The following is a 56,598-nucleotide window of genomic DNA, read 5'->3' as shown; positions in this document are numbered from 1 at the left end:
CAGATGTAGCGGCCCTGGCTGTCTTTCAACTTACGGATAGCGGCCAGCGTCAAATCGTTGAACGTGAATTTGCCGTTTTTACGGTACGCCCGGTTGATTGCATGGAGCAGATCTAACAGATTGTCAGCGGTTAAAGCCGTCCCGGCTACACCCGTGTTAAAGACACCTGCATTGATGATGACTCCTTCTGGTTTGTTGGTACCATCGGCTTTGGTGTAGTGATCATTCTGAACACGGCCAAACCGAATACCCATGGCTTCCGTGATCAGGGCGCCCAAGTTGAACGCTGAATCCTGAATCAGGGCGTTATCGACTTTGATCACGTCCGAGGTGTAGGTGTAAGCGCCCAGTGTTTTGGAGCCAAAGCCAAGGTCCGTCGAACCCGTTGTGGCATCGGTACCCGAGGCAAGCAAACGACCTTTCGTGGCTGTGTCATCGAGCGTTGGCCAATCCACCGTCGCCCCAGTACCCGTGCCCCAGATGCGGCCCAGTTCCAGCATGCCGCCGTAGGCTTTCAGAGCAATCTCGAGCTCATTGGAGAACTCACGGGGTACCGTGTAGCCACCAGCGGCACCCGACCCCGAACTCTGGGCCCGCGTTTCAGGGCCATTGCCTTCAACTGCTTTCACAAAGCCACCCAGTGCCCGTTTTTCGGCTTCGGTCATATCGGCAACACCATAACGCAGATAGGCATCAAAAGCCTGTTTGTGCGCTGTTTCGGCCGTTTTTTCATCGGTTTGAGCCCGCTTTTCTTCCTGCGCTTTGTTGGCCGCATCGGCAACAGCCCGCTGATCGGCTTCCTCACGTTGAAAATGGGCGATTTTTCGATCGATATCGGCAATATCGCTGTCGTGTTTATCAAACTGAGAACGTTCCTCAGCAGAAAAAGCACGGCTGTTCTCCGTTTCAGCTTTGTCGATGAGCGACCGCTGCTCCGCTACAATACGCCCTTTCTGTTCCTGAAGGGCTTTCAGTTTGTCTACTGACATAGTTATAAAGAGTTACGATGGGCATTATTTTTACGGATATACCACTCCAGGGGGTGCCCTTGTGAATCCCCGGAATGGATTTCTTCGGACGGCTCAGTCGAGCGCGTCTCGGGATTTTCAGTAGTAGTTTGTTCTGTCGCTGTTTCGCCGGTTTCGGGCTTACTGCGACCTTCTTCTGTCTCACTACCCGCCGTTTCCAGTGTGGCTTCGGTTAGTTCCGCGATCGTTTCCTCGATCCAGCTTTGCTGATAGATCAAATCGCTTAACCGACCTGCGGCCAGTCGCTTGAGATTGCTATTGGTCAGCTTCGAGACGGCCGTGGAAATGAAATCGACCTGCGTTTGCATCTGAGCGACAAGCCCGGTCAGAAAGGCCTGGTCGTTTTCGTTGAGTTGCCGTTTTTCGCGGAAATACATACCCCGAGTAGCAGCCTGCTGATCCATCGCATCGGTATAGGACCGCGTTGCTGCGGCCACATTAATTGTCGTTTGCAGATAAGCCGCCCGAGTCACCAGCGACAGATCCATGAGTTTGGAGATCTTCTCAACGTAGCGATAGAGGACGTTGTCTTTGGTTTCCCAGCGGTCTTTGGCCACAAAAAACTTAAATGACATGCCCCGGATATCGCCCCGGTTGACCCACACTTCACAGTCATTGCCGACCGTATTTTCGGGCTTGAGGATGCGTACCTCGACGCCTTTTTCGGTGGTTTTAAACGTCAGCGTACCCGAGTAATTCGCTCCTAAGAGCCGGTTTTCGTCGTGATTGAACACGGCCAGTACTTCTGACAGATCGGTATCGTCATCGATAGCGCCCGGTTCAATAATTTCCTGAAACATCCCCCGCTTCTGATCATAGAGCGGACGGGAAGGCTGGTTAAACACAATGCCGGTACCGATAAAGAATTTACCACCACCCTCGGCAGCGGCCCGTTCCTCGACGGTGACAATGGTTTTATAGAGCCGTTCTTCGACAGTGGCTAGTTGCTCGCTCATGCGTCAGCAGCTGGTTTAGTGTCGGCAGCTGGCCTGGTTTTGTCCGCGGCCGACGGTGTAGTTTCAGGAGATGCGGACGGATCGGGCGCACCCATGTGCGAGCCCGGCAATACCCGTTGCATGTTCATTTGCACGAACGTATCATCCAGGCCCGGCAACCGGTTGAGGTTGTTGCGGTACCGAATCTCGTTCTGAGTAATCGAGCCCGTATTGAACAGGGCCTGGGTCTGAGCAGCTTCAGCGGTTGCATCCCCGCGCAGCAGGAAGTCAAAATCAAACACAACCTCTTTGGTTTCTTTGTCGAGTTCAGCGATCAGCTTGCCTTCGAATTCCTGACGGATCCGCTCGGTCCAGGGCAGAATGGTATCGGTAATAAACTCTTTGTTCTGGTGCTCGATGTTGTTATTCGTCGAGCGGTCCAGCTTACCGATTTTGTGCTGAGGCACGCCGTACATGCGGGCAATGTCTTCTACCTGAAAGTTGCGCGTTTCGATAAACTGGGCATGATTAGGCGGAATCGTAACCGATTTATAGGTCATGCCATCCTCCAGAATCAAGGGCCTATGGGCATTCTGGAGGCCGGTCTGCCGCTCGGCAAACTGCTTGCGCAACCGGTCAACAGTTGTTTGCTCTTTAAATACTTTACCCGTTTCCAGCACACCCATGCCACCAGCACCCTGACCAAAAAAACGAGCCCCGAATTCCTCGGCCGCCAGGGATAGCCCAATGCCATTGGCAAAGAGCTCAATGGGGCTTTTTCCTTCGATGCCGTTGGTACCCAGACAGCGAATGTGAATGATATCGCGTTTATCGACGATTTCACCAAACACATTATAGTAGAGATAACGCTGGCGACCCATATTGACATAGATCGGCTGGCAATCGCCGGGTTCGAGAAACCGGACCTGCAGGGGTTTCATGTAGGGATCCCGCTCAATCCAGGCATAGGCGTTGCCCCGTGCCAGGCACGTAGCCACCAGTATGTACATGAAATCAAAGCGGTTCATCAGCTCGTCCAGTCCATGGACAAATAGCTGCTGCAAGGGATCTTTTTTGTCCAGATCCCGACCGTATTTGGTCTCTTTGTAGACCCCAATGGGCAGCATGGCCACCGTCGAAGCGATGCGGTTGATACTGGCATAAACCGCCGAAACGCGCATGGCTGATTCGGGTGTAACGGTTACCCCCGCATGGGAGCCGCCCGATACATGGCCCGTCAAATCACCCCAGGAGGTCATTTGTGAAAGGGGTACCGCTGGATTTTCGAGCGAACGGACCTCAGCGGGCAATTCTGCTGAACGCTCATCACTATACGCAACGGGCATAGGGGCGCTATTAGCCGTAGCTGCCCCTGTTAATAAATTCCAAGCCCGTGTTGCTAATCCCGACATTTAAAGGAGAAAGAATGGGGATTACATATGCCTCAATGTATTTCTGCTTAAAGCAATGGCTCGAAGTTCAGTCGCTGGGTTCTGACTTTACATGAACGCGCGTACCGATTGGGCTCAACTTTCTCCTTTTTTACGTTTTAAGTGGTTTCGACGGGCATGAAAAAAGCTTTCACTGTCCCGAAAACGGGGCTCGCCTTCATTATACAGCTGAGCATAGAGCTGTTCGGTGGCGTAATAAGCCGCCCGTTTGACATCCCGTTTCTTTGAGAGAATTCGTAAATCGGTCAATTTCTGCTCAAAAACAGCCACAAATCCCTCGATTGTGCGAAATTTTACGAAGAACTCGGCGATTTCCCGGCAATGCGGGTCAATCGGCAGTGTAGGCACCCGCATCATAGCCCAAAGGGATGGGAATCGACTCGCAGAATCGCGGATACCGGCACTCGGGCGATTTTGATCCGTTTTTCGGTACCAATCACCTTCAAGCCTGATCTGACCTGACCAATGACAGCGGCTTCCCCAAACAGGCGTAAAATAAAAAAATTGTATTTCTCGCCTTCTTCAACACCAACGACCTGTCCAGATACAGTATAGCGCGTTTTTCGGGTAAATTCATCGGTAACAGGTACCTGGTGGCGATCCGTCTCGTCGAGACTGCGGTAGGCGATCGATTTGTCCGATAATTGGCAACAAGCCGTCACCTGACTACCGGGTTGATAGTGTTTTAGTTGCTCAAGAGTCATACAAGTACAGTTACGTTAGGTAATCGTAAAAGTACCGGAAGGAGAGAGGGAAATTGTCTCAGTATGAGACAGAAATGGGCGCAAACTGAGACAATTTGCAGCTAGCATTTTATTAGTGATATACAGCAACTGCCTCTAGTAGGAGATCAATCGACATTTATTCTCCCATTACCGGTAACTAAAGCGATTGCCTAACACGTCTTTGAATCATCTAGCTTAGTTAAATCTATCCCTCACCATACTCTTGAAGTCCATGGACCCACAATATGTTGCTTTTCAACAGGCTATTATTGATACGTTAAGAAACCCCCGATATATCGATGTATTAAACTTTCAATTGCTCAGTGGTAATAGCAGCCCTGACATTCATATTTACCCTAATGCTTATCGAGGAGTCGCAGCAGCTATTGAACAGGGTCGAATTAACTTCGATTATGTGGATGCCTTTGATGATCCGGACCAATTAGCCGCATATGACACCGTTACCAATCAATTTGTTTTTTTGCGTTCGTCTGTATTAAATATGGATATTGGCCGATCTGCTGTCATTCATGAGGCAACACATGCTGCTATTGACCGGGCTGGAATTGGAATCCATAGCCGATATCTGGATGAAAGCGCTGCTTATATAGCCGAAGCAGCGGTCATTCTACACCTTGAGGGGAGAAGGCGTAATACGGGTCGAATTCGAGCAGAAGCCCAACGACAGGCTAGACAACTAGTAATACGTCACCCAAGGTTTCAGTTTACCCACGATCAGCTTATACCCTTAATCCGTGCTATTGAGGGAAACAGTCTATATGCCCCGACCGATGACCCCGTGAGCCGAATCTACCTTTCAGACACCTTTGACTCTAATCGCTGGTGGGATGAAAAGCTAGGACGAAGACAACAGTAGGAGGATAGTTACCCTTTCTTATACAATATACGCTTAAACGTTGCCAGTGAAAACGGCAGTTGGTGCGAATGAACCAATTCGTAGCGTTCTTTTGCCCAGTCAAACCGTTCCGGAATACTGCGCAGGTGTCGGTTCTTCATGGCCGGTTCGTAAAACTGGGTCAAAAACTGTTGTTCAAGGGTAGGTAAGAGTGGCATCGGTTGAAGAGTGGGTTATAATTCTAAAAATCCTCTGGAATCATAGATATTGCTCGTTTGCTCGTTGCGATCCATCATCCAGGCAGCTTTGGCCATGATGCCCGACACAATGCCATCCACCTTATCAGGAGCTCGCTTGGGATCTTTCGTGATTTTGATGTTGCCGTTGGTGTCCGTAATCGGGATGGCATTGCGCATCATCCATTGGGCAATCGGATTCATGCCGTGGTTAAAACGCTCCTGCAACACCAGATCCCGGAACGCTTTGGTGGGTTCAGCGAACATGGGCATCGTCTGGGGGAATTCCAGTGCCGGCACACCTCCTTTTTCCTGGATAGTCAAGGCTGTCGAGGTCGCGTTATAGCGGTCATAGGCCATACCCTGAATGTCATAGAGCGGCTTTAACGGTAAAACCATTTCCTCAATCTGTCGCGGATCGATCACGTTGCCCTCCAGAACAGTGATGTGCCCGGCTTTCTGCCAATCGCGCAAATTGTGCAGCCCATCAGCGATGCGTTTGTCAAATTTGAAGTCAGGTATCCAGAACCACCAAAGCATATAGTGAATACCGGGCACTTTCAGAGGGGACCGCAGATAGAGCAGCTTTTCTTTCTGCTCTTCCGTCAGTTCTTCATCGTACTGAGCCCAGTCATCGGGCGGGAAATACAGCGAATAAGCGCAAAAATCGTTGGTAGCCCCCATATCCAGCCCTGCCCAAGCCTGCCGACCCTCCAGCATGGCCGGATCAAACTTGCTGCCCGACTTGATCCAGATGGAATCAGGAATGAACACCTGAGGCGCATCGCACCACCAGTTTAAATTCAGGGTTTTGAAGCTGACAATACCCTCTTCCCCTTTCAGATACTGTGCATCGCGTTCTTCGACAAGGGTTTCCAGTTTGATAATGCCCCCCTCACAGAGCATCGGGTTAGACTTGATCCAGGTTTCTGGTTTTTCAATCTCATCTTCCGAATCCTGGGAGTAAATCACCACAAAGAATGAATCATTGTGGACTGAACCCTCCAGAATCGGGATATACACTTTAAATTCAGCTTGAAAGCATGGCCATTCCTTATGGGAGCCCCGCGTGGTCACAATGCTCATGATCGGCTCATCCTTCTTGATCAGACCCGAGGTGAGTTTGTTGAGCATTTTATCATCTTCAAACTCGTGATACTCGTCGATGACCGCGTAACTCGGCCGGGTACCGTCGGCTGTTTTTGGATTCGAGGTCAGAAAGCCGAATTTGGCGTTACTGGTCGGGTTAAAAATGCGCTCAGCGGACGAGCTGAGGTACTCCTGGAGATCAGGTGACGAGTTGAGCATCAACACGGCATCGTCGAAGGCGATTTTGGCCTGTGCTTCTTTCGTCGCTGATACGTAGGCTTCGGCATTGGTTAGCCCTTCGATCGTCAGGTGATAGAGAATTTGCAGGGATTCGAGGGGAGTTTTGCCCCCACCTCGTGCGCAACTCTTATACTTCCGGCGAAACCGACGTAAACCGTTTTCCCGCTTCCAGCCGTAGAAAACGTAGAGTTCCCAGACCTGAAACGGAAAGAGGTGTAGTGGTTTTTCGGGACCAATGTTGACGCAATCGGTGAACTCAAGCATGCGCTGGCCCGCATCATGATCGAAATAGATACCTCGCTTGTGGCCATTGGCCAGATCGTCGCGCTGCCGTTTGATGGCCAGCTTCAGCAAACGCCCAGCAGTCAACCGGCCCGAGAGAATATCTTCTTCGTACTGCCAGGCAATCTCATTATACTCCATGTTACGGTAGGGAAACTAAACTACTTCAGCATTATTTACGACTCATCAGTTGGGCCATCTTGGACTTAGGCTTATCGGGAACTTTGGGAGACAATTTCAATACGGTAGCAGGATCCAGGCAGAGCATTTTCATGGTCTGCTGGGCTTTGGCAAAAGCCGAATCGGCCAGTTGCACGTATTTGGAGAGTGCCTCCCCCTTCACATTGCCTTCTTCATCCTGAAATTGTGTAACCCACTCTTCCGCTTCGGCCATTTCCCGGAAACGAAAAGCGTCAGACAGATAAAGGCAATACAACTCAATCCAGTCGAGCATAATAGGTCTCAACATACCTAGGTTAAACAATTCCTCGCAAACAAACCGCCATTGGTATTGGGCGCGAAGATTGTTGTCAAACTGAGCGGGCGGATCAGGAATTTCGGCCAGCAAGCTAACCGGCTGCCTTCCGGACTGAACCGCTTGTGTGCGATCCTGCCGGAAGGTGCCTGCCAGTTGCTTTTGCTCATCGGATTTAGCGGGTCTGCCTGCTGCCATTACTTATCAGAAAGGAACATCCTTATTAGCCCCTTCGCCTTTCCCTAGTGGTTTGTACTTGGGAGTACGTCCTGATGCGGCCGATCCGCCCTGTGCTTTCAACTGCGCCCTGTTTTTATTGATGGATTTGTAGGAACCACTTCCACTGGCCATAGCTATACGTTGTTAATTGGTTGCTGTCACTGCGCCCCAAAGCTTTTTGTGCCGTAGGGGCTGAATGGAGAGTTTGTCCTCTTTGGTCAACGGCTCGCTGTTTTTAAATTTCTCAATAAGGGGTGGTAGTGCATCCTGATTGATCACCGAGAACTTATCAACAATTCGGCGATGAACGGTCATGTCACACTGATAAAGCGCTTCCGACTCCTGCACCATAAAGTGTTCAATATTGGCCGATGAGCGCAGATTGGCGGAACCATGAATGACAACGTGCTTACCACCATCGGTTTTGAACAGGCAGATTTTGCCATGATAGCCAGCAACCGCCAGTTGGAACCGGCCGTTATCCAGCCGTTGAAACAAGTAGGGAATCACCCCGTACAACTCGTGGGAAAATAGGTAGGCTGAGATAATCAACTCCAACCGATCAAGGTAGCCACCTTCCATCAAATTACGTAAACTGTCGACATTCTCGAGCGACATTCCCAAGGTGCCGATACTGAGCAAGTCGGTATGAATGTTGTTTTCAACAAACAGCGCTTCGATGAAATCGCCAAAGATGAAACTACCATCCAACCAGTGTCGCTGGCAGCAATTTTGGGTAATCGTCGTAGCCAGTGCCAACTGCCGGGCTTTCTCATAAAACAGGAATTTGTCCGGTATTTCGTGACAAACGACAGGTTCGAGGTAGCGCGACTCCGTTTCGATCAATTGATTCAAATAGCGTTGCGGCAACCGAGTCGGTCGCTGTTTTTGAATCACTCGTTTTGAAGGCTTTACAGTCATAAGTCACTAAGAAATGGCTATCGGTACAAGGGTAATTTCCTGAAATATTGACGCGCGCTTTTTTCGGGGTAAGCAGCGGTCGCAAGACGCATGATATTTTTAACATTTTTAGTGCCCCTCCCTCTTACTGGTTTCAGCCTGCTCTTGACCTTCTGGCTGTACTAGTCCGGCCTGTATATGTGCAAGTGCTTCTTCTTTCGAATCATACACGTTCACCAACATCGTTAGGGTAAGTCGGGTCGGTACTTTGCCCCGTGCAGCATCAAGCGGCTGTTCAAGCGTCGTGTCAATGATTCGAGGAACAACCTGACCCTGTTGATCGAGTACAATGATGACCCCTTGTTGGAGATAGACGCTGTATGCCTCTTTGATATGTCGCGTCTTAAGGTGGCTTGTTTCTTCTTGTAGCATACTGCTTTCCTGCTTACGGTAGGTTTGACTCAATAATTGGTCATGCATGCTTCTGCTGATGACGCTCCCTGGCCGACTTCTTCTGATGACACTTCAGGCATAAGCTCTGGTGGTTCTCCGGATCCCAGGGTTCACCGTCCTGGTTGATGGGCACGATGTGGTCGGTCACGGTGGCCAGTGTTTGCTTGCCAATCGCGGCACACCGGATGCAGAAAGGATGGTTCCGCAAATGATTTTTAGAGGTCTTCTTCCAACGGGAAGAGCCATAGATGTCCCGGTTAGCCTCCGTGCGGCCCTGATGTGACGCTTCGGTCTGAACCCCGGCTTTGGGGAATTTAACTTTATGAACGGTGGGCATCGACAGATTTGATTACTTGTTTCAAAAATATAGATTTTATCTATAATATGAGCCTGTTGGATCAATTTTATCGATATTGGAAAAGTGTATCCGTAAACTAAAGTGATTCGTCAGGTAGGAAAATAAATAATACCTTACCTACTCATCATGAAGCAGTTAGGTCATGGTTTGTTTAGGAGGTAAAGACACAGAGAGCACGAAAGAGCAGTGGGGATATCAAACCGCACAGCAGCGTGCCTATGATTTATTCAGGACTTCGTTTTTGAGCCGTTTCCCAGGGGGCGAGGTCTTAAAAGAGCTTGAATATCGCAACACAGGATATCCAAGTAAGCCGGGTCTACATAAAGTGCTGATTGCCCTGGAGGATTTTCGACGCTGGTCCAAAAACAATGACTATCGAAAACCAGACGGATTAGGTATTAGCGCAGACGGATCGGTGGGCGAGTTGCTGGAGGTAACCACAGTTGGAAATCGATCATCTGCGGAGAAACAGTCCATTCATAAGCTGGATCATTTAACGCATACGGTCAACCGGATTCATGATTTGTCAACCTACTGGACATCAACTCGCTGGCAGCCTACCGGAGCTGAGTTATTTTATCCATTGCCTCCAAAGTCTAATGAGCTTGTTCGTTATGTCTGCTATCATCCGACGTTCCGCGATCATGCCCTTCAAGGTATAATTCTTTATGAAGTGCATGCTATAAAGAAAGGGGATACAAAACGCCTACCCATCGTGCCCGTTGCCATCCCTGAGGCTGTCCAGGAGAAAATGAAAAAATCCTATAAGCAGGGGGAGATTAAAGAACAAACCACGGCTATCTGGGCAAAGCAGTTCGGCAGCGAACATCCAGTACTGCTACAGGCCCTTCGAGGATTAATTTTAGTAGCAGGCATTGCGGCTGCCATTGCATTAGTGGTGGCAATAATTTCTCCAATTCCGGGTGATGAAGTGCTGGCTGCACAAGCGGCCGCTTCGCTGATTGCCCTTGCTCAGAACCTGTAATGAATTGAATTAGCTCTCTTAAAGCCTAGACACAGGCATAAGGGCAATCTTGAATTGAGTGGCTCCCATCACGCTTTTAATACTCGTTGAGTCGAACAAATAGACCACTTTACCATCTGTATAACCTGATGAATAGAAGCTCGCTCTACTTTTTAAAGAAGAGAGTAGTTGGTAAGACTTCTGAGCATAGGATTGGATGGCTAAAAAAGTAGTGCGGTCATACGTAGTAAACCCAATAGTCCGTTGACGATGGTCATCTTGAAGTAATTCGGGTAGGGTCACTTCGGGCATCTCTGCGCCATAGCCAACCATTTTTCGACATCGCTGATAGACAAGGGAGTGATCCGATTTAAGCATCGGGAGCGAAAAGCCTTCCGCTACAATACGAGTAGAGCGGTTGGAGGCTTTAAAAACCTGTTTGAGCCGAACCAAGCTCATTGGCTGGCAGTCCTGTGCAGCGGCACTAGAAGCAGTCAGCAAGGCAAGTTGAAAGAAAAAGGCTCGTAGCATGATAGTAGCGTATAAGTAGCATTGGTTAGGAATATAAAATCTCCATTAAGTTAAAAGGCTGGAAGCTAGTTCTTTATCTCTTAGCAACCTAGACTCACCAGTTGTGAGCTCTCTGACAGGAATTGGTGAAGTACGAAATTTAGAGCCGTCCAACCTTTGTATAGTTTCCAGACTCGTTTTTTAAACTACAATGGCTGAAGTTAAATTAAAAAAAAGATAAAAAATACCCGATTCATCCTAAAATCGGGTATTTTTTATCTTCACCATTTATTAGGCGATTAAACCAGTGCTTTGGGCTGCATTAACCAGTTGTTGTAGCAGATCGAATTGTTGCTGTTGCTGCTGCTGTGCTGCCGGTAAATGGAAGTTTTTACCCGTAAATAGGTATAGAGCCATATCGAACTCGCGAACCTGCTGTTCGAGATCGTTGGCGGTGGGTGGGGGTAGTTGGGTTGCTTTGCGCATAATGAATGTCTGTGCAAAGATAAACGAGTATAGCTGCAGGAAACGACGTTCGTGCACATACAAAAACGCCCGGTCTCAAAGTGAACCGGGCGTTTTGATTAATCTACTTAAAATATACTCTTAGTTCATTTAGACGTACGACTTGTCATAAGTAGACAAAAACGCCCGGCATCAAGTGACGCCGGGCGTTCCGGTTCTATCCACACCATATTTAAACGAGCGTCAACCGAACCGGGAGCTTCGTCTAAATAGTATCTTTAGTCCAGTAAAGATGGGTACAATTTTGGCTGATTTTCAGGTTATTACCTATAACAATACGGACTAAAATATCTGAAACTGGCTAGCCTTCTACGTACTCTCCAGAATCCAACAGGACCGCATAGGTATCTTTAGCCTCTTTCTCAGTAGCAAACTTTTTAACGTATCGCCAGCCGCCGGCTCCGTTCTTGGTTTGTTGTTTGATCACCCATTCGGATCCCGCATAACCAGGCTGCAACCGGATCAGGGATTGATTCTTAGCGGCAGCTGCATCCAACTTATCGCGAACACGTTCATAGTCAGCCACTGGCCGATCTATCGATTTTAACGTTTCCTGCACCTCAACGACATCATAAAAGATGTGCAGTTGATTAGGGTCGTTGTTCTTCATAAGGTGTTAGAAGAGTTGAAGTTGATCAGTTTGCACAGGGAGCCGGTTTCCGTCTTTATCGTAGTAGTTCGAGTGGATATCTAAATAATCCAGCCAGTACTGTTGTTGGGTCTTCTGATCATTGCAGTCAGCCCACAGGCAGAACACCTGCCATACTTCTGGTACCATTCCATCCGGACAGGAACGCTGTGAGTAGGGTAAGGAGAAGTTATCAGTTTTCATAGTGTGACAATCTTCATACTGACCCATAGCTGACGTTTCTCTAACCCGTCAAGTACAATCTTCCAGGCTTCAAGCTCCGTTCGGGTTGCGTTAAGAAGATCTAGTGCGTGAAGGTAGACCGGCCTCCGGTTGCTGACTATGCCATCCGTGTCAGGAGGGTAGGTGAGGGTGTAATAGTCCCGATTCCTTACACGACCATCAAACAACCATGTTTGTACTTCCCAGTCGGTTGGCAAATAGATGATCGTTCCTGACGGGAGGGCGTCGAGCTCAGCTGTCGTCATGTCTATTCCTTTCTGGCTATTCCGGTGATTACAATCGGAAACCCTCCTTTCGAACCGGGAGTGTACAGATTTTGCATTTTCTCGCTGGAAAGCGTGTAGTAGGGCTTACACATGACCCGTTGCCCAATTTTATAGCTGCAACCTGCGGGTACTTTGATACGAGCCGGTATCTGGGCAGGAACATCAACGTAGCCCAGCAGAACCGCGCTAACAAGCGGCCTTTTATTCTGAATATTAGAGATTGTGAGTTGGCAGAAAATAGCCGACAGGATAAATAAAATAACTGCTCGTTTCATGGTGTGGGGTTATTTGGAGGTTGGTTTGGCGTGTTCAGGCTTCAATACGACGACATCACGAACGGAGCCGCCAGCATTAATCTTTTCGACCATCTTGTCAAGCAATGGGAATGCCCAATCAGGGATGTACTTATCCGTCGTTTGAATCAGGACCTTGGGGAAGTCATACAGCGCTCGGCCTAGTCCAAATTGGACTGCTGCTCGCTTCATGGCATCGCTGATCCCTCCCTTCACCGGCTCGACGCTGGTACGGCTGGCACCGTCGGTCTTTCTGACAATTTCACCACCTTCCAGTACGGCTGTAATCGTACACAGAAACCCGCCTTCGATTTCCTTGATTTCGTTCTGCCAGCCCGCCCAGCCAAACTGATCGTCGAATCGCTGCATCACACAACGGTTGGTTATATACGGCACTACTACGATTTTCTGACCGTCTTTGGTCTGGCTCTGAACCCGCCATTCAATTTCCTGTATGGTGAGGGGGGCGGTTAAAATAGTAAGGTCCATAATTGGTATGGAGTTAGATTTGATTACGGATCAAAAGTATAGACTACTACACTAGTTTCAAAACATAAAGAGTAATATTTTACATTTATTTTTATCTGATTAGTGTAGCATGCTATATTTGATCCGATTTTAAAGCGACTATGAATATACTGGCAGAGCGTTTGACCAAAGCCTTTGATGCACTGGGCTTATCGGCGCATAAGTTTGCAGCTAAACATGGGACTGAACGGGTCAACCGAAAGTCGGTGTTTAACCTGGTGGATGAGGATACCCGGCCGAGCTTTGATCAGGTCGTCAAAGTGTGCGAACTGGAGCCGACCATTAGTGCCGAATACCTACTGCGCGGCATTGGCAATCCCATCAAGCCCGATTATGCCATTGACAATACGGACCCCTGTGCCGACTTGATTGATCACATTCAAAAGCAGATTCAGGACAACACCAGCCTGCTTGCAAATCGAGCCACTCCGATTTCACCTGATCCCAAAGAATAGCCCTACCTTTGCGGGCAGGTTCAAGTGGTTTTTCGTAAACCTTACAGCACCGTTACAGTAGAAAAATCACAAAATACAGTTAACTATCTATGGGTCAAGATAATAACGATCAATTTGTTGATCTCACAAACAAATCGATTCTGATTACAGGGGGCACTGGCTCTTTCGGCAAGAAGTTCATTGAGATGGTCTACCAGCGTTATCCGAATATTAAACGTCTGGTGGTGTACTCCCGCGATGAGCTGAAACAGTTTGAGATGTCGCAGTATTATCCGAATTCAACATATAAGTCCATTCGCTTTTTCATTGGCGATGTGCGCGATAGTGAGCGCCTGAAGCGGGCCTGCGAGGGAATCGATATCATCATTCACGCAGCCGCACTCAAGCAGGTACCTGCCGCTGAATACAACCCCATGGAATGCATTAAGACCAATGTTTTTGGGGCGGAGAATGTCATCAATGCAGCTCTGGACAATGGTGTGAAGCGTGTTGTTGCTCTGTCGACGGATAAAGCAGCTGCGCCCATCAACTTGTACGGGGCAACCAAACTGTGTTCCGACAAACTGTTTGTGGCAGCCAACAACATGAAAGGTAGCCGTGACCTGCGATTCTCGGTTGTTCGCTACGGTAACGTTATCGGATCACGGGGGTCGGTCGTTCCGTTCTTTCTGGAAAAACGAAAAGATGGTGTGTTACCCATCACACACCCTGACATGACCCGCTTCAATATCTCGCTGGAAGAAGGCGTAGAGATGGTTCTGTATGCATTGGAGCATGCCTGGGGCGGAGAGATTTTTGTTCCTAAGATTCCATCGTACCGCATTACCGATGTAGCCACAGCCATCGGTCCAGATTGTGAGCAGAAGTTAGTGGGTATCCGGCCCGGCGAGAAGCTTCACGAGGAAATGATTACTGAAACCGATTCGCTCAACACGGTCGAGACGGATAAATATTACGTTATTACGCCCTCAACGCCGACCTGGAGTATGGACGACTACATGAAGGCATTTGATGGTCGGCAGGTGGAAATGGGTTTCAAATACAACTCGGGCACGAATACCGAATGGCTCAACGTCGATCAGTTACGGGATCAGATTCGTGAGCATGTCGATCCAAATTTCAGTGTATAATGAACCGTGAAGCATGTGGAATCAGGTTTTGCCATGCAACGCTCATAATACATGCTTTATCCATTTATCCAGAATGAATCACCCCATTCCATACGGTCGCCAGCATATAACGGACGAGGATATTGCTGCCGTTGCCGACGTATTGCGCGGCCCGTTTCTGACGCAGGGCCCTCATATCGGCGCCTTCGAAACAGCCTTTGCCAACTACATCGGTAGCCAGTATGCCGTTGCCATCGCCAATGGCACAGCCGCGCTGCACCTCTGCTGCATGGCACTTGGGGTCACTACGGGAACGCGGGTGATTACTACTCCCATTACCTTTTCGGCATCGGCCAACTGTGTGCGTTACTGTGGTGGCGAGGTCTATTTTGCGGATATTGATCCGGAAACGGCTCTGCTCGATATAAATGCGGTGCGGGCTTTGCTCGAACAGCATCCTGAAGGGTACTTTTCGGGAATCATTCCAGTCGATTTTGCGGGTTATCCGGTCGATATGGCTGCTTTCCGTGATCTGGCTGATGACTATGGTTTATGGCTTCTGGAAGATGCCTGCCACGCACCAGGCGGGTCGTTTACGGATCAGCGTGGAACCATCCGTCGCTGTGGCGATGGTTCGCTGGCCGACCTGGCCATTTTCAGTTTCCACCCCGTCAAGCACATTGCGGCTGGCGAAGGAGGCATGATAACAACCAATGACGAAGCCTTGTATAAGCACCTGCTCCGGCTCCGCACGCATGGCATTACCAACAAACCAGCTGAATGGACAGAACCATATATCGGCGAGCCCGAGCGCGGTGGCTGGTATATGGAGTTGCAGGAATTAGGCTACAATTACCGCCTTACCGATATGCAGGCCGCTTTGGGAACCAGCCAGCTACAGCGAGTTGATGCCATGTTCGCTCGTCGGCAGGAGATCGCGAAACGATATGACGAAGCGTTCTCTAACTCCCATGTTTCAATTATTATTCCACCAAATGGCGTAAGCCATGCGTATCACTTATACGTCATCCAGGTCGATGATCGAAAGGAGTTATACGATTTTCTGCGAACGAAAAATATCATGGCCCAAGTACATTACATACCGGTGCACCTGATGCCCTATTACCGGCAATTTGGCTGGAAACCAGGCGATTTTCCGAATGCAGAACGATATTATGCCCGTTGCTTAAGTCTCCCGATGTTCCCGACATTAACAGCTGATGAGCAGGAGTATGTCATTGCATCGGTGAAGGAATTTGTAGGCGCATGAGCAATATAGCCATCATCCCGGCGCGGGGCGGCAGCAAACGCATTCCCCGCAAAAACATCCGGCCTTTTCTGGGTAAACCCATCCTTGCTTATGTGATCGATGCGGCTCTACGATCGGGTCTGTTCAGCGAGGTAATGGTGTCTACGGATGATGAAGAAATTGCCGGAATTGCCCGGACCTATGGCGCTTCTGTACCGTTTATGCGTCAGGCGGAAACGGCAAATGACTTCGCTACCACTGCCGATGTGTTGGGTGAGGTACTGAATCAATATGCACAGAAAGGGTCAACTTATGATTATGCGTGCTGTCTATATCCTACCGCACCATTTATAACACCAACTCTGCTTCAGCGGGCGTTTTCAACCCTTACTAATAAACAGTTCGATACCGTTTACCCGATTCAGCGATTTGGCTTTCCAATTCAGCGGGCGGTGCTGCTGAACGACGAAAAAGTACAATGGTTTCAACCGGAACATGCCCTAACCCGGTCGCAGGACCTGGAACCGGCCTACCACGATGCAGGTCAGTTTTACTTTTTCAACACAAAAACGTTTGAGCAGACTCTTCGCCTGATCACAAACCATTCGGGCGGTATTATCGTCCCGGAGATGGAGGCTCATGATATCGACACGGAAGAAGACTGGCAGGTTGCCGAGTTCAAATTTAAACTACGGCTGATGCAGGATGTATAATGCATCCAATTTTGCCTAGCAAATAGCTGATGAAACGACTGCTTTTTCGCGCCGACGGCAACGCACAAATTGGGCTGGGACATGTGATGCGTTGTCTGGCCCTGATCGACATGCTAAAAGGTGAATTTCTGATGCGATTCGCCATTGTCGAGCCAACCCCGGATGTTCGTTCATTGATCGGGAAAGCAGAGGCCGAAGTAATCAGCTTGCCCGCTTCATCATCGCTACCAGCATTTCTGGAAGTTGTTGAGCCGCAGGATGTTGTTGTGCTGGACGGTTATTCGTTCGACGAAGTATTTCAGCAAACTGTACGCTCGCGGGCGAAACGGCTGGTTTACATTGACGATCTGGCAGCAGGGCAGCAAGTGGCCGATGTTGTCATTAATCATGCCGGTGGCATTGTGCCCAATGATTATGAGGCTGAATCCTATACCCAGTTTTATCTGGGGCCACATTACGCCCTTCTTCGCCCCGAATTTCTTCGGCCAGAAGGCTTCGGCGAAGCTCCCCAGGCCGGCCCCATCTTCGTTAGTTTGGGTGGTGCCGATCCTCAGAATATATCGCTAACTGTACTGGAAGCCATTCGACAGGTTGATGCATCGCTACCTGTTCATATCGTTTTAGGGCCATTTCATCCCAACCGACCATCGATTGAGGCTTTCCATACTCAATTACCTGAGCTGACAATTCTACAAAACCTGAGCGCCAGTCAGATGGCTCAGGAACTGTATCAATGCAGTCTGGCGATTACGGCCTGTAGTACGATTTCCTATGAAGTCTGTGCCATTAATCGGCCATTGATTGCCGTCGTTACTGCCGACAATCAGGCGCGGCTGGCGCAATTTCTTTCGGAAGAGAAACTGGCCTTGTCGGTCAACTTTCCTACCTTGCTGACCCGGTTAACACCCGTTCTTGGTCTGGATCAACTAGTGAAGCTATCCATACAATCGTTTCAGTTCTCGCCCGACAGCGTAACAGAGTCGCTGGCCAATCAGCGTCGCTTTTTCGATGGTCGTTCGCCCGAACGGTTTCGAGAGTTGTTTCATCAGTTGACACGTTAACAGGGCAACCCGTTTGTCAGCATTACGCCTATGCTTACCTGCCGAAAAGCTAAACCTGCCGATGCCCGGCTTTATTTCGACTGGGCCAATGATCCAGAAACTCGTCGTCAGTCGTTCAATACAACGCCCATTACACTGGAGACGCACACGACCTGGTTTTCACGCAAACTAGTCAGTCCCGACGCGTTGCTCCTGGTATTCGAGAATGAAACGAGTCAGGCCGTTGGCCAGGTGCGATTCGAGCGAATTCCCATAGCCGATATGCCCGACGAGATTATTGTTGGCGTATCGGTCGATGTCCGATTCAGAGGTCAGGGATTCGCCAGCCAGATCATCAGCCAGGGGTGCCAAAGCTGTAAAAAACAGTGGGGAGCCATAACCATTCACGCCTATATCCGACCTGATAATCAGGGCTCCATTCGTTCGTTTACCAAAGCAGGGTTCAAATTCTCGCATGAAAGCGGTAAATTTGGTGTTCCAAGTTTCGTTTATAGTAAGGCCGTATAAGCCCGAACCGCTTTCAATGAACTAAAAACGGGTTTTCGGGAGCTATTAAACGATTCATACGGTTTCAACAACTATGACAGCAAATCAACCGATTCAGGTTGCCCATTATACCATTAGCCCAACGCATCGACCGTTTGTTATTGCCGAGATGTCGGGAAATCATAATCAGTCGCTCGACCGGGCGCTCGAAATCGTTGATGCTGTGGCCGATTCCGGCGCTCATGCGCTCAAGCTACAGACCTACACACCCGACACGATCACGTTCAATGGCGCATCCGAAGAGTTTTACATCCGGGATGCCAAGTCGCTTTGGGCCGATAAAAATCTGTATAAACTCTACGCCGAGGCTTATACGCCCTGGGAATGGCACAAACCGATTTTCGACCATGCGAAGAAACGGGGCATGATTGCCTTTAGCTCGCCATTCGACACAAGTGCTGTGGACTTTTTAGAATCGCTCGATGTCCCGTTGTACAAGATTGCGTCGTTTGAGAACACAGACCATATCCTGCTGAAAAAGATTGCCCAGACCGGAAAACCGGTTATCATGAGTACTGGGGTTGCTTCTGTGGCAGACCTCGATGAGTCGGTAAAGGTATTACGCGCTAACGGCTGTAAAGACCTGATTCTGCTTAAATGTACGAGCACCTACCCGGCGACACCAGAAACAACAAACCTGCTCACGATTCCGCACATGCGCCAATTGTTTGATGTTCCGGTTGGTCTTTCGGATCACACCATGGGCATTGGGGCAGCGGTGGCAGCGGTGGCTCTGGGAGCGGTTGTACTCGAAAAACACGTTACGCTACGGCGGGCCGACGGTGGTGTCGATTCTGCGTTTTCGCTTGAACCCGACGAACTGAAAAGTTTAGTCATCGAAACGGAGCGGGCATTTCTGGCAATGGGCCAGGTCAGTTACACCTTAACCCCTAAAGAGCAGAAAAGCCTGCAATTCAAGCGCTCGCTCTATGTTGTGAAGGACGTAAAAGCTGGCGAGCCGTTTACGCCCGAAAACGTGCGTAGTATCCGTCCGGCAAACGGCTTGCATACGCGCTACTACGACGATGTCCTTGGTAGAACTGCCCCCACCGACATTGCCGCCGGAACGGCGTTGCAGTGGAATTTAGTTATGAATGACTGAGTGATTGACTGATTGAATAGGCGATTATAGAATCCACTTATTCAATTAGTCAATCACTTAGCCATTCAATCATTGACCAAATGGGTATAATTAAACGACAGACCATTCAGAGTTCAATTTACTCCTATGCTGGGGTAGGGGTCGGCTTTCTGACACAGGGTCTATTTTTTCTGTATCTCTTCAGTAAAGAACAGGTAGGCTTGCTGTCATTGCTTGTTTCGGTGTCGCTCGTTCTGGCCCAGGCATCTAATCTGGGGTTAAATAGTGCTGGTGGCCGGTACTTTCCGTATTTCCGCAATATAGATCGGCAACATAACGGCTATCTACTCATCGCGACCCTGACAACCATCTTTGGCTGCTGCCTGTGTGCGCTGGTTTTATGGCTGGCTCGCCCGTGGGTAATTGAGCAATATCAGACTCAGTCAGCGCTGTTTGTCGATTATTACTATCTGCTCATTCCACTGATGCTGTTTACGGTTTTTTTTGCCGTATTTGACAATTACGCCCGACTCCTGTATGACCCCGTTACAGGCACCCTGCTCCAGCAATTAGTACAGCGCGTGCTTATTTTGCTGGCGGGCATTCTCTACTGGTTCGGCTGGGTTACGTTTCCGCAGTTTCTGGGCGTTTGGCTACTGGCCTTTCTAATACCCATGATCCTGATGATTTATAGCGTAGCTCAGGATGAGTCGCTCTTCCTCAACCGCCGTTTCATCGCCGTCGGTCCCGAACTGCGAAACAATCTGATTCGCTACTCAGCCCTCACCCTAACCACTGCGTTATCGACCCAGATTATCTGGACCATCGATAAAGCCATGCTCAGTACCAGTAAAGGGCTCGACGATACGGGTGTATACAGTACAGCTTCCTACTTTGCCAGTGTGATTGCCTTACCCGCCACGGCACTCTACAAAGTATCGGGCACGCTCATTGCCGAATCGTGGAAGGCTAACGATATGGATAATATCATGACTATCTATCGCAAAAGCTGCCTCAATCAACTCATTGCGGGCTGTCTTGTTTTTGTGGGCGTAGCGGTCAATTTGCCCACTGTTTTTGCCGTACTACCAGCCGGTTACGAAGCGGGTTATTATGTGATCTTATGGCTGGGTTTGAGCAAACTGATCGATATGGCGACCGGAGTTAACGGTGTAATTTTGGGCACATCCCGGTATTATGCCTACGATTCTGTCTTTTTCGTATTGCTGATTTTCGTTACTATCCTGGCCAATAAGCTGCTAATTCCACAATACGGGATGAATGGAGCAGCTGTAGGTGCGGTGCTGGCCACATTCTTGTATAATTTTGCCCGGACAGTGCTGGTTGGGATCAAGTTTGGCCTTCAGCCATTCACCTGGCGTAACCTGGCAGTTATTGCGCTAGCTGCCCTAGTCTGGTTTCTGGTTGAACTGGTACCACATGCTACGGGCTCATGGTTGCTATTAGGCATCGATGTTGTATTACGTTCGTCGGCCATTACGGCGCTGTTTCTGGCAGGCGTTTATGTGTTCAATCTATCACCCGATGCCAGCGAATTAATGAATTCCGTTTGGCAACGCATCAAAAAATTAAACGCTTAACAAAGCATACCCTCCCGTTATACCATGCGGAAACTCCTTATCCAACTATTCGGCCTCGATCTCCTGTATAAAGTTCGTAAGTCTCCCGTCGTTAACTTTTTGCCCCGAATCAGACAGGCCAGCCGAAGTTATAATTACCGGTACAGACAAATTTTGCGCTGGAGCGTAACCTCACGAGAGGATACCAACTTCACCTACGAATTAACGGAGGATAACATTCTGTATCTGGCACATACTGTGGCCGTGGTGGCTAATGTTAAACCAGAAACCGTGTTAACCTATATTCGGGAAGCCCAGACCGATGATGTGCTCCGTCAGTATATCCTGGAAAAAACCAAAACCTCGTCCTATCGTCGGGTGGCCGACCTGCGCGTCGAATTTGGTCGGCGGCTGGGTTGGTATGCGCTCGTACGGATTCGCAAACCCGGTGTCGTGATCGAAACGGGTGTCGATAAAGGGTTAGGGGCCGTTTTGCTTTGCTCGGCACTGCTCCGTAATCGCGCCGAAGGTAAACCGGGTCGTTATTATGGCACCGACATTGCACCCAAAGCGGGTTATCTGCTCGATGGTCAGTATCGGGAAGTGGGGCAAGTGCTTTATGGTGACTCACTTACCAGCCTGAAAGCCTTCAGTGACCCCATTGATCTGTTTATCAACGACAGCGATCATTCGTCGCAGTATGAACACGATGAATACCGGGTTGTATTACCAAAACTGAGTCCAACCGGAATTCTTTTAAGCGACAATGCCCACGAAACGGGCGTACTGGCGCGGTTGTCGCTTGAGGTAGGGCGGAGGTTCGTTTATTATCAGGAGGTTCCAAAAGAACACTGGTATCCTGGAGCTGGCATTGGTTTTTCGTATTCCTAGGCATTTATGTGGTTTTTTCGCTATCTCTTCACGAACCTGTACAGAGCGGTCCAGACGTCCAATGGACGCCATCTGTTGTGGCTATTTTTTCGGTATGCCGGTCGGCCGCGCCACCAGAGCGGTACGATTCCGTTTCTGCGTTACCGTTTTCAGGTGCCGGATGCGCTTTCATTTGTGTGGCAGTTTAAAGAGATTTTTGCCGACGAATCGTACCGTTTTCAGACAGATTCGGCCGAGCCAGTCATTCTGGATTGCGGGGCTAACATTGGCTCAAGTCTGGCTTATTTCCGGCAGAATTACCCCAAATCCAGGATTGTTGCTTTTGAAGCCGATCCCGACATTGGTGCCGTTCTCAACCAGAACTTAACGTCTAATCGGATCGAAGGCATTGAGGTTGTCAATAAGGCAGTTTGGATCAATGAAGGGGGCATCGATTTCGGGAGTGGCGAAGCTGATTCGGCCTCGCTATTCTCAGAAACCAATCGTCGGCGGGTGCCATCGGTTCGTCTGCGGGATTATCTGCTGCGTGAACTCCATGTCGATATGTTAAAAATTGATATTGAAGGAGCCGAGACCGATGTTCTGATCGACTGCCGTGATGCGCTGGCCCACGTTCGCAATCTGTTCATCGAATATCATGCCTACATCGGGCATCCACAAACCCTCGGAACGGTTGTGCAGATTCTGGAAGAAAATGGATTCCGCTATTATATAGACAGCAACCAATCGCGTGTTCGACCGTTCATTAACCACCGTTACCGCGGCAATGATGTGATGGATCTGCAACTAAATATTTTCGCTTACCGCCCGTGAGAGTTACGCACCTGAGCACCTACCATCTTTTTGGCGGAGCAGCCGTAGCTGCCAACCGGTTGCATCAGGCTTTGTTGAAAGCTGGGCAGTTCGGCGGATCGGTCGAAAGCACGCTACTGGTTGGCACGTCGAACCGTCAGGAAAAACACCGCCCAGCGCCGGGCGTTATGTATCTGGCCAATAATTTCCTGGCCGAACAAACCGCTTTCGGTCGATTTGTGGCCGAACGATTGTATTTTCTGCCCTACGAACGCGACCATTCGGTTCGGTTTCAGTTCTCACCAGCCGCATTTGGCGCTACTCTGGACTTCCATCAGGCTATTCAGCAAGCGGATATTTTGCATCTGCACTGGATCAACTTTGGCTTTCTGTCTCTTGATGGCTTGCGTGCGCTGATCGATCTGGGCAAACCCATAGTCTGGACGCTTCATGACCAGTGGGCGTTTACGGGTGGGTGCCATTACTCCCGTGGCTGCGATCATTTTCTGACGCAGTGTCGGCAATGCCCGTATCTTAAAAAACCGGGCGAGCACGATCTGTCGTACAAAATCTTCGAGAAGAAAAAAGAAGTATTCGCCGATGCCAACATCCATTTTACGCCCCCAAGCCGGTGGTTATCGGATGACGGAATCCGCAGTAAGCTGCTACGATCCTTCCCGTTCACGATCATTCCATACGCAATCGATCAGGAGATCTTTCGGCCTATTGACCGTTCCGTAGCCAATGCCCAGATTGAGATTCCAGATACTGACAAACCCCGGCTCTTATTCGGCAGCGCCAATGTAACGGATTCACGCAAAGGCTTTCGGTATTTCGCGGAAGCTCTTACCCTGCTGCATCAGCAACACCCCGATCTGGAACTCGAAGTGCTGATCTTTGGGAAAGGCCGTTCCTATCTGTTCACCGAGCTGCCTTTTACAGTACGGCACCTCGGTATTCTGACGACTGAAGACGATATTGTTGCGGCTTATAACGCAGCTGATGCGATGGTTGTACCCTCGCTGGAAGACAACCTGCCTAATACTGTTATTGAGGCTTTATCCTGCGGAACGCCCGTTGTTGGCTTTCGGACAGGTGGCATTCCCGAAATGATCGACCACCAGCAGAACGGCTATCTGGCAGAAATCGAGTCGGTACAACAGCTGGCAGACGGTATGGCCTTTGTTCTGACCCATCAACACCCGGAAATGTTACGCGAGGCTGCCCGTCAGTCGGCCGAATTACGCTTTTCCGAAGACGTAGTCGCCAGACAGCATATTGAGTTATATAGCCAATTAATGAGTGAATGAGTGAAAGAGCGAATGAGTGTAAGAACGACAAATCTCATTCACTCTTTCACTCATTCACTCTTTCGTTCATTCACTCATTAAAAAATGCCAACCGTTTCCATCATTACCATCACCTACAACGCCGAGCGGTTTCTGGAACGCACGATCCAGAGTATTGTGACGCAGGAGGCAACCGATTATGAATACATTGTGGTTGATGGAGCCTCAAAAGATGGAACACTGCCAATTATTAAGCGTTATGAGCGTTCTATTACCCAATGGGTATCAGAACCCGACAAAGGGCTTTACGACGCCATGAACAAGGGCTTACACCGCGCTACCGGCGAGTATGTATGGTTCATGAATGCAGGCGATGAATTATATGATGCACAAACACTATCTAACCTGTTGGCTCGAATTAGAAACAGTCAGGCAGATGTGTATTACAGCGACGCGCTTTTCGTCCGTGACGATGGTGGCCAGCATTCGGGGGCCGCGGTTGGTCTCAGGAGTGAAGTTACTCCGCATGCATTACCGAAAAAATTAACCTGGCAGGATATGAGCATGGGCATGAAGGTCTGCCATCAGGCCTTTGTTGCCCGGCGATCCATTGCACCAGATTACTCAGTCAATAACCTGAGTGCCGACCTGGACTGGGAAATAAATTGTTTGAAAGCGGCCCAAAAAATAGAATTCCTGCCTTTTGTGTTATGTAAGTATTTAGTAGGTGGCTTATCGGTACAACAACACCGGCAATCACTTCTTGATCGCTTTACAGTACTCGTGTCGCATTTCGGTTTATTACCAACTCTTTTAAACCACGGTCGTATCGTATGGCGCGCTCTGGTTTATAGAGCCAGACAGACCCGATAAGTGTTTCGGGTTTTTTAAATGCTTCTGCTCATTTGCCCTCTATTCTATAGTTTTTATGAAAATTACAGGAATGAAAGGGGAAATTGTCAGAAGCATGCCTTTAGATTGTGAAATGCGGATAAATTTGCGGGGTTTATTACAAGAAAACCCTAAGTTCTTGTCCTTTTCCTGTAAAAAATAGACTTGATCAATGAAACGAATTGCTGTTTTTACCTCGGGTGGTGATGCGCCGGGTATGAACGCCTGTATCCGGGCCGTTGTCCGGGGAGCGGTCTATCACGGTCTCGAAGTATTTGGTATCCGCCGGGGGTACAGCGGGATGATAAATGGTGATATTTTTCAGATGTCCTCCCACTCGGTGAGCAACATTGTTCAACGAGGAGGTACCATCCTGAAATCGGCCCGTAGTAAAGAATTTATGACGCCCGAAGGCCGCACCAAGGCCCACGAGCAACTGCAAAAGTTTGGTATCGAAGGATTAGTCGCAATTGGTGGGAATGGTACATTTACCGGAGCCACCATTTTCTACGACGAATACGGTATTCCAACAGTTGGCGCTCCCGGCACCATCGACAATGACCTCTACGGAACAGACTATACGATCGGTTTCGACACGGCTGTGAATACGGCGCTGGAAGCTATTGATAAAATTCGCGATACGGCCGATTCGCACGACCGCATCTTTTTTATTGAGGTAATGGGCCGAGATTCGGGATACATTGCCATCCAGTCGGGTATTGCGGGCGGGGCCGAACTAGTGATGGTTCCGGAAGTACTGACGCCTATTTCGGAAGTTGTTGAAACACTCAAATCGGGCTGGAGCCGCCAGAAATCATCATCCATCATCGTTATCGCTGAGGGTGAAGAGGAAGGGAACGCTACCGAAATCTCCGAGAAGATTCGCGCGCAGGTACAATCAGACATCGATATGCGCGTAACGACGCTGGGACACATCCAGCGCGGGGGCGTTCCAACCGCCTATGACCGCATTTTGGCTAGTCGTCTGGGTCTTGGCGCCCTGGAGGGCTTAATGAACGGCGAAAAGAACGTTATGGCCGGTATCGTTAATAACGAGCTGGTTTATACGCCCTTCCGCGATACGATCCGTCTGCCGAAGCCCATCAACGAAGACCTGCTTCGCATGGTGAAGATACTGAGCGTTTAAATAAGTTAGGACTTTCGTTGAGAAGCGTGCCACGGTCACTATGAGCCTAAATAATAACCGTGGCACGCTTCTCAACGAAAGCTCTATAAGTAATGGGATAATGGATGATGCTTGAATAACTAAATTATCCATTATCCCATTAGATATAGCCGACTACCCAATACGTAGAATACCCCACTAGTTCTTTCACTAAAAAGTAAGAATCAGAGAAGGCATCTTCATTGGGGAATAGCCATTCGCTAGGCATAAATGAACGTCGACCGCTCATAAAAGCGCCCGGAAAAGGAAGCACTGAAATGCCTTCTTTCCGAAAACAACCGACTGCACGGCGCATATGAAAAGCTGATGTTACCAATACATATTGGCTTTTCGGAAATCGTTCGCGTAATAGTTTCGCCGAAAACACCGCGTTCTCGTGCGTATTTCTCGATTTGTTTTCTAATACAATATCTGCTGAGCGAACGCCCGCCGACACAAGAAATTGAGCCGACAGCTGACCTTCATTACTAACGCTTTTCACCTGAAACGGTAAATCGCCCGAACCACCGCTGATCAGAATTTTCTGGACGGCTCCTTTCTTATACAAATACAATGCCTGCCCAAGCCGATCGGCTTCATGACTCAATAGAAATCGATGATCGGGGGTTTCTATTGAAACGTTGATTATACCGCCTGTAAGCACAACAGCTACTTTCTGGGTTGAATCCAAAGGCACGGTTGCTGGCGAATATTCCCAGCACAATTCCAGTTCATTGATCAGAAAAGCATTACCGAAACAATAGAATACGACGAGCGCAACAACAATCATCCGACGTCGAACGACGGGCTTTTTCGTAACCAATGCCAGCACTAAGGCAGCAAGGAGCCAGCCCGCTGGCGTCAGCAGGTAATAAAGTGTTTTAGAAAAGAAATAAAACATAGACTATTGTTAGCGTGGCAGGCGTTTTGTAGAGGATAAATTCCTGAACTAAATCATGTAAATTTGTCTCTATTCAGCCGCGAAGATACACATCCGCTTGTATGAAAAATCTCCTACTTACCGCTCTGTTTGGCTTGTTTCTCACAACCTGTCTACAGGCGCAATCTACTAACCCTCCGGCTCAATCTGAGGGTTTCAAAATCACGGCCCATATTCAGGGAATAAAGGATACAACCTGCGTACTGGCTCACTACTTCGGTGCTGGTCAGTATATTCCGAAAGATACCGCTCGCGTCGATGGCAACGGCAATATGGTTTTTGAGGGCAAGAAGCACCTTCCGGAAGGGCTTTATATCGCCGTAACGCCCAAAAATCGCTATATCGAATTGTTGATGACGAACGATCAGGAATTTTCGTTCGCGACTGATACGGCCAATGTCATCAAAAATATGAAAGTTACCGGCTCCAAAGAGAACGAACTGTTCTACACCTATCAGCAGGGGCTTGGAAGTTTTTATGACGAAGCAAAAGTTCTGGAAGTAGAGAAGAAACTGCGCAATGATGCTGCTTCGGCTGCCATGGTGAACCAGAAAATGAGCGAGTTGCAGAAAAAGGCGCAGACGTACCGCGAGCAGTTCTTTAAAGAAAATAACAACACGTTTGCCGTTAAACTGATAAAAGCATCGGCCGAACCCGACGTTCCACCAGCTCCCAAACTGGCTAATGGTCGGCCCGATTCAGTATGGGTATTCAATTATTTCAAAAGCCACTTCTGGGATGATTACGATTTTGCCGACGAGCGTTTTGTTCGTACACCCATTCTGCAACGAAAAATTGACCGTTACCTTAAGGAATTAACCGTACAATCGCCTGACTCGCTCATTAAAGAAGCTGACCTCATGGTAGGAAAGGCAAGAGCAGGTAAGAGCAAAGAAATACTATCCTACACCGTCTGGTACATTACCAGTCAGTATGAACAACCCAAAGTAATGGGAACGGACGGCTTATTTGTCCACATGTTTGAGAAGTACTACGCTACGGGGATCATGCCCGTATCCGATTCGTCAACGATCAAGAACATTGGTGATCGCGTCAAGACGCTGAAACCGTTGTTAGTTGGCAAGATTCTTCCGGCACCGGTGGTCAGCGATACACTACGTCGGCCGGTCGCCTTCCAGAACATCAAGTCTGACTACACTGTCGTTTTCTTTTATGATCCACATTGTGGCCATTGCCGTGAGAGCGCGCCGAAACTCCAGAAATTCGTTGATACCTATAAAGGCAAGGGCGTAGAAGTTGTAGCCATTGCCATTGATCAAACTCCGGAAGAATGGAAGAAGTTTATCCGCGAATTCAAACTGGGGAATGCTATCAACGGCTATGATTTTGCGTCACGAACGGACTATCGGCATCAATACGACGTCTGGACAACGCCGACCGTGTATGTGCTCGATAAAAACAAGAAGATTATTGCCCGCAAACTCCCTGTTGAGCAAATCGAAGACTTCGTACTTTTCCACAAACGCCAGCATGCTGCCCAAGGTGCGCAAAAGCCCGCTGTTGCTCCAGCCAATGCAAAGGCAAGCGTAAAAAAATGATAGAGTGATTAATTGATAGAATGATTGAATAGTGTATGCCTGGGCTATTCAATCATTCTATCAATTAATCACTCTATCATTCCCTCCGGGTTATTTCATTTTCGTTCGCTTCACCAGATAAGACGTCAGGATCTGATCAAATCCTTCGGCAATATCGGCCTCGATAAAATCGATTTTGTACTGCCCACAACGCATTTTCAAATCCTGAAAATACGATTTTACCGCCTGCTGGTAGGTTTCGCGAACCTGATTCGGCTGAAGCTTTACTTTCTCGCCTGTTTCGAGGTCAATAAATTCATAGGGACGTTCCTCGAAGGCAAACTCTTCCTCCGTTTTTTTGTCCGTAACGTGAAATAACAGAACCTCATGGAGGTTATGCCGCAGGTGCTGTAAAGCAGAAAACAACGTATCGGCCTTATCGGCATTTTCAAACATATCACTAAAGATTACCACCAGCGACCGTTTATTGATCTTTTCGGCAACCTGATGAATTACGTCAGCCGCCGATGTTTTGCGAAGGGGCTTAGGCTGTAGCATCAATTGATCCAGCTGCGTAAACAATTTATGAACGTGCGAAGGGGTCGATTTTACCGGCGTCTGCAAGTCAATCGTATCGGCAAAGGTAGTCAGGCTGACCGCATCCTTCTGACGCTGAAGCATATACGCCAGACAGGCAGCGGCCATCACACTGAATGTCATCTTGCCATAGTTCGACTCGGGATAGTACATCGACGACGATGTATCGATCAGAAGGTGACAGCGTAGATTCGTTTCTTCTTCGTAGCGTTTAACGAAAAGTTTTTCGGTTTTTCCGTAGACCTTCCAGTCGATATGGCGGGTTGTTTCGCCGGTATTATAAAGTCGATGCTCGGCAAATTCGACAGAAAACCCATGGAAAGGCGATTTATGTAGACCAGTAATAAATCCTTCGACTAGCTGACGGGCCAGAAACTCGACATTACCAAACGAGCGGACCTGCCCCAGATTAAGCGTTTGTTTCATATTTTTTGTCGTTGATTAACTAACGAAGCGATAAACTGCCAGCGTGTCTACAAGCTACAAATGATATGGCGGATAACAAAAAAACCGTTCAACGCCCGCGTCAGGAATTGCACGGATGAGCGTTGAACGGTTCGGCAGCAGAATGCGGACCTCAGGTCCGCATCAGATCACAACACAGGCTCCAGCAACGGCTGGAAAGCATCGGGTGTGTTAAAGGGTGATGAAGGCACTAAGGCTGCTAAAGCTTGTCCTTTGCCAACGACGCGAAGCGATACGTTGGCAACACCTTTAGAAACCATGCCCAGTGCCTGAGCAGCCGCGTGAGTAAGATCGATCACACGACTTCTTGAAAATGGGCCCCGATCATTGATTCGTACAATTACCGAACGGTGGTTATCGAGGTTAGTAACCTCGACTAACGTGTTTAATGGTAGTGAACGGTGGGCACCTTCGAGGGCTAACGCGCTAACGCGCTCGCCATAAGCGGTCTTACGACCATTGAACTTCTTGGAATAAAAAGACGCTTTGCCTTTCTGTATGAGGCTCGGAAGAGCCTCCGCCGATTTTATATTGCTAAAAAACAACATAAGGGACATGATATAACTCATACAGCTTTTGGTTACGTGAAAAAATAAACGAAGGCCAATCAGTTGTATCTTCCGATCTCCTCCGTCCCCAAAAAGTGCAATTCCTATAAAACAAAGATAGCTCAAATGAACCTAACTACCAAGCATTTAGTCAAAAAACTGTAGAATGGGCTCTACAACCTTACCGCTTTTCGGGGCAAAATGACCCCGAAATATATTTACGGCCATTATTTTTGTTCTGCCCTGATTGCCCGTATCTTTAGCCTTTACGATGTACTAAACCTCACTGATTGTGGACGAAAGAGAACGGGAAAAGATCTATTCCAAGCGGGTTCGGGCAGGTAAACGGACGTATTTTTTCGACGTCAAATCGACTCGTGCCAACGATTATTATTTGACGATTACCGAGAGCCGACGACACCCGCAGGGCGATGGGTTTGTGTATGAAAAACATAAGATCTTTCTTTATAAAGAAGACTTTGATAAATTTATCGAAGCCCTTCAGGAAACAGTAGAACACGTTAAAAGTGAGCTCATGCCCGATGTCGATTTTTCGCAGTTTGCGCAACGCGATGAACAGGACGACTTCGCCAGCGAATTGAAGTGGGAATAAATGAATTTTTTATCGACAAACTTTCGTTCATGATTTAACTGTACACGCTTGCTTTTGACCAGTACCAGGCTCATTACCTGATTCATCAGCCTTGGCTCCGCGCCGAAGGCTTTTTTTGTTGTAATTTTGCAAAAACAATGAGTGAATTGTGAATGAGCGAATGAGTGAATAGCCTACGGTGCCTGATTCACTCATTCACTCATTCACTCATTTTTAATTAATTATGGGACTTCAATGTGGTATCGTGGGTTTGCCAAATGTGGGTAAATCAACGCTTTTTAACGCAATTTCGAGTGGGAAGGCCGAAGCCGCCAATTACCCATTCTGTACAATAGAACCAAATGTTGGGGTCGTAACCGTGCCCGACGAACGTTTGGATACGCTCGAAGAACTGGTGAAGCCCCAAAAGGTCGTGCCAACCATCATTGAGTTCGTCGACATTGCCGGCTTGGTTAAAGGAGCCAGTCAGGGTGCCGGGTTAGGCAATAAATTTCTGGCAAACATTCGGGAGGTTGATGCCATCGTTCATGTTATCCGGTGTTTCGAAGACGATAACATCGTTCACGTTGAAGGTAAGGTTAACCCCATATCGGACAAGGAAATTATTGATGCTGAACTTCAGTTGAAAGATCTGGAATCGGTCGATAAAAAAATCCAGCGGATCGATAAGGCAGCTCGGGTGGGTGACGCCAAAGCAAAAACCGAACTGGAGATTCTGAAACTGTATAAAACAGCCCTCGAATCGGGCAAAAGTGCCCGTACAGTGCAGGTGTCGCCCGAAGAGCGCGAAACGGCTATTAGCGACATTTCTCTGCTGACGGTGAAACCGGTGATTTATGTAGCCAATGTAGATGAAGGGTCTCTGCCCAACGGTAATGCGTATTCGGATGCACTGCGGGAAGCGGTTAAAGACGAAGGCGCTGAGGTTATCGTGATCAGTGCAGGAATCGAGTCGCAGATTGCCGAAATGGAAGAACCCGAAGAACGTGAACTGTTTCTCGGCGAATATGGCTTAACGGAATCGGGTTTGAGTAAACTCATCAAAGCGTCTTATCACCTGCTTGGCCTGATTACGTACTTCACTGCGGGCGTTAAGGAGGTTCGTGCCTGGACGATCCATAAAGGCTGGAAGGCACCACAGGCCGCTGGGGTGATCCACTCCGACTTTGAGAAAAAATTTATACGGGCGCAGGTAATGAAACTCCCCGACTTCAAGCAGTTCAAGACCGAGTCAGGTGTTCGCGAAGCGGGTAAATTAGCCGTTGAAGGCAAAGAATACATCGTTCAGGACGGCGATATTATGGAATTCCTCCACAGCGCCTAACAGCACAGGTAGGGCGGACTGTTTTGCCTATCCGCCCTACTTTCTACTTTCGCTTATTTACGCCAACTTTCTGATACGAAACCAGTTGGTCGGCACGGGATGCGGGCGGCCGGTGATAGACAAATACTTCGTAGTCATTTTCGGTCGACGAAAAGCTGCCTTCAATGTAATTCTCATCGACCTTGGGCTGCCCGGTCGTTGTCTGCACAATGTAGTCGTAGTTATAAACGCCCTGCTTAAGCAGAATCGAAGCCCGATAAGCGCCCAGAACCGAATCAAACGACATCCGATTTCGGTCATTTAACTCCCAGAAATTGAACGCGCCATTGACGTATACATTCACGCCCGGCGCTTCGGGTATGCGTAACGTAAAGACCGTCTCAATGTAGTCGGCACCTGTTTGTCCATTGCCCGTTTCGCGGTGATCGATCACAAAAAAACCATTGAAATCATCACTCTGGATATAAGGCCCCCGGCTTCGTGGCTGATCTACCTGGACATACGCAACATTGTGGTCAGCATTCCGATCGATTCGTTCGATATAATTGGCGCGGGACAGTACGGTTCGTGTATCGAAAAATCGAAATTCATTCCCTCCCGGCATCGTATTACTTAAATCGATCAGACGATAGTCAATAACCTGGTCAAAAGCCTGCACATTGGTCGGGCGAAGGCCGCGAATAACCCGGTCATCGCGGTAGTTCTGGCGGATAACTACTTTAAAATCATCCTGCGGAGATATAACCTGATAGCCTTTGTAGTTAATGGCCAGATCGATCTGCTGATCAGAAAACTGCCGGGATGGGTCCGTTGAAAAACGAACACTAGCGGCTATGGCTACCCGGTTTTGATAGGTGCAGAATCGACGCGTCAGAATCGTATTAGTTCGATTCCGTTCATCATAGATCACCAGCAGATAATTGCCGGGCAGTTTCACCCGGGGAATGGTGAAGCGATAGTGATAATACGGAATTTTAGTATTCAGCGATACCTGGTAATCGGTGATTGGATTGTCGTTATATTCGTAGGTAAACTCAATATCATTCAGGACTGACTTTTGCCAGTCGGCATTACAGTGAACAAGGCGGGCACGAAATGACCGGTAATCGGCCGTCAGATCGTCAAATTCCAGTTGTAGGGCAACCTGTTCATCAAGCGAAATAATGGGAGGATTCAAGGCCAGTGACGGATCATTCGGGTTTGCACTTACCTGCGGAAACAGTAATACAGTCTGAACTTTAGGGTCATAAATCCGGTCGATTGTCTGGAGTTGCTGTGCACGTAGCGTCGTGGTCGACACCCAGACAAGCAAAACCGAAAATACCCTCTGGAAAACAGTCATTTAATGAGTTTTTAATAGGACGAACTAGTAATATGAACGATACCATGCCGGAATGATTATGCAAAGATGTCAACCTTAGGCGAATTTAAACGTTGATATTTTTGTCAAAACCTCGTAAGATTGAGGTTTACTCAACCAAATCACTGTATGGTCAACTATAACCCCAAGGATTGGTTTCGGTTCATTATCACCTTCAACCGGGCCGACACCGTGCGTAAACTCCTGCCAGTTTTGATCGGGGTAGGTGTTTACTCGTTCATTATTGTCCATATTCTTGAACTACTCGATTTAAGCGAGAATCCTCATCTTAAGAACCTCTCGCTCATGCATACGTTGCTGAGCTTTGTGATATCGATGCTGTTGGTCTTTCGCACCAATACGGCCTACGATCGCTGGTGGGAGGGGCGGAAATTATGGGGAGGGCTTGTGAATAACTGCCGAAATATGGCACTCAAGCTAGACCAGCTTCTCGATACTGACCAGGTCGAAGCGCGTGAGTTTTTCCGGGCCATGATTCCAAACTTTGCTTTTGCGTTAAAAAATCACCTGCGTCAACACGCCATCGAGAAAGAGTTTACCGAAACCAGGTCATTCAGTATCAACAACCTGCATTTGAGCGAACACGTGCCTCAGCAACTCGCGCTATCAATTTTTGGAAAGCTTCATGAGCTACAACGACAAGGTGTTTTGCTACCCGAGCACCTGATCATCCTCAATCCGGAAATACAGTCTCTGATGGATACGTGCGGAGCCTGCGAGCGGATCAAAAACACCCCGATTCCGTTTTCCTACAGTTCATTTATCAAGAAGTTTATTTTCACGTATTGCCTCACATTGCCACTGGGTTATGTGTCAAACCTGCACTACCTTGTTGTTCCACTGGTCGTATTTGTCTTTTACGTACTCGCCAGCCTTGAAATCATTGCCGAAGAAATTGAAAACCCGTTCGGTACTGATGATAATGATCTGCCACTCGACACAATCTGCAAGAACATCCACAAAACGGTAACCCAGTCTTTTGACCATACGGCACTGCTGGCCCAAACCGCTCAAATCAGCGAAAAACAAAAGGGATTTTCGTATGAAAAATAGTAGCTGCCCGGCATAGTATTTCAATACCTTCAGTACGCTCCAAAGCCATACACTGGCAGGTTACCGCCTGTCGTTTATTTTCAATAGTCTTCAGTAAGAGTTTGGATGGTTATTGCGCCATTCATACTGTTTTTTTTGCCAATCATGGATCGATACAACCTTTTGGCCAAATAACACAACAATCGGTAGTATACGTTAGTCTTTAGGCCATCGGGCGGGGTAACTCGACTGAAAAATCATCTACAAACGTCATACTACTGCCATGAGGACATTTACTATTTCCTTATTAGTTGCTTTGGTCGTTCGTTTTTCAGCAGTTGCTTCACCCATTCCACAGGCAAAGCAACGCTCTCGCCCGACCGAATTAGCGCATTACAAAGTGGGCGCCTATGTGTCGATGGACCAAACAAAGTTGCGTGTTAATGTAGACAAACAACTGGGCGGTCAGGTCAGTGTGCAGCTCAATGACCTCAAAGGTAATTTACTGTTTGAGCGACTAATGAACCAAACGGATACAACGATGCGGCTCAATATCGATCTGACCGAGTTAGCCGATGGCGATTACCAGCTTAAAGTGTCCAATGGTCTCGAAATTATTGTTCGGGACTTAACGATTTCTACTCCAAAATCGATTCCGGCGGCCCGCACTCTAACGCCATTGTAGCCTTCTCTACCAGCCCGTTAACGGGTATAACCAGCTTTAATTCTACCGTTCATACACTTTCCCGCTGCTATCCAGTGGGCTCTATCCACATATAGTATTGTAACTATTATTCTAAAACAACAACTTACCCATGAAAAAACTTTTCTTATTACTCGTGCTGCTTGGCTCGACAGGCTTTGCATATGCACAGGAACGAAGCGTGACGGGGAAAATCACTACAGCGGAAGATGGGAAGGCTCTGCCCGGTGCCAACATCCAGATAAAAGGAACGACTCGGGGGACAAACTCGGATGCCGATGGAAACTACCGCATCAACGTATCTGACGATGCGACACTTATTTTCAGTTTCATCGGCGTCGAATCACAGGAAATACCGGTCGGTTCACAATCAACGATCAATGTATCCCTGAAAGCCGATACCAAACAATTACAGGAAGTAGTCGTAACGGCCCTTGGTGCACAACGCGAGAAACGAACATTAGGCTACTCGGTTTCCAATTTACAGGGCGATGCCCTTACCCGATCGGGAGAAGCCAATGTAATTCAGGGCCTTGCGGCTAAAACAGCGGGCGTTCTGGTTACAAGCTCCGCTGGTACACCGGGGGCGTCCAGTAAGATTGTCTTGCGCGGCCCGTCAACGTTTACGGGAGAACAACAGCCGTTGATTGTTGTCGATGGGGTTCCAATCAATAACGAAACGGTCACTTCATCGCCCCCTGATTATCCATTTAACGCCAATTTGCAGGGTGTCAATAACTCGAACCGGGCTCTGGACCTCAACCCCGACGATATTGCTTCCGTTACGATCCTGAAAGGACCAGCGGCTTCGGCACTTTATGGGGCCAGAGCGGGTAATGGGGCCATTATTTACACAACCAAAAAAGGGCGTAATCAACGCGGTATCGGGGTAACAGTCAGCTATCGTCTGGAGCTTTCTCAGGTTAATAAACTACCCAAACTGCAATCTGACTATGCTCAGGGGGCGGGCGGAGTGTACCAAACGGCCGACGCCGGACCAGACCAGCGCCTGGGTACTGACGACGATGTGGCCGCCGGTACGCCCAATAGCTGGGGCCCGAAAATTTCGGGTGATCCTACCTTGCAGGCCTATGACAATCCGGGAAATTTCTTCAAGACGGCCGTGTCGCACACAACAAACGTTGCGCTGGCCGGTGGCAACGACAAGGCCAATTTCCGCATCTCGTTCGGTAATCTGATTCAGAACGGTATCGTGCCGAATACAGACTATAAGCGGAACACGATCCGGTTAACGGCGGACGCCAATATGACTGATAACCTGAAGATTGGCGGCACCGTTAGTTACATTAAATCGGGGGGTGTCAAAGCGCAGAATGGTAGTAATGTTGCCGGGGTAATGCTAAGCCTGATGCGGGCACCTGCCTCTTATGACCTGCGGAATTATCAGTACGGCAATGGCTATAACCGCAACTATTATGCGTTTTATGACAATCCGTTTTATAGCGTTTACAACAATCCGTTTACGGACGATATTAACCGGGTGCTGGGCAACGTTTACCTGAACTACCATCGGTCATCGCATCTGGATCTGACCTATAAAATAGGGGTCGATGCGTATTCGGATGCCCGGCGGCAGGTCTATTCGATCAGTTCCAATGGCGATGACAATCAGCAAACGTATGGGCAGGTAAACTACGATAACATCACCAGCCGCGATGTGTATGCCGATTTACTGCTCCGTGGCGAACACCGGTTCAGTGAAAAATTTGGTGTAAATTATACAGTTGGCCATAACATAACGTCATTTAATTTTACCGATAACTTCTCCCGCGGTCGTAACCTCTCGATTCCGAACTTCTACAACCTGGGAAACGCGGCTGAGTTGTACGCATCCAATACGGGCACCCGCCGGTTGACAACGGCTGTTTTTGGCCAGGCCGATTTCGACTACGCCAATCAGTTGTACCTTTCCCTAACGGGCCGAAACGAATGGTCGTCAACATTTGACCGGACGCAGAAGAATAATTTCTTCTATCCCTCGGCTTCGCTATCGTGGGTATTCACGGAGTCGGTGCTGAAAAATACGCCCATATCGTTCGGGAAACTACGATTGGCTTATGCCGAATCCGGTATTCCTCCGGTTCCCTACCGAACTAAAACCTACTTCGGAAAGCCGTCTTTTACGGATGGCTTCACCAATGGTCTGATTTTCCCGTATGGCGGAGTGAACGGGTTTGCTTATTACAACCAGATTGTCGGTACGCCTAACCTTCGGCCAGAACGCGTCAAGGGACTTGAAGCCGGTTTGAACGTCAAATTTCTCCAGAACAAAATCGATCTGGACGTGACGGTTTATAGTCAGACAACGGTCGATATTCTGCTGCAACGTCCAACGGCTCCGGCATCGGGTTTCACCGCCAGTTACACCAACTCGGGCCAATTACGGAACCGGGGAGTTGAGGTCATGCTGGGCATCAATGCCATCAAAACACCGTCCTTTTCCTGGGATGTAAACCTGAACTGGTCCATGAACCGTAGTAAAGTACTAAGGCTAACGGAAGGTGTAACCGAGCTTAGTCTTGAGTCGGCCTTTAACGGTATCGGCGGTTACGCCATTGTCGGCCAGCCGCTGGGCGTGCTATATGGAACGAAGTGGCAACGCAATGACCAGGGGCAACTGATCATCGGAACAAACGGTTTGCCAACCTTGCAGGGCGCCCAGCAAAACATCGGCAATCCATATCCGCAATGGCTTGGCAACCTTCGTAATAGCTTCACATTCAAAGGTATTACGTTAACGGCGTTGCTTGACGTTCGCCGGGGTGGGTCGATCTGGAACGGCACCTATGCCCGTCTGCAACGGATCGGTCGCACGCAGGAATCTGCCGATCGCGAACATACTTATGTCATTCCGGGCGTCATGGCCGACGGAACGGCGAATACAAAGGCCATTTCGGCACTTGACTATTTTGGTCGCTATCTGGGCGATAACGGTGGGGCTGCCGAACAGTTCGTAGAAAACGTCAACTGGTTCCGTCTACGCGAAGTTGGGCTGAGCTATCGGATCAAGCTGAAAAAATACGTCGATTATGTAGACATATCCTTGACGGGCCGAAATCTATACCTCAACACAAACTACAAAGGGGTCGATCCGGAAACGAGCCTGACCGGTGCAGGATCAAACCTGCAAGGGTTTGATTATTTCAATAACCCTGGCACACGTTCATACATCTTCGGCATCAATTTCGGCTTCTAATCACCCTAAAGACAGACAAAACATGAAAAAGATATTTCTTGGGGTTCTGGTGTTGATCGTAGCTACCAGCTCCTGCACAAACCAGTTTGATGAATACGGCGTTAATCCAAATTCGCCGGAAACCGCATCCGCAGCGTTGCTGTTATCGGGCGCTGAAGTGTCGACATTTGCAACTTATGGCGGTCAGCTTGGGCGAATTAGCAGCGTATTGGCCCAGCAGGCAGCCGGGAACCAGTTTCAGTATCAGACCTTTGGGCAGTATGTCATCACCGAAGCAGACATCACCAATGAATGGGCAACGATTTATAATGGTACGCTCATTAACACCAGAACCCTGCTCGATAAATATGGTACCGGGAACCCGTATTATTCGGGGATGACGAAGGTGCTGATGGCCCTGAGTTTCGGTGTTGCAACGGATTTCTGGGGTGACGTTCCATTTAATGAAGCAGCTACAGGTTTGCAGGGAAATTTCCAGCCAAAATACGATAAACAGGAAGATGTCATCAAAGGCATTCAGACCTTATTGGATGGAGCTATTACGGACCTGAGCCAGCCTCAAAAGGCGAACCAGTTTCTGCCCGGCACGGATGACATTATCTTCAAGGGGGATGTAAAAGCCTGGATCAATGTCGCTTACATCATCAAAGCCCGGTATGCAAACCGGCTGAGTCAACTCGACCCAACGGGTAGCGCCACGCAGGTAATGGCATCGCTGAGCAAAGTGTCGGCTGATCAACCCGATATGAACGCCGTTTTTTACGACATTGCCGGTAGCTTCAATCAATGGTACGATTTTCTGTCGAACCGCGCGGGTTACATCAAAATGGGTAAGTTTTTTGTCGATTATTTGAAAACGAATACCGATCCGCGATTACCGTATCTGGTGGCCAAAGATGAGAACAATGGCTATTCGGGGCTGGCCCCCGAAGAATCGGACAACACGGCGGCCTCTGATCCAGGGCCCGCAATTGCATCGGCAGATTCACCTACGCCCATCGCGACCTACGCCGAAGCGAAATTCATGGAGGCCGAAGCGCAACTGCGCTTAGGAAAAGCGGCCGAAGCAGCAGTGGCTTATAACACAGCTGTTACGGCATCGGTCAAACGGATCACAGGATCAGATATTTCGGCCGATTTCAAGCAAAAAATAGCCAGTGAAACGGCCAGTACGATCTCCCAGCAAAAAATCATCAACCAGAAGTATGTGGCCTTGTTCACATCGCCGGAAGGCTATAACGACTGGCGCCGAACTGGATTTCCGCAACTGAAAGCGAATCAGGATTCGCAGAAAAAGGCAATTCCTTTGCGTTTACCAACATCGCAGGATGAACGCAACTACAATTTGAATGCAACGGTTGTCGATGATATTTATCAGCCTGTCTGGTGGGATAAATAAGCATCAATTTGGCCATTGGTTCGTTCCGGTTGGGTAGGAGGGAGCGTTAAAGGAAAACGTATCCACTAGCCAACCGGAACGAACCAATAGCGTTCAACGTAAGTAAACAATAAAGGCGAACTGACTTTTAGCGCTGAAACCTTCCGATTTCCAATCCGTCGGGGTTCATACATTTAAAACGCAAGAAAGATGTACGCTAAAAAATTGTTGTTTTTGCTCGTTGCTCTGTGCACGATGATCTCCGTTGAAAGCATCGCCCAAAATCAGGATCAGGCAGTGGCTCAGGCCGTTGAAAAGCTTCGTAAGCTGATGATTGATCCCGACAAAGCAGGTTTGGACGCTATTGCCGCAACCCAGCTCAGCTATGGGCACTCGAATGGAAAAATTGAAGATAAGGCTGCCTTTATGGAAGCGCTCATCAGCGGTGCATCTGATTTTAAAACAATTGAACTGGCCGATCAGACAATTTCGGTTACGGAGAATACCGCTCTGGTGCGCCATAAACTATCTGGCGAAACCAATAACCAGGGACAGGCCGGGCAAGTTAAGCTGGCCGTGCTGTTAGTATGGGTCAAACAGAAAGGTGATTGGAAATTACTGGCCCGGCAAGCCGTAAAAATTTAGTAACTACGATCAGATAGTTCAGAAGCAACCTGAAAGGCTCACAATGAGTCTGCTCATACCATTCAGGTGTCGATATTTCGATCCATTAGGCACCTGACATACCAATGTCCCCGGTCTTCCTGAAACGGCAGGCAGGGGACATTGAGCTATTATGAGCGCATGATGCGCCTGATTTACAGACGCACACGAAGTAAAGAAACCAATGCGCTTTAAAACGGCACTTATTTTGCAGTAGGGTTAGTCTGGTTTATAAATCACACGACCATGCGCGCCCTGCTCATTCTATTCGTCCATCTGGCAATTGCTACAGTTGGTTACAGTCAGCAGCAAAAAACACCCGTTAAACAGCAAAAGACGTTGTTTACAATTAATGCTATAGACGGAAAGACGTCGGAAGAGCTTCCGGCCAGATTCACGATACACGCAAAACGGGCGAAACGGAAATTTGATGGGCAAAGTCAGCTCGGTCATCCGTATGCATTTGTCCTGACTGGCAGCGATACGTTGACCGTAATCACAAAAACACCCGGCTATTATGAATCGGAAGAGGTAATGGTTATCTCATGCGATACCTGCCCCAATTATGGCTATGCTGTCCGACTTGACAAGGAAGATCCCAAAGCCGATAGCATATTCAGGGATTTACAGGTTAATCAGGCTTTTCGGCTCGATAATGTTTATTTTGATCAGGGTAGTTATGTACCGAAGTCAGAGTCGTATCCACAGTTGAACAAACTGGTAAAAACGCTTATCACTACCCCCAAGCTCGTCATTGAAATTGCGGGACATACCGACAATGGTGGCGACCGACGCTTAAACGTCTTACTTTCCGAGAACCGGGCGAAAGTTATTCGAAGTTATCTGGCCAGAAAGGGCATTGCCGAAAGCCGCCTGCGAGCCAATGGATATGGCGATACACGACCGGCCGCACCGAACGATTCGGAAGAAAACAAACGACAGAATCGGCGGGTGGAGTTTGTCGTTTTAGCCCTGTAAACCGCACAATGACTGGTAGTCATAGGCTCATCAGTCAAAAAAAATCCACCGATCGTGTCGGTTGGAAACGATCGGTGGGCTCCAGGATATAGCAAACGTTTTTGGCTAGGTTGCCTGAGTCTACTCCAGCGCGGCTACTCCCGGCAGCACTTTACCTTCCATATATTCCAGAAGCGCACCGCCACCAGTCGATACGTAGCTAACCCGGTCGCCGTAGCCAGCCTGATTAACCGCAGAAGCTGAATCACCACCACCGATGAGTGAGAACGCACCGTTTTCTTCAGTCGCTTTCACAACGGCTTTGGCGATGGCATCGGTGCCAATGGCGAAATTTGGAAATTCGAACACGCCCATCGGGCCGTTCCAGAGAATGGTTTTCGAGTTTAGAACAACGTCCGTAAATAACTTAACGCTCTCAGGGCCAATGTCCAATCCTTCCCATCCATCGGGAATAAAGCCAGTAGCTACCGTTTGGCGGTTCGCATCGTTTGAAAAACTATCTGCGCAAACATTGTCGACCGGCATATAAATCTTTACACCCTTTTCTTCTGCTTTTTTGAGCAATTCAAGCGCCAACTCCTGCTTATCGGCTTCGAGCAGCGATTTGCCGATCTGACCACCCTGCGCTTTGGTGAAGGTGTAGGTCATACCCCCGCCAATGATGAGATTATCGACATTGTCGAGGAGTTTTTCGATAATCAGGATTTTATCAGAAATCTTGGCTCCGCCCATAATTGCCGTGAAAGGCCGTTCGGCTTCATCCAGAATCTTTTTGGCATTATCCAGCTCCGCCTTCATCACATAACCGGCTATGCGATCTTCGAAAAACTGGCCCATAACCGCCGTACTGGCGTGAGCGCGGTGAGCGGTTCCGAAGGCATCGTTCACCCAGACATCGCCGAGTTTCGACAGTTTTTCGGCGAACGCAACATCACCTTTTTCTTCCTCCTTATAAAAACGCAGGTTTTCGAGCAGAAGAATTTCGCCGGGTCGAAGGCTGGCCGCCAGATCGGTAGCTGACTGACCAATGCAATCATCAGCAAATTTTACATCGCGACCGAACGCTTCTTTCAGCGCTGGCAACAAATGTTTGAGTGAATATTTTTCTTCAGGGCCACCCTTCGGCCGACCAAGGTGCGACATCAGGATAGCGGACCCACCGTCATTCACAATTTTCAGGACAGTTGGTATCGTCGCTTTGATGCGAGTATCGTCAGTGATGTTGAACTCTTTATCGAGCGGAACGTTGAAGTCTACCCGAACGAGGGCTTTCTTACCAGCGAAGTTATAAGAATCTACGGTTTTCATGCGACTGCGTATGGTCGTTGGTTTGCGGGGCCAAACTTAGCGGTTTTTCGGCAGAAGCAGGCAGGATATATCAATACTTCCCCTCGCTTCCTGCTCCGCCAAACGATCCTCCCCCAAATCGAACCTCATCATTTGTGTTGTGATGCGTATTGGCCGTGGCCTGAATCGCCGTTAGAGCCTCCGTATTGACAAAAAATTCGTCCGGTGAATCATCGTCCGGCACATCGGTAAACCCATTTTTAGGTTCACGGAAGAAACGGATACCAAGCACCGCAAGCCCGATCAGGGTGAGTCCGCCAATTGTTAGGGCCATATTGAGCGGAACAAGCGCAAAATACTCATGAAACGTCATGACGCCTGCAATCAGGCCCAATACACCAAGAATTAGCAGCATTCGATCTTTCTTCTGCAGGCCCTGCCACAAATACGTGATCGGAATGGCAAAGGTTAGCGCCCAGAACAGGAAAGGCAGGTCGATTTCCGGCGCATGGGTTGGGCTAGGTTTCAGGAGAAGACCGTTTAATTCACGCACCACGAAATAATTTCCACTGGCCGCTAAAACAAGTAGCGTAATCCATTGAACCAGATTCTGAGGGTCGGCATAGTAGGCGTCGCGAATGGGCGACTTCGACCAGAGCAGGTTTGGGTTTCGGGCCAGAAAATACAATAGCCCCGATACGGCCATCATCACAAAAGGCAGGGCTCCTCTTCCCCAACTAAATGGCAACAGGCCGTCGAAGACAAAGGTGTAGAAGGTAGCCAGTGTAAAGAATGCAATCAGTGTGTCGCCATAGTACCACAACACAGTTAGCAGCAGGGGTAAGGTCAGCAAACAATGCGCTGAGATGGATAAGCCATTTGGCAGCAACTGGTTAAACCCAAATGCCAGAAATCCGGCTAACGTAACCACAAAGGCGTTATCGATTCCATTTCGATAGAGGGAACGCTTATTGATGAGTTGATGCCCGACAATGCCCACTACGATGCCGAAAGCGATATTAAACACACCATAAACGGTCTGATTGTTCAGCAACATCGAGAAAAAACTGGCGGGCAATAAATAACTACCTAAAATGGCGACGGTTGTAAATAAGAACAGTCCGATTTCGATAAAAGCATTTGTCTGGCGGAAATCGACGGGATAGGCCTTTCGAACCGCGGCTATCTGTTTATCAGACAACATGCGTTTGCGATACCAGCGTTCGGCCTGATCGATTATGGTGCGGTTATAAATCCACGCTTCGTTATAGGCTTTCATGCGTTACTTCGTTTAGGAATCTGACTCATCAGGTAGGCTACCAGCGCAATGCCTGTCAGAATGAAATACCAGTAATACAAACCATCATCCCAGTTTTGGGGACTGATATAATGGAAGAATAAATACGTGACGCCAATGTAGCCGTATACCGCGCTCATGAGCAGAAACACAAACGACTTGGTACGCCTGGCGTATTGATCGAGGATGATACAGGCCCCCGCGAGACCCAACGCAAACCAAAGGTGTAACTCCTCGAAATTGAATAACCCACCTAATAGGGCAATCAGCAGCAAATTACCCGCAATGGTCAGATAGGTATAGGCAAAATGAGGTTTGATACGCTGGCGCTCTAAACCAAATGACACCCCGATGAGTACAAGCGCCAGAGCAATCGCCGAAAAGACAGTTTCGCGATCAAAAAAGTTAGTTTTGAAATACAGCTCAAGGGGGCGTACTGTAACGCCCACCCACGAAATAAGCGCGGCAAGAGCCATGCTTAACACTCCCCGATGGTCGAAGCGATAGGCCAGCGGCAAAAACAGCAGGGCCGGAAGCAGTGTGACCAGGCCATAACGCGTACCGAAAATGGTATATTGATACTGCGCATACCCTTCGAGTGTCAGAAACAACAGGCAGGCCAGCAGAAGCGCATAATCGCCGTAGGGCGAACGGTTCTTTGCCTGAGCCACTGTCCATTCGGGCCGGAATCGCCAGGCAAACAGAAAACAGGCTGTGCAGGCAATTGCCATAGCTGTGAGCAGGGCACCATGCCCTATCTGGTCGAAGTTGTCATAGACGAGCAGGCCAAGGCCCGAGCTTAGCAGCAAAATGCCAACATAAAGCAATGAACGCAATTCCCAGTGCAATGAGAATGGTCGTTTCTGCTCATAATCACTGATTTTATCTTGCTGCCCGGTTAGCAAAATACCTTGTTTCTCTAACTCGTTAAGAACGTCAGCTGGGGACATAAATGACTGTTTTTTTGTTCTTATAATACGGGTGAAAACCCACGGTATTGACTAATTATTGCGGGTTTCCACGGAAACGTGCATCACCATAAGACAGATGGTTGGACGCCAGAAAGTTATTCTTACGCCCCGGTATTACCTCGACAATTTCCGCTACGTGCTGGATTTTGTCAAACGCCTGTATGGCAGCTTATTAAACGAGGCCGAGTGGGATTTCGTACGGCGGTTCGACGCCTTAAGTATCGATGCCCAGTGCCTTTATGTCCGATTCAGCAACCGCAAAGGACTCTTTTTTCGTATTAACAAGCTACAGTATAACGAAATAAATGACCTACCGGCGGCTGTTGGTGAATTAATAACCGCTGGATTTATCGAACGACTGGCGGCTCATCATAGCAATAGGGGTGAGGCTGTACTGGATGTTTTTACTAAACCCGAGCTGCTTGAACTTCTACCACTGGAGCCGGAAGAAATTAAGCCACTGGGTAAAGAAAAGAAAGATGGCGTTGTGCGATATGCCCTGCGCGAGCTCGATTTTGGCGAAATTGTCGGTGGCCTGACTACGCACGAAACGGTCGTTAAGATGAACTTTGAGGCCGAAGGTATGATGGTTAAATACCTGTTTTTTGGCAACAGGAGTGGCAATATGACCGAGTTTGTGGTGCGTGATCTGGGTATGGTCAATTTTGAACGATATGATGAAAGTAAGCTAACGGCTCGTTTTCGAACGCGTAAAGAAGTTGAGGATAAGTTACTGATTTCACTGACCTACGAAGAGTTTTACGAGCTTAAACAGTCCGAAACGCCCGCAGAAGATATTTATAACTGGTTTCTGAATTGGAATGAAACCCGGCCTGAACTAACCAAAATAGCTGTTCCTGGCTATCAGAAGCTCATTGTTCGCGTGGGCGGTTATCTGGAACGGCAGAAATTGCCGGAACAGGCACTCGCCGTTTATGAACTCTCCGACCACGTACCGGCTCGGGAACGACGAGTACGGTTGTTATTCAAAAATGGCTCCATTGATGAAGCTTTGGCCCTCTGCGACGAAATTGCCGTCAGTCCGCTGAATGCAGAAGAACGCTACTTTGCCACTGACTTCCGCAATAAAATTCTGGGTGTCGGCGAAAAGAAACGTACGCGTAAAGCAACAACCCGTTTCTTGTCCGATGCCGAAAGTGTGAATATTCCGGCCGCCTACCGGCATCATGTCGAAGCGGGGGTGATGAATGATTATCTGGAACAGGGCTACGACGCGGCTTTTACCGAAAATTATCCCTGGCGCGGACTGTTCGGACTTGTCTTCTGGGACATCATTTACGATGCCAATGTGCAGGCTATTCACCACCCGCTGCAACGGGCTCCGTCCGATTTTTATCTTCCTGACTTTTACCTCAAGCGGGAGGATCTGCTAAAAAAACGACTCTGGGAACTCGAAACAAAAGACGATTGGCGACGGCATACGGGCCGAATGTTCAACGCTAAATATGGCATTACCAATGTATTGGTTGATTGGTCCGATGAACTCATGACGCTGGTAAAACGGATGATCGATTTGCTCGATGTTGACCAGCTCAGACTGATTTTACTTGAGATGGCCCGTAACGTTCGTGAACATACGCGCGGTTTTCCGGACCTACTGGTCTGGAATGAACAGGGGCAATATGATTTCGTTGAAGTAAAATCGCCCACTGACCATCTGGGTCCACAACAGCTTCACTGGCTGGAATTTTTTCAGACTATCGGTGTGCACGGCAAAGTGGTGCGTGTCATTTGGGAACTGTAGAGCCGATACGTATGGAAGCTAAAAATATTTCCTGATATATTTTTATAAAACCACCCCATCTTTGCGTTCTAAAGCCGCAAACAATATTCTATCATGCAAAGACGGAGTTTTCTTAAACAGTCTGGCCTGCTCACGGCCGGAGCTTTTGCCTTTACCCAAGCTGATTTACTCGCTGGTGCGCCTGCTAAGGCCATCAATCCCTTTGGTGTACAGCTTTACAGCGTGCGTGATGTACTGCCTAAAGACCCCAAAGGCGTTATGACCGAGTTAGCGAAAATGGGCTATAAACAGTTCGAGAGCTTCGGCGGAGCGAAGGGTTTTTTATGGGGAATGGAGCCTAAAGAAATCAAGTCGTTTCTCGGTGATCTTGGCGTGAAAATGATCAGCACGCACTTTGATTACCGGGGACAGGCCGATAAGCCAGATCTGCTCAAAAAAAGCATTGAAATGGCCCATGATGCGGGATTGTCTTACCTGCTTTGCCCCTACATTGGCCCACAGAAATCGTTTGACGACTGGAAAAAAATAGCCGACCAATTCAATACAGTTGGCGAACAAGTAAACAAGGCGGGCTTGAAATTTGGCTATCATAACCACGATTACTCGTTTAAACCCCTCGACGGTAAACTCCCTCAGGAGTATCTGTTAGCAAACACTGACCCTAAAAACGTCATGTTTGAGTTAGACCTATGCTGGATCGACGTGGCTGGGGTCGATACAACTGACCACCTCAAAAAATACGGCAAACGGTATGAACTCTGCCACATAAAGGATTACAAAAAGGAAGGCGGCAAGCCTGTCCAGAATGACCTTGGCAAGGGAAGTGTTGATTTCAAAACGACGTTGCGAGTGGCTATGGACAGCGGTATCAGCTACTTCATTGTCGAGCAGGAAGAGTATCCGGAATCACCAATGGTCAGCATGAAAAACGATGCTGAATACATGAAAAAACTGACGGTATAAAAAAAAAGAATAGGCCTTTTGCTGAGAAGCGTGCCACGGTTTTGAACGGTGGCACGCTTCTCAGCAAAAGGCCTAAAAGAAATAAGTCGCGGTGAAAGCCGCGACTTATTTTGTTAAAGAACAAGTAGAGCTGTTTAGGAATTAGAAAGTTATTTATGAAAGTAGGCCCAATAGCGGCCCTGTAAGGCTGATCCCATTTTTTTTATTCTATATCGAAATGTTATTTCCTGAAAAGGGATACTATAACGGTTCAGGAAGTCCAAAAGCTTCGATTCGCTAATTAACGTTCCATCAACATCCGCAGTGAGAATATTCTTACCATTGCTTTCATCGTCCACTAACCGGGAATTGTAACGGTTTAATTCGAAATCCAGAGCGGTGATTTGGTCGTTATGCATTTTTATCAATTGCTATAGTGAACGTATAATAAAGTCGTAACGCGTTGACCGTTGAGGTATGCATCTGGCAATTAAAAGAAGGGTAATGGCAGTACTGCTCATTAGACAGCGCATAGCTGCACTGATCCGACAGGTAATGGAGCCGGTTGGCATTTTAGACTCGAAAGGCAGGTAAGGACAGGCTATTGTAGAGCCGATTCTCTCAAATATAACTAATAAAGAGGGGTAATCCTAACCTGACCGTTGAGTTAGGGTCGCGATAAACAGGCACCAGGGCTTAAGGCACATCCTGATAAAAATAAATGGCGGTTTGCCAATAAATGGGCAAGCCTAAAATGTAGATTGTCTCTGTCGTTGCGAATATAAACTTTCGGCGTTCGTTCTATTTATAGTAAGCTTAATTAGGAGAGGTCATCGACAGCCAGCCCCCGCCAGTGGAGACTGGTTGTTTTGCTTGTTAACTAGAACAAATGGCTCTCTAGGTGAGTTGGTTATTTTGTTGCTCCTCTAGTCGCTCTTTCAATCTTTTTAATTTATCTCTGGCAGAGCCAGCACTCATTCCACTGCGCAGGTGGCTAAACTGAACGGCTATATAGCCGGGTAGGTCGTTGATAATTTCACTGGCACTCAGTCTAAAGGGAGGCTTTGGTAAGTGCCGATTCTCGAAATAGTTAATTAATTCCAGGTCATCGTCTTGCATGCAATAAAGCTACGCTTTTAGTACTGAAACCGATAAGATGGGGTAGTTTTGTTACATCACTTTGTTTATTGAAGTAGCTGGTTTTGAAAACGACCGCGTCAATTATCAGGCAAGTAAAGCCTGAACTGATTTAGTTGAACGAAATTGCTTGAAAGCAATTTACGGTTACAAGTTCAAAATGCTTACATTCAACCAAATTTCACTCATGGCAGCCAACATATTAGTAATTGTCACCGGATACGGGTCTATCACACCCAGGCCATGGAAGACAGCTTATTTGAATATTAGCGAGGATAATGCTCGTCAACGATTTATAAAGGAGCACCCCGGTGTAAGGGATGCAACTGTTGTCAGCGTCAAATTTGATGATGAGTTTACCATCGGTTCTCACGGAGAGATCTCATCGACTCACTATTAGCCATCTTCCCTTTACCTCACGATTTCCTATAGCTAACTAAGTTGTAGCCCCTCCTTTGACCAATTGTGCGTCGCGACTACAGATAAGCGAACGTTAGGTCAAGTCGGGCAGGTACTTCCTTCATCATTGGGTCGTGTTTCATGACGACCAGTTGTACTATTTTACGGATAGTGGCAACCATCTTTCCTATACGGGTAACTCGACTCCTATTGGCCGTGACAATACGATAAGCACGAAACGAACTAAGCCAGCCCCTTAACCTATCACCTGGGTCATCCTGAAACCAACCAACAGGTACGGTTTACTTGCCATAAGCTAAGACTTTGACGGGTTTTCTTTGCCTTATTGTTTCGTAATTCACTCGAACCAAATTAAAATTTCGGACTTTCATCGTTGGCCATTGACGTAAAAAGGTACTTAATAAACATACGCTTACTAGTTGTATTATTTATGGATAGATAGGTATTATAGGTAAAAATACTTATAAGTATAATATATTGTTAAGCAAAACTAAGTAATTGTAGTAAGAAATATAGAAACGATGAAATGCTTGTAAACAAAATAATATTTTGATTTAATACATTAAAATAGAATTAAAGATCATAATATTAAAATTGTACAAAAAGTTTGTATTGATTTTTTGCCTTATATAGATTTGCTCGCAGGAATACTTTCTTAACCAAACTAAAATCAGTTATGAGCAAATCTCTATATGTGAGCATGCTATTGGTATGCTCACTCTGGACCATGGCATGGGCTCAGGAGCGAAGAGTAGTCGGTAAGGTAACATCGGCTGAAGATGGTTCACCCCTCCCAGGGGTTTCGGTTGTCTTGAAAGGGACAACTAAAGGTACCAGTACCGACGCAGGTGGAATTTTTGACATCTCAGTACCATCAGCTAAAGGAAGTGTATTAGTATTTAGCTTCGTCGGTGTTACCACTCAGGAAATTCCAATTGGCAATCAGTCTGAATTGAACGTGAGTCTCGTATCCGATTCGCGAATACTTACTGAAGTCGTTGTAACGGGTAGCGGGGTAGCAACGAGCAAGGCCAAGCTAGGCATTGCTGTTGAAAGTGTGACGGCGAAGAATCTGCCCCAAACGCCTACAGCGTCAATCGATCAGGCATTGATCGGTAAAATACCGGGTGCACAAATTTCTTCGGTCAGTGGTAACCCCGGCGACCCGGTCAATATATTGCTTCGAGGCATCAATTCCGTTCAGGGGGGGACCAAACCGCTGATCATGGTAGATGGCGTTCAGGTGGCGGCAACTGATATTAACTCGCTCGATTTGAGTAATGTCGATCGGGTCGAAGTGGTTCAGGGAGCAGCTTCAGCTTCTATTTATGGAGCACAGGGGGCCAATGGGGTTATTCAGGTTTTTACCAAAAAAGGCAAGAAAGGCCGGGTAGCGGTCAATTTTTCCAGCAGTTATTCGGCTAACCAATTCATTAACAGTGGCAATGTCCACAAGGCAGAGTTGCATCCTTATCTGACAGATGCAAATAATAATCTGATCGATCCTTCAGGGAAACCATTGGCCTATAATGAGGTTGGCTCTATTGAAGGTATATCCTACAGATATGGCGGGGCAACTCGTTATGCCATCCTCGATACCCGAAATGTTGCCGATAAACCCTATGGTGCTAATCTGCAATATTACGACCACTTCAAGCAGGTGTTTCAAACGGGAGGAACGACCAACAACAACCTGAATATTTCAGGAGCATCGGAAAAAAGCGATTTCTCCCTGGCGTTTGCGAATAATCATACCGTTTCTTCCATCATGAAAAACGGTTATATCGACCGAAGCAACCTGTCGGCTAATCTGGGAACGGAGTTGTTCAAAGGATTTACGATACGATCAACCACCCAGTTAGTCTATACCAAAAATACACTTCATCCAGGATTAGGAGCGGCTGGCGGTTATGATTATGGCAAAGGTAATTCGTTGGGAAATGTTGGCTCGGTTTACAGCTTTTTAAATACATCTCCATTCTTTGATCTGAGGTATAAATTAGCCGATGGCACTTCTCCGCTTTATCAGACAGCTGATTTCCTGAGTGTTAATGCCGGAAACCCATACTATACTCAGGAATATACGACGGGTCTGGACAACAAAATAGACGTTATCCAGAATTTTGACGTCAACTACAACGTCAATAAATTTTTGGAACTGGATGCCAAATACGGGATCAATTACCGGACCGAAAACGCCAGATGGACCTATGCGAATCAGTCACAAAATATAAACGCCACGTATTACCCCACCTGGATCAGTAATTTCGCCCCCGACGATAAAGGTGAGATTGACAACTGGCAGTATAACACGACGTTCCAGAATTTTTTGGGAACTGCCTATATCCGGACTGATTTTGAAAATGACTTTCATATCAAATTGCCAATTCAAACCAGTACGCAGATATCCTTCGACTACCGAAAGAAGAAATACAATGAATATGATACCTATGGTTTAGGGTTAGGGCTGGCCCCGCCTTTCAACATATCGTCTACATCATCGCAGGGCGTTGCTTCGTATAATACGGCCGCCAATCATAACGGTGATTACGTAGAACCCTTTGTGACCTATGGGTATCTGGTTAATCAGAAAATCGATTTTGGCGATTATGGTGGAGTGACAGCCGGTTTCCGAACCGATTGGTCTTCGGCATTCGGGGCTGGTTCTACACCGTTCACCTTCCCGCACTTCGATGGGCACATTTTACCGTTCTCGTTCATGAAAAACAGCGGTGTGGCTAATACGATCTCGTATTTTAAGTTAAGGGCGGCTTATGGTGAAGCTGGTATCCAACCCGGAGCCTTCGATCGTTATCCAGTATTGAGCCAGCAAAATCTGGGGTCGTCATTAGTATACACGATACCTACCACCAGCAACAATGCGAACTTAAAAGTAGAAGTATCGAAAGAATTTGAAGCAGGTACCGATTTTACGATTAGCGCTAATCAGAATAGCTCGTGGTTTAACTCAATCAATGGTTCGTTTACCTATTGGAGACGGAAGAGCGCCAATGTGATTTATACCGTTAGCGTTCCGCCTTCGCTTGGCTCAACAGGCCAAAAGACCAACGCCATAGACATGTCGTCTAACGGGGTTCAATTCTCCCTGAACATCCCGGTTTATAGTTCCAAAAATCTGAAATGGGATTTCACCACCAACTTTGGTCATCAGATATCCAGGATCGATAAAATTTCTGGTGGAGCCGATATTATCCTGACATCGGGCGCAGGCGATGCCTCACTGGTGTTGACACCAGGGCAGCAAATAGGTCAGATATATGGCTATAAAGCCTTGACCAGCACCGCATTTACCCGGATGGATGGCACTCGGTACATAGCAGAAGGCGATGCGTCGAAGTATGCAATGGTTGATGGACGTGTTGTCGATAAAACAACGAAAGCGATCCAGTTTACGGATGAAAAATATCCGCTGGCCAATCCTAATCCAAAGTTTAACATGTCGTTCATTAATAGTCTGGGATTCAGGGATTTTCTGACGTTGTCTTTCCAGTTCGACTGGGTATATGGCAGCCACTTATACAACCAGACGAAAGAATGGATGTACCGGGATGGGATCAGTGGCGATTTTGCCAAACCGGTAACCATTGATGGGCAAACCGGGGCTTATTCGGCTTATTACGCCAGTGCTTACTATGCACTTTGGGGTAGCTTATCGGGAGCCGGAAACAATGCGACTAAAGACTATTTCGTTGAGGATGCTTCCTTTTTACGGCTTCGGAACGTTTCACTGGCCTTTGATCTGGCAAAAGTTGTCAAATTACCTTATCTCAACAGGTGCCAGCTGGTCCTGACTGGCCGAAATATCCTGACGGTCACCAATTATACCGGGCTCGATCCTGAAATCAGTTCAGGGTCTTCTAACTCATCGTTTGACAGAGGTATTGACCACAGTACGTTGCCTAATACAAAGTCGTATCAGGTTGGACTGAATATAGGTTTCTAATTTTTAACTTCCCTTCAAGATGAAACTTATTAAAAAACATAACTTTCTTTATACGATTTGTCTCACGGCAATTTTCCTTGGAACGGTTTCCTGCAAAGAACAATTGGATGTTGGCAATCCAAACTCGCCGACCGTTACCGCCAATGTCAATACAGAAACCGGCCTTATCTCACTGGCTCAGGGCGGAGTGTATATCAATGGCTTTCTGAATGGCGATAACTGGCTGGGAAACAGTCACTTTTCGTTGCCCTGGGGGTATAACGAATTGATGGCTGATGTACTGGGCGCTGATGCTTCTAACAATCAGATTACAACAATTGGGGTGCCGGATTACATTATTCTGGATGATGGGACAAAACTAACAAACAAGTCCCCGTCGATAGGCATTATCCGGTCGTACAATAACCGTGCATCAACGGGTGCGGGCAATAATGCTATTTACTACCAGTGGCTAAACATGTATGCGATGAATAATGCCTGCAATAACGTGTTGAGTCTGGTTGACGGTATTAAGTTCACGGGCGACGCAGCGACAAAGGCTAATACAGTTAAAGCCTGGTGTTACTGGTGGAAGGGGTATGCCTACGCGTCGATTGGTTCGATGTATTATTCGGGTCTTATTATTGATGATGCTAGTGCTACGAACAACAAATATGTGCTGCATGATGAGCTGATCAAACAGTCGAATAATTACCTGACTATGGCCGTTACTACCTTGGGGAGCATTACCAGTCAGGCCGATTATCAGGCAGTTTTGGGGCAGTTGATTCCTGCTTTTACGCAGGTGGGCAATGGTGGTGTTCTTACCGTTGAGATGTGGAAACGGAATATCAATACCATGCTGGCCCGGAATATTCTGCTGAATAAACTGGCTCCCTTTGTAAACGGAAACCCAAATGCCACAATCGCCAAGTCTTCGACAACGGCAATGACGGCCGCCGACTGGAACAGTGTATTAACGCTGGTGACAAACGGTATTCAGAAAGGAGATTTCGTTTTTACAGGAAGAAGTACGGCTTCCAATTATTTCTTTTCAGCTTCGGGGGGAACGGTTACGTCCTTAACGACGGGTGTAAATACGGCCACAACGTTTAAAATCAGTGAACGGTTTATTCAGAATTTTGGGGCCGGAGACAAACGACTGGCCAATAATTTTAACACGGCTACCACCTACAAAAACAACTATACATTTACCACACGCTATAGCATAACGGATGGCGGTAACAGCATGCCCGGAGTGTATATGTACGGCAGTAAGTCGGTTGGCGAATATGAACTCTTTATTGCTGGTAGCTACGAAGAAAACGCGTTAATGCTGGCCGAAGCGAACATCCGCCTGGGTAATATCGAAGCGGGTCTGGCTTCGATCGATGCAGTACGGAATTATATGGGAGCTGGCGTTCCGGCGGTGGCAGGCACTAAACTGACGTTAGCAGGCGCTCTTACCGAACTGACAAAAGAAAGACGGGTGGCCCTTATCGGCCGCGGACTGTCATTCTATGATAGTCGGCGCTGGGGATGGACCTATGATATAGCCAATGGTGGGGGAAGTTATGGGAATACGGTTGTGACAACGGCTGGTGTCGTCAACAAGAACGTTACGATCAACTATAACTTTCTGGATTACTGGGATGTACCTGCCGATGAATCGGTATTAAATCCATCGACAGGTAGCGTTGCCACCAAAAACCCTAATTTTTAATTTCCCGACGAAGACTTAAACTGAAAAATGGACTGCTACGGTAGTCCATTTTTCAGTTTAAGCATCTGTGATTCAATCCGTAAAGTTGCTGTGGGTATCGACGTGAGGTCAGGTTCTTCAACCTGACCTTTGCGGAGGGTTCGCCGTCGCATCGGCGAACCCTCCTCGCGGTGTCGGTTTTGAGAAACCGACAACACATCGTTAACAAACGAACACCACATCAGCCGCTTTACAGACTAAGTTCAGATCAATAATACCTTCGTTGAATAAGCTGATCCTGTAAAGAAATAGGCGTCTAGGAGCGACTGATCGAATGCTTTTTTTCATAAGTTTCCTGATCGATTTGGATTGACATTCAGCCATCAAACAGGCCAACGGTAGACATTAGTCGAAAAAGGCTTTTTCGTTGGGATTGAATGCTGGCTTTTTTGCACAGAACCCAAATCAGCAAGTATGGCTAACCAACGGTTTCAATAGTAAAGCTAGAAAACAACCCTTTACACAACGCGCTATCTATCGTTAATCCTTATTTACAAGAACCTGTCGACCTATGCTTAAACAGTGGTGGAAAGCTTTAACCGTACTTATTTTGGCGTATGTCTTTGTTGCAGGCCTGATTAACCCTGTCCCTAAATTGCCTATTTTACACGAGGCCATCCGCAATACATTCTTTCATCCGCCCCTTTGGATTGCGATGATGGTCATGTTGCTTTCGTCCGCCATCTTTTCGATCCGTTATCTAAGAAAAGGTAAACCTGATGATGATTTAATCGCCGTAGAACTGGCTAATACAGCACTTCTCTTTGGCGTTTTAGGCTGTATTACCGGGTCGGTATGGGCTTACTTTGCCTGGGGCGATCTGTGGCCAAATGACCCAAAAACCAATGGAGTCGCTGTTGGTATGTTGATGTATCTGGCCTATTTTGTCTTACGCCGGTCATTTGATGACGAAATGCGTCGAGCCCGCATTTCGTCGGTTTACAACATCTTTGCCTTTGCTATTTTTATTCCGCTTATTCTCATTTTGCCCCGATTTACCGATTCGCTACATCCCGGTAACGGCGGTAATCCTGGATTTAATCAATACGATTCGGACAATTCGATAAAAATGATAATCAGACCCGCTTTTGTTGGGTTTACCTTATTGGGGTTTTGGATTACGCAGCTTCGGGTCAGATTACGTCGGTTAGAAATCGATTTAGACGAGCAGGAAGAGTCTAAAAAATCGGCCAGTACGCATGCCTAAGTTCAAAATCATGTTTATAAAAAATTAAAAATGAGGCAGTTAACAGAAATTCTTAGGGCGGATGGTAAAATCTGGGTCGTTGTCGTTGTCATTGGTGTGGTTTTATTAGGCTGGCTATACTACCTGCTTGGAATAGGAAGCAGGGTTCATAAAATTAAACGTAGAGTCAGAACGTAGCTTTTCTATGATAAGATGACAGGCCTGGTGGACGATCAGTATGCCTGAATCCCCATTTGCAACGGTCGTTTTGGGCAGAAGGCAATACGGATCAGACTAGTATATTTACAGTAGTTTCGTTTTCTTAACTCCATCAGCTCCATGAAGAAGTGGCTATATTGCCTGCTTATCCCTGCGTTGTCTTCACTCGTCAGGGCGCAAACAACCCCTGCCGCTAACTACGTTCGCGATAATTACCAGAAAGTTGAGTACAAAATCCCCATGCGCGACGGGACGAAGTTGCATAC

General features: G+C 47.8%; 59 protein-coding genes (2 of these 59 only partly in view). 31 read left to right on the top strand and 28 right to left on the bottom strand.

What is annotated here, in order from left to right:
• The 5 genes from GJR95_RS15295 to GJR95_RS15275 all read right to left on the bottom strand — a co-directional run.
• Positions 1–989, bottom strand: partial view of a phage major capsid protein gene (locus GJR95_RS15295; protein ID WP_162386698.1) — the 5' portion only. The gene continues 277 nt to the left of window position 1, outside the view; only the first 989 of its 1,266 coding nucleotides appear in the window; the start codon lies at positions 987–989; its stop codon lies off the left edge, out of view.
• Between the two features lie 2 nt (positions 990–991).
• Complete coding sequence (locus GJR95_RS15290) at positions 992–1,984, bottom strand: HK97 family phage prohead protease (protein WP_162386697.1); 993 nt, start codon at positions 1,982–1,984, stop codon at positions 992–994.
• A complete protein-coding gene (locus tag GJR95_RS15285; protein ID WP_162386696.1) occupies positions 1,981–3,375 on the bottom strand; it encodes a phage portal protein in 1,395 nt (464 codons plus the stop codon). The genes GJR95_RS15290 and GJR95_RS15285 overlap by 4 nt, the downstream gene beginning before the upstream one ends.
• A gap of 114 nt (positions 3,376–3,489) precedes the next feature.
• Positions 3,490–3,771: a hypothetical protein gene (locus GJR95_RS15280; RefSeq protein ID WP_162386695.1), complete on the bottom strand. Its 282-nt coding sequence runs from the start codon at positions 3,769–3,771 to the stop codon at positions 3,490–3,492.
• Positions 3,768–4,118: a hypothetical protein gene (locus GJR95_RS15275; protein WP_162386694.1), complete on the bottom strand. Its 351-nt coding sequence runs from the start codon at positions 4,116–4,118 to the stop codon at positions 3,768–3,770. The genes GJR95_RS15280 and GJR95_RS15275 overlap by 4 nt, the downstream gene beginning before the upstream one ends.
• Before the next feature lie 253 nt (positions 4,119–4,371).
• Between GJR95_RS15275 and GJR95_RS15270 the strand changes: the two genes are divergently transcribed.
• Positions 4,372–5,016: a hypothetical protein gene (locus GJR95_RS15270; RefSeq protein WP_162386693.1), complete on the top strand. Its 645-nt coding sequence runs from the start codon at positions 4,372–4,374 to the stop codon at positions 5,014–5,016.
• Between the two features lie 8 nt (positions 5,017–5,024).
• Here GJR95_RS15270 and GJR95_RS15265 read toward each other — a convergent pair whose 3' ends face one another.
• The 7 genes from GJR95_RS15265 to GJR95_RS15235 form a co-directional block, all read right to left on the bottom strand.
• Positions 5,025–5,213 carry a hypothetical protein gene (locus tag GJR95_RS15265; protein WP_162386692.1) on the bottom strand — a complete coding sequence of 63 codons (189 nt, stop codon included), beginning with the start codon at positions 5,211–5,213 and terminating at the stop codon, positions 5,025–5,027.
• A 15-nt stretch (positions 5,214–5,228) separates the two neighbouring features.
• Positions 5,229–6,983, bottom strand: a complete 1,755-nt coding sequence (locus GJR95_RS15260) for a terminase large subunit (RefSeq protein WP_162386691.1) — start codon at positions 6,981–6,983, stop codon at positions 5,229–5,231.
• Between the two features lie 31 nt (positions 6,984–7,014).
• Positions 7,015–7,515, bottom strand: a complete 501-nt coding sequence (locus tag GJR95_RS15255) for a P27 family phage terminase small subunit (protein WP_162386690.1) — start codon at positions 7,513–7,515, stop codon at positions 7,015–7,017.
• A gap of 6 nt (positions 7,516–7,521) precedes the next feature.
• Positions 7,522–7,668, bottom strand: coding sequence for a hypothetical protein (locus GJR95_RS15250; RefSeq protein ID WP_162386689.1), 147 nt, complete (start codon positions 7,666–7,668; stop codon positions 7,522–7,524).
• Positions 7,669–7,680: 12 nt separating this feature from the next.
• Positions 7,681–8,433, bottom strand: a complete 753-nt coding sequence (locus tag GJR95_RS15245) for a hypothetical protein (protein WP_162386688.1) — start codon at positions 8,431–8,433, stop codon at positions 7,681–7,683.
• A 132-nt stretch (positions 8,434–8,565) separates the two neighbouring features.
• The gene (locus GJR95_RS15240) at positions 8,566–8,916 is read right to left on the bottom strand and encodes a hypothetical protein (protein ID WP_162386687.1); all 351 of its coding nucleotides are present in this window, start codon (positions 8,914–8,916) and stop codon (positions 8,566–8,568) included.
• Positions 8,909–9,226, bottom strand: coding sequence for an HNH endonuclease (locus tag GJR95_RS15235; protein ID WP_162386686.1), 318 nt, complete (start codon positions 9,224–9,226; stop codon positions 8,909–8,911). Before GJR95_RS15235 ends, GJR95_RS15240 begins: the two co-directional genes overlap by 8 nt.
• 163 nt (positions 9,227–9,389) lie before the next feature.
• Between GJR95_RS15235 and GJR95_RS15230 the strand changes: the two genes are divergently transcribed.
• Positions 9,390–10,232: a hypothetical protein gene (locus tag GJR95_RS15230; RefSeq protein ID WP_162386685.1), complete on the top strand. Its 843-nt coding sequence runs from the start codon at positions 9,390–9,392 to the stop codon at positions 10,230–10,232.
• Between the two features lie 18 nt (positions 10,233–10,250).
• Here GJR95_RS15230 and GJR95_RS15225 read toward each other — a convergent pair whose 3' ends face one another.
• The 7 genes from GJR95_RS15225 to GJR95_RS15195 form a co-directional block, all read right to left on the bottom strand.
• Positions 10,251–10,742: a hypothetical protein gene (locus tag GJR95_RS15225; protein ID WP_162386684.1), complete on the bottom strand. Its 492-nt coding sequence runs from the start codon at positions 10,740–10,742 to the stop codon at positions 10,251–10,253.
• Between the two features lie 270 nt (positions 10,743–11,012).
• Entirely contained in the window at positions 11,013–11,207 is a 195-nt protein-coding gene (locus GJR95_RS15220) for a hypothetical protein (RefSeq protein WP_162386683.1), read from the bottom strand.
• 340 nt (positions 11,208–11,547) lie between these two features.
• Positions 11,548–11,856, bottom strand: coding sequence for a hypothetical protein (locus tag GJR95_RS15215; protein WP_162386682.1), 309 nt, complete (start codon positions 11,854–11,856; stop codon positions 11,548–11,550).
• A gap of 6 nt (positions 11,857–11,862) precedes the next feature.
• Positions 11,863–12,078, bottom strand: coding sequence for a hypothetical protein (locus GJR95_RS15210; protein WP_162386681.1), 216 nt, complete (start codon positions 12,076–12,078; stop codon positions 11,863–11,865).
• Positions 12,075–12,362 carry a hypothetical protein gene (locus tag GJR95_RS15205; protein WP_162386680.1) on the bottom strand — a complete coding sequence of 96 codons (288 nt, stop codon included), beginning with the start codon at positions 12,360–12,362 and terminating at the stop codon, positions 12,075–12,077. The genes GJR95_RS15210 and GJR95_RS15205 overlap by 4 nt, the downstream gene beginning before the upstream one ends.
• Before the next feature lie 2 nt (positions 12,363–12,364).
• Positions 12,365–12,658 (bottom strand): hypothetical protein, encoded by a 294-nt coding sequence (locus GJR95_RS15200; RefSeq protein ID WP_162386679.1) that lies wholly within the window; start codon positions 12,656–12,658, stop codon positions 12,365–12,367.
• 9 nt (positions 12,659–12,667) lie between these two features.
• Positions 12,668–13,165, bottom strand: a complete 498-nt coding sequence (locus GJR95_RS15195; protein WP_162386678.1) for a Rad52/Rad22 family DNA repair protein — start codon at positions 13,163–13,165, stop codon at positions 12,668–12,670.
• A 140-nt stretch (positions 13,166–13,305) separates the two neighbouring features.
• Here GJR95_RS15195 and GJR95_RS15190 point away from each other — a divergent pair, with 140 nt between their 5' ends.
• The 13 genes from GJR95_RS15190 (at position 13,306) to pfkA (ending at position 26,008) form a co-directional block, all read left to right on the top strand.
• A complete protein-coding gene (locus GJR95_RS15190) occupies positions 13,306–13,659 on the top strand; it encodes a hypothetical protein (protein ID WP_162386677.1) in 354 nt (117 codons plus the stop codon).
• An 89-nt stretch (positions 13,660–13,748) separates the two neighbouring features.
• Positions 13,749–14,789 carry a UDP-N-acetylglucosamine 4,6-dehydratase (inverting) gene (pseB, locus tag GJR95_RS15185; protein ID WP_162386676.1) on the top strand — a complete coding sequence of 347 codons (1,041 nt, stop codon included), beginning with the start codon at positions 13,749–13,751 and terminating at the stop codon, positions 14,787–14,789.
• Positions 14,790–14,862: 73 nt separating this feature from the next.
• Positions 14,863–16,038, top strand: a complete 1,176-nt coding sequence (gene pseC / locus GJR95_RS15180) for a UDP-4-amino-4,6-dideoxy-N-acetyl-beta-L-altrosamine transaminase (protein ID WP_162386675.1) — start codon at positions 14,863–14,865, stop codon at positions 16,036–16,038.
• The gene (gene pseF, locus GJR95_RS15175) at positions 16,035–16,730 is read left to right on the top strand and encodes a pseudaminic acid cytidylyltransferase (RefSeq protein WP_162386674.1); all 696 of its coding nucleotides are present in this window, start codon (positions 16,035–16,037) and stop codon (positions 16,728–16,730) included. Before pseC ends, pseF begins: the two co-directional genes overlap by 4 nt.
• A gap of 29 nt (positions 16,731–16,759) precedes the next feature.
• Entirely contained in the window at positions 16,760–17,791 is a 1,032-nt protein-coding gene (gene pseG / locus GJR95_RS15170) for a UDP-2,4-diacetamido-2,4,6-trideoxy-beta-L-altropyranose hydrolase (protein WP_162386673.1), read from the top strand.
• Between the two features lie 30 nt (positions 17,792–17,821).
• Complete coding sequence (locus tag GJR95_RS15165) at positions 17,822–18,298, top strand: GNAT family N-acetyltransferase (protein WP_162386672.1); 477 nt, start codon at positions 17,822–17,824, stop codon at positions 18,296–18,298.
• Positions 18,299–18,371: 73 nt separating this feature from the next.
• The gene (gene pseI / locus GJR95_RS15160; protein ID WP_162386671.1) at positions 18,372–19,439 is read left to right on the top strand and encodes a pseudaminic acid synthase; all 1,068 of its coding nucleotides are present in this window, start codon (positions 18,372–18,374) and stop codon (positions 19,437–19,439) included.
• An 80-nt stretch (positions 19,440–19,519) separates the two neighbouring features.
• The gene (locus tag GJR95_RS15155; protein ID WP_162386670.1) at positions 19,520–21,019 is read left to right on the top strand and encodes a lipopolysaccharide biosynthesis protein; all 1,500 of its coding nucleotides are present in this window, start codon (positions 19,520–19,522) and stop codon (positions 21,017–21,019) included.
• 24 nt (positions 21,020–21,043) lie between these two features.
• Positions 21,044–21,889: a class I SAM-dependent methyltransferase gene (locus GJR95_RS15150; protein WP_162386669.1), complete on the top strand. Its 846-nt coding sequence runs from the start codon at positions 21,044–21,046 to the stop codon at positions 21,887–21,889.
• Positions 21,890–21,895: 6 nt separating this feature from the next.
• Complete coding sequence (locus tag GJR95_RS15145; RefSeq protein WP_162386668.1) at positions 21,896–22,702, top strand: FkbM family methyltransferase; 807 nt, start codon at positions 21,896–21,898, stop codon at positions 22,700–22,702.
• Positions 22,699–23,991 (top strand): glycosyltransferase family 4 protein, encoded by a 1,293-nt coding sequence (locus tag GJR95_RS15140; protein ID WP_162386667.1) that lies wholly within the window; start codon positions 22,699–22,701, stop codon positions 23,989–23,991. The genes GJR95_RS15145 and GJR95_RS15140 overlap by 4 nt, the downstream gene beginning before the upstream one ends.
• A gap of 84 nt (positions 23,992–24,075) precedes the next feature.
• Positions 24,076–24,843, top strand: coding sequence for a glycosyltransferase family 2 protein (locus GJR95_RS15135; protein WP_162386666.1), 768 nt, complete (start codon positions 24,076–24,078; stop codon positions 24,841–24,843).
• Between the two features lie 190 nt (positions 24,844–25,033).
• Positions 25,034–26,008 (top strand): 6-phosphofructokinase, encoded by a 975-nt coding sequence (pfkA, locus tag GJR95_RS15130; protein WP_162386665.1) that lies wholly within the window; start codon positions 25,034–25,036, stop codon positions 26,006–26,008.
• Positions 26,009–26,147: 139 nt separating this feature from the next.
• Here the strand turns inward: pfkA and GJR95_RS15125 are convergent, their stop codons facing one another.
• The gene (locus GJR95_RS15125) at positions 26,148–26,927 is read right to left on the bottom strand and encodes a YdcF family protein (RefSeq protein ID WP_162386664.1); all 780 of its coding nucleotides are present in this window, start codon (positions 26,925–26,927) and stop codon (positions 26,148–26,150) included.
• A gap of 101 nt (positions 26,928–27,028) precedes the next feature.
• Here GJR95_RS15125 and GJR95_RS15120 point away from each other — a divergent pair, with 101 nt between their 5' ends.
• Positions 27,029–28,525: a thioredoxin-like domain-containing protein gene (locus GJR95_RS15120; RefSeq protein WP_162386663.1), complete on the top strand. Its 1,497-nt coding sequence runs from the start codon at positions 27,029–27,031 to the stop codon at positions 28,523–28,525.
• A 90-nt stretch (positions 28,526–28,615) separates the two neighbouring features.
• On the opposite strand, the gene GJR95_RS15115 is transcribed toward GJR95_RS15120, so the two are convergent.
• Together GJR95_RS15115 and GJR95_RS15110 are read right to left on the bottom strand one after the other, a co-directional pair.
• Positions 28,616–29,527, bottom strand: a complete 912-nt coding sequence (locus GJR95_RS15115; protein WP_162386662.1) for a DUF58 domain-containing protein — start codon at positions 29,525–29,527, stop codon at positions 28,616–28,618.
• A gap of 167 nt (positions 29,528–29,694) precedes the next feature.
• A complete protein-coding gene (locus GJR95_RS15110; RefSeq protein WP_162386661.1) occupies positions 29,695–30,135 on the bottom strand; it encodes a septal ring lytic transglycosylase RlpA family protein in 441 nt (146 codons plus the stop codon).
• Between the two features lie 271 nt (positions 30,136–30,406).
• On the opposite strand from GJR95_RS15110, the gene GJR95_RS15105 reads away from it, so the two are divergent.
• Together GJR95_RS15105 and ychF are read left to right on the top strand one after the other, a co-directional pair.
• Positions 30,407–30,727, top strand: coding sequence for a DUF3276 family protein (locus GJR95_RS15105; protein WP_162386660.1), 321 nt, complete (start codon positions 30,407–30,409; stop codon positions 30,725–30,727).
• A 223-nt stretch (positions 30,728–30,950) separates the two neighbouring features.
• On the top strand, positions 30,951–32,051 hold the full coding sequence (gene ychF, locus GJR95_RS15100; RefSeq protein WP_162386659.1) for a redox-regulated ATPase YchF: 1,101 nt from the start codon (positions 30,951–30,953) through the stop codon (positions 32,049–32,051).
• Between the two features lie 43 nt (positions 32,052–32,094).
• Here the strand turns inward: ychF and GJR95_RS15095 are convergent, their stop codons facing one another.
• Entirely contained in the window at positions 32,095–33,393 is a 1,299-nt protein-coding gene (locus GJR95_RS15095) for a type IX secretion system plug protein (RefSeq protein ID WP_162386658.1), read from the bottom strand.
• 147 nt (positions 33,394–33,540) lie between these two features.
• Between GJR95_RS15095 and GJR95_RS15090 the strand changes: the two genes are divergently transcribed.
• The 6 genes from GJR95_RS15090 to GJR95_RS15065 all read left to right on the top strand — a co-directional run bounded on the left by GJR95_RS15090 (position 33,541) and on the right by GJR95_RS15065 (position 41,403).
• Positions 33,541–34,485: a bestrophin family protein gene (locus tag GJR95_RS15090; protein ID WP_162386657.1), complete on the top strand. Its 945-nt coding sequence runs from the start codon at positions 33,541–33,543 to the stop codon at positions 34,483–34,485.
• A 262-nt stretch (positions 34,486–34,747) separates the two neighbouring features.
• Positions 34,748–35,149 (top strand): hypothetical protein, encoded by a 402-nt coding sequence (locus GJR95_RS15085; RefSeq protein WP_162386656.1) that lies wholly within the window; start codon positions 34,748–34,750, stop codon positions 35,147–35,149.
• Between the two features lie 130 nt (positions 35,150–35,279).
• Positions 35,280–38,384: a SusC/RagA family TonB-linked outer membrane protein gene (locus GJR95_RS15080; RefSeq protein WP_162386655.1), complete on the top strand. Its 3,105-nt coding sequence runs from the start codon at positions 35,280–35,282 to the stop codon at positions 38,382–38,384.
• 22 nt (positions 38,385–38,406) lie between these two features.
• Entirely contained in the window at positions 38,407–39,783 is a 1,377-nt protein-coding gene (locus GJR95_RS15075; RefSeq protein ID WP_162386654.1) for a SusD/RagB family nutrient-binding outer membrane lipoprotein, read from the top strand.
• A gap of 189 nt (positions 39,784–39,972) precedes the next feature.
• Positions 39,973–40,407 (top strand): nuclear transport factor 2 family protein, encoded by a 435-nt coding sequence (locus GJR95_RS15070; protein WP_162386653.1) that lies wholly within the window; start codon positions 39,973–39,975, stop codon positions 40,405–40,407.
• 264 nt (positions 40,408–40,671) lie between these two features.
• On the top strand, positions 40,672–41,403 hold the full coding sequence (locus tag GJR95_RS15065; protein ID WP_162386652.1) for an OmpA family protein: 732 nt from the start codon (positions 40,672–40,674) through the stop codon (positions 41,401–41,403).
• 120 nt (positions 41,404–41,523) lie between these two features.
• On the opposite strand, the gene GJR95_RS15060 is transcribed toward GJR95_RS15065, so the two are convergent.
• From GJR95_RS15060 to GJR95_RS15050, 3 genes are all read right to left on the bottom strand, one after another.
• On the bottom strand, positions 41,524–42,711 hold the full coding sequence (locus GJR95_RS15060) for a phosphoglycerate kinase (RefSeq protein ID WP_162386651.1): 1,188 nt from the start codon (positions 42,709–42,711) through the stop codon (positions 41,524–41,526).
• A 70-nt stretch (positions 42,712–42,781) separates the two neighbouring features.
• Positions 42,782–43,969, bottom strand: coding sequence for a hypothetical protein (locus GJR95_RS15055; protein WP_162386650.1), 1,188 nt, complete (start codon positions 43,967–43,969; stop codon positions 42,782–42,784).
• A complete protein-coding gene (locus GJR95_RS15050; RefSeq protein ID WP_162386649.1) occupies positions 43,966–44,937 on the bottom strand; it encodes a DUF2157 domain-containing protein in 972 nt (323 codons plus the stop codon). The genes GJR95_RS15055 and GJR95_RS15050 overlap by 4 nt, the downstream gene beginning before the upstream one ends.
• Before the next feature lie 97 nt (positions 44,938–45,034).
• Between GJR95_RS15050 and GJR95_RS15045 the strand changes: the two genes are divergently transcribed.
• The gene (locus tag GJR95_RS15045; protein WP_162386648.1) at positions 45,035–46,723 is read left to right on the top strand and encodes a VRR-NUC domain-containing protein; all 1,689 of its coding nucleotides are present in this window, start codon (positions 45,035–45,037) and stop codon (positions 46,721–46,723) included.
• 93 nt (positions 46,724–46,816) lie between these two features.
• Positions 46,817–47,686 carry a sugar phosphate isomerase/epimerase family protein gene (locus GJR95_RS15040; protein ID WP_162386647.1) on the top strand — a complete coding sequence of 290 codons (870 nt, stop codon included), beginning with the start codon at positions 46,817–46,819 and terminating at the stop codon, positions 47,684–47,686.
• Positions 47,687–48,562: 876 nt separating this feature from the next.
• On the opposite strand, the gene GJR95_RS15035 is transcribed toward GJR95_RS15040, so the two are convergent.
• The gene (locus tag GJR95_RS15035; RefSeq protein WP_162386646.1) at positions 48,563–48,784 is read right to left on the bottom strand and encodes a DUF6965 family protein; all 222 of its coding nucleotides are present in this window, start codon (positions 48,782–48,784) and stop codon (positions 48,563–48,565) included.
• 1,114 nt (positions 48,785–49,898) lie between these two features.
• Here GJR95_RS15035 and GJR95_RS15030 point away from each other — a divergent pair.
• A complete protein-coding gene (locus tag GJR95_RS15030) occupies positions 49,899–53,186 on the top strand; it encodes a SusC/RagA family TonB-linked outer membrane protein (RefSeq protein WP_162386645.1) in 3,288 nt (1,095 codons plus the stop codon).
• A gap of 19 nt (positions 53,187–53,205) precedes the next feature.
• Positions 53,206–54,888 carry a RagB/SusD family nutrient uptake outer membrane protein gene (locus GJR95_RS15025; RefSeq protein ID WP_162386644.1) on the top strand — a complete coding sequence of 561 codons (1,683 nt, stop codon included), beginning with the start codon at positions 53,206–53,208 and terminating at the stop codon, positions 54,886–54,888.
• Positions 54,889–54,923: 35 nt separating this feature from the next.
• Here GJR95_RS15025 and GJR95_RS15020 read toward each other — a convergent pair whose 3' ends face one another.
• A complete protein-coding gene (locus tag GJR95_RS15020) occupies positions 54,924–55,109 on the bottom strand; it encodes a hypothetical protein (RefSeq protein WP_162386643.1) in 186 nt (61 codons plus the stop codon).
• A 329-nt stretch (positions 55,110–55,438) separates the two neighbouring features.
• Between GJR95_RS15020 and ccsA the strand changes: the two genes are divergently transcribed.
• The 3 genes from ccsA to GJR95_RS15010 all read left to right on the top strand — a co-directional run.
• Positions 55,439–56,134: a cytochrome c biogenesis protein CcsA gene (gene ccsA, locus GJR95_RS15015; protein ID WP_162386642.1), complete on the top strand. Its 696-nt coding sequence runs from the start codon at positions 55,439–55,441 to the stop codon at positions 56,132–56,134.
• Between the two features lie 30 nt (positions 56,135–56,164).
• Complete coding sequence (locus GJR95_RS42105; RefSeq protein WP_232541192.1) at positions 56,165–56,311, top strand: CcmD family protein; 147 nt, start codon at positions 56,165–56,167, stop codon at positions 56,309–56,311.
• Between the two features lie 141 nt (positions 56,312–56,452).
• Positions 56,453–56,598 carry the 5' end (the start) of a CocE/NonD family hydrolase gene (locus tag GJR95_RS15010; protein ID WP_162386641.1) on the top strand. 1,807 nt of this gene lie beyond the right edge of the window, so the window shows 146 of its 1,953 coding nt (coding positions 1–146); the start codon lies at positions 56,453–56,455; the stop codon falls past the right edge of the window.

Source organism: Spirosoma endbachense (assembly GCF_010233585.1).
Lineage (GTDB): Bacteria > Bacteroidota > Bacteroidia > Cytophagales > Spirosomataceae > Spirosoma > Spirosoma endbachense.
This window is presented reverse-complemented; position numbering and strand designations above follow the sequence as displayed.

Excerpts from the sequence above, each read along its gene's own strand:
- GJR95_RS15290 (WP_162386697.1), bottom strand. The coding sequence starts at position 1,984 with ATGAGCGAGCAACTAGCCACTGTCGAAGAACGGCTCTATAAAACCATT.
- GJR95_RS15285 (WP_162386696.1), bottom strand. The coding sequence starts at position 3,375 with ATGTCGGGATTAGCAACACGGGCTTGGAATTTATTAACAGGGGCAGCT.
- GJR95_RS15280 (WP_162386695.1), bottom strand. The coding sequence starts at position 3,771 with ATGATGCGGGTGCCTACACTGCCGATTGACCCGCATTGCCGGGAAATC.
- GJR95_RS15275 (WP_162386694.1), bottom strand. The coding sequence starts at position 4,118 with ATGACTCTTGAGCAACTAAAACACTATCAACCCGGTAGTCAGGTGACG.
- GJR95_RS15270 (WP_162386693.1), top strand. The coding sequence starts at position 4,372 with ATGGACCCACAATATGTTGCTTTTCAACAGGCTATTATTGATACGTTA.
- GJR95_RS15265 (WP_162386692.1), bottom strand. The coding sequence starts at position 5,213 with ATGCCACTCTTACCTACCCTTGAACAACAGTTTTTGACCCAGTTTTAC.
- GJR95_RS15260 (WP_162386691.1), bottom strand. The coding sequence starts at position 6,983 with ATGGAGTATAATGAGATTGCCTGGCAGTACGAAGAAGATATTCTCTCG.
- GJR95_RS15255 (WP_162386690.1), bottom strand. The coding sequence starts at position 7,515 with ATGGCAGCAGGCAGACCCGCTAAATCCGATGAGCAAAAGCAACTGGCA.
- GJR95_RS15250 (WP_162386689.1), bottom strand. The coding sequence starts at position 7,668 with ATGGCCAGTGGAAGTGGTTCCTACAAATCCATCAATAAAAACAGGGCG.
- GJR95_RS15240 (WP_162386687.1), bottom strand. The coding sequence starts at position 8,916 with ATGCATGACCAATTATTGAGTCAAACCTACCGTAAGCAGGAAAGCAGT.
- GJR95_RS15235 (WP_162386686.1), bottom strand. The coding sequence starts at position 9,226 with ATGCCCACCGTTCATAAAGTTAAATTCCCCAAAGCCGGGGTTCAGACC.
- GJR95_RS15230 (WP_162386685.1), top strand. The coding sequence starts at position 9,390 with ATGGTTTGTTTAGGAGGTAAAGACACAGAGAGCACGAAAGAGCAGTGG.
- GJR95_RS15225 (WP_162386684.1), bottom strand. The coding sequence starts at position 10,742 with ATGCTACGAGCCTTTTTCTTTCAACTTGCCTTGCTGACTGCTTCTAGT.
- GJR95_RS15220 (WP_162386683.1), bottom strand. The coding sequence starts at position 11,207 with ATGCGCAAAGCAACCCAACTACCCCCACCCACCGCCAACGATCTCGAA.
- GJR95_RS15215 (WP_162386682.1), bottom strand. The coding sequence starts at position 11,856 with ATGAAGAACAACGACCCTAATCAACTGCACATCTTTTATGATGTCGTT.
- GJR95_RS15210 (WP_162386681.1), bottom strand. The coding sequence starts at position 12,078 with ATGAAAACTGATAACTTCTCCTTACCCTACTCACAGCGTTCCTGTCCG.
- GJR95_RS15205 (WP_162386680.1), bottom strand. The coding sequence starts at position 12,362 with ATGACGACAGCTGAGCTCGACGCCCTCCCGTCAGGAACGATCATCTAT.
- GJR95_RS15200 (WP_162386679.1), bottom strand. The coding sequence starts at position 12,658 with ATGAAACGAGCAGTTATTTTATTTATCCTGTCGGCTATTTTCTGCCAA.
- GJR95_RS15195 (WP_162386678.1), bottom strand. The coding sequence starts at position 13,165 with ATGGACCTTACTATTTTAACCGCCCCCCTCACCATACAGGAAATTGAA.
- GJR95_RS15190 (WP_162386677.1), top strand. The coding sequence starts at position 13,306 with ATGAATATACTGGCAGAGCGTTTGACCAAAGCCTTTGATGCACTGGGC.
- pseB (WP_162386676.1), top strand. The coding sequence starts at position 13,749 with ATGGGTCAAGATAATAACGATCAATTTGTTGATCTCACAAACAAATCG.
- pseC (WP_162386675.1), top strand. The coding sequence starts at position 14,863 with ATGAATCACCCCATTCCATACGGTCGCCAGCATATAACGGACGAGGAT.
- pseF (WP_162386674.1), top strand. The coding sequence starts at position 16,035 with ATGAGCAATATAGCCATCATCCCGGCGCGGGGCGGCAGCAAACGCATT.
- pseG (WP_162386673.1), top strand. The coding sequence starts at position 16,760 with ATGAAACGACTGCTTTTTCGCGCCGACGGCAACGCACAAATTGGGCTG.
- GJR95_RS15165 (WP_162386672.1), top strand. The coding sequence starts at position 17,822 with ATGCTTACCTGCCGAAAAGCTAAACCTGCCGATGCCCGGCTTTATTTC.
- pseI (WP_162386671.1), top strand. The coding sequence starts at position 18,372 with ATGACAGCAAATCAACCGATTCAGGTTGCCCATTATACCATTAGCCCA.
- GJR95_RS15155 (WP_162386670.1), top strand. The coding sequence starts at position 19,520 with ATGGGTATAATTAAACGACAGACCATTCAGAGTTCAATTTACTCCTAT.
- GJR95_RS15150 (WP_162386669.1), top strand. The coding sequence starts at position 21,044 with ATGCGGAAACTCCTTATCCAACTATTCGGCCTCGATCTCCTGTATAAA.
- GJR95_RS15145 (WP_162386668.1), top strand. The coding sequence starts at position 21,896 with ATGTGGTTTTTTCGCTATCTCTTCACGAACCTGTACAGAGCGGTCCAG.
- GJR95_RS15135 (WP_162386666.1), top strand. The coding sequence starts at position 24,076 with ATGCCAACCGTTTCCATCATTACCATCACCTACAACGCCGAGCGGTTT.
- pfkA (WP_162386665.1), top strand. The coding sequence starts at position 25,034 with ATGAAACGAATTGCTGTTTTTACCTCGGGTGGTGATGCGCCGGGTATG.
- GJR95_RS15125 (WP_162386664.1), bottom strand. The coding sequence starts at position 26,927 with ATGTTTTATTTCTTTTCTAAAACACTTTATTACCTGCTGACGCCAGCG.
- GJR95_RS15120 (WP_162386663.1), top strand. The coding sequence starts at position 27,029 with ATGAAAAATCTCCTACTTACCGCTCTGTTTGGCTTGTTTCTCACAACC.
- GJR95_RS15115 (WP_162386662.1), bottom strand. The coding sequence starts at position 29,527 with ATGAAACAAACGCTTAATCTGGGGCAGGTCCGCTCGTTTGGTAATGTC.
- GJR95_RS15110 (WP_162386661.1), bottom strand. The coding sequence starts at position 30,135 with ATGAGTTATATCATGTCCCTTATGTTGTTTTTTAGCAATATAAAATCG.
- ychF (WP_162386659.1), top strand. The coding sequence starts at position 30,951 with ATGGGACTTCAATGTGGTATCGTGGGTTTGCCAAATGTGGGTAAATCA.
- GJR95_RS15095 (WP_162386658.1), bottom strand. The coding sequence starts at position 33,393 with ATGACTGTTTTCCAGAGGGTATTTTCGGTTTTGCTTGTCTGGGTGTCG.
- GJR95_RS15090 (WP_162386657.1), top strand. The coding sequence starts at position 33,541 with ATGGTCAACTATAACCCCAAGGATTGGTTTCGGTTCATTATCACCTTC.
- GJR95_RS15085 (WP_162386656.1), top strand. The coding sequence starts at position 34,748 with ATGAGGACATTTACTATTTCCTTATTAGTTGCTTTGGTCGTTCGTTTT.
- GJR95_RS15080 (WP_162386655.1), top strand. The coding sequence starts at position 35,280 with ATGAAAAAACTTTTCTTATTACTCGTGCTGCTTGGCTCGACAGGCTTT.
- GJR95_RS15075 (WP_162386654.1), top strand. The coding sequence starts at position 38,407 with ATGAAAAAGATATTTCTTGGGGTTCTGGTGTTGATCGTAGCTACCAGC.
- GJR95_RS15070 (WP_162386653.1), top strand. The coding sequence starts at position 39,973 with ATGTACGCTAAAAAATTGTTGTTTTTGCTCGTTGCTCTGTGCACGATG.
- GJR95_RS15065 (WP_162386652.1), top strand. The coding sequence starts at position 40,672 with ATGCGCGCCCTGCTCATTCTATTCGTCCATCTGGCAATTGCTACAGTT.
- GJR95_RS15060 (WP_162386651.1), bottom strand. The coding sequence starts at position 42,711 with ATGAAAACCGTAGATTCTTATAACTTCGCTGGTAAGAAAGCCCTCGTT.
- GJR95_RS15055 (WP_162386650.1), bottom strand. The coding sequence starts at position 43,969 with ATGAAAGCCTATAACGAAGCGTGGATTTATAACCGCACCATAATCGAT.
- GJR95_RS15050 (WP_162386649.1), bottom strand. The coding sequence starts at position 44,937 with ATGTCCCCAGCTGACGTTCTTAACGAGTTAGAGAAACAAGGTATTTTG.
- GJR95_RS15045 (WP_162386648.1), top strand. The coding sequence starts at position 45,035 with ATGGTTGGACGCCAGAAAGTTATTCTTACGCCCCGGTATTACCTCGAC.
- GJR95_RS15040 (WP_162386647.1), top strand. The coding sequence starts at position 46,817 with ATGCAAAGACGGAGTTTTCTTAAACAGTCTGGCCTGCTCACGGCCGGA.
- GJR95_RS15035 (WP_162386646.1), bottom strand. The coding sequence starts at position 48,784 with ATGCAAGACGATGACCTGGAATTAATTAACTATTTCGAGAATCGGCAC.
- GJR95_RS15030 (WP_162386645.1), top strand. The coding sequence starts at position 49,899 with ATGAGCAAATCTCTATATGTGAGCATGCTATTGGTATGCTCACTCTGG.
- GJR95_RS15025 (WP_162386644.1), top strand. The coding sequence starts at position 53,206 with ATGAAACTTATTAAAAAACATAACTTTCTTTATACGATTTGTCTCACG.
- GJR95_RS15020 (WP_162386643.1), bottom strand. The coding sequence starts at position 55,109 with ATGTGGTGTTCGTTTGTTAACGATGTGTTGTCGGTTTCTCAAAACCGA.
- ccsA (WP_162386642.1), top strand. The coding sequence starts at position 55,439 with ATGCTTAAACAGTGGTGGAAAGCTTTAACCGTACTTATTTTGGCGTAT.
- GJR95_RS42105 (WP_232541192.1), top strand. The coding sequence starts at position 56,165 with ATGAGGCAGTTAACAGAAATTCTTAGGGCGGATGGTAAAATCTGGGTC.